At 73.8% G+C, this 55,917-nt stretch carries 52 protein-coding genes; 33 read left to right on the plus strand and 19 right to left on the minus strand.

The features are described from left to right. Positions 1 to 73: 73 nt before the first annotated feature. Together ACIBNE_RS20830 and ACIBNE_RS20835 are read left to right on the plus strand one after the other, a co-directional pair. Positions 74 to 364, plus strand: a complete 291-nt coding sequence (locus ACIBNE_RS20830; RefSeq protein ID WP_399273580.1) for a DUF1905 domain-containing protein — start codon at positions 74 to 76, stop codon at positions 362 to 364. Positions 365 to 485: 121 nt separating this feature from the next. After that, a complete protein-coding gene (locus tag ACIBNE_RS20835; protein ID WP_399273582.1) occupies positions 486 to 1,085 on the plus strand; it encodes a DUF6058 family natural product biosynthesis protein in 600 nt (199 codons plus the stop codon). 12 nt (positions 1,086 to 1,097) lie between these two features. Here the strand turns inward: ACIBNE_RS20835 and ACIBNE_RS20840 are convergent, their stop codons facing one another. Next, the gene (locus ACIBNE_RS20840; protein ID WP_399273583.1) at positions 1,098 to 1,961 is read right to left on the minus strand and encodes an NAD(P)-dependent oxidoreductase; all 864 of its coding nucleotides are present in this window, start codon (positions 1,959 to 1,961) and stop codon (positions 1,098 to 1,100) included. A gap of 205 nt (positions 1,962 to 2,166) precedes the next feature. Here ACIBNE_RS20840 and ACIBNE_RS20845 point away from each other — a divergent pair, with 205 nt between their 5' ends. Beyond that, positions 2,167 to 2,829 (plus strand): MSMEG_1061 family FMN-dependent PPOX-type flavoprotein, encoded by a 663-nt coding sequence (locus ACIBNE_RS20845; protein WP_399273585.1) that lies wholly within the window; start codon positions 2,167 to 2,169, stop codon positions 2,827 to 2,829. A 27-nt stretch (positions 2,830 to 2,856) separates the two neighbouring features. On the opposite strand, the gene ACIBNE_RS20850 is transcribed toward ACIBNE_RS20845, so the two are convergent. Next, positions 2,857 to 3,519, minus strand: coding sequence for a response regulator (locus ACIBNE_RS20850; protein WP_399273587.1), 663 nt, complete (start codon positions 3,517 to 3,519; stop codon positions 2,857 to 2,859). A 163-nt stretch (positions 3,520 to 3,682) separates the two neighbouring features. On the opposite strand from ACIBNE_RS20850, the gene ACIBNE_RS20855 reads away from it, so the two are divergent. Further along, positions 3,683 to 3,985: a hypothetical protein gene (locus tag ACIBNE_RS20855; protein ID WP_399273588.1), complete on the plus strand. Its 303-nt coding sequence runs from the start codon at positions 3,683 to 3,685 to the stop codon at positions 3,983 to 3,985. A 26-nt stretch (positions 3,986 to 4,011) separates the two neighbouring features. Here ACIBNE_RS20855 and ACIBNE_RS20860 read toward each other — a convergent pair whose 3' ends face one another. Continuing rightward, positions 4,012 to 5,334 (minus strand): sensor histidine kinase, encoded by a 1,323-nt coding sequence (locus ACIBNE_RS20860; RefSeq protein ID WP_399273590.1) that lies wholly within the window; start codon positions 5,332 to 5,334, stop codon positions 4,012 to 4,014. A 134-nt stretch (positions 5,335 to 5,468) separates the two neighbouring features. On the opposite strand from ACIBNE_RS20860, the gene ACIBNE_RS20865 reads away from it, so the two are divergent. Together ACIBNE_RS20865 and ACIBNE_RS20870 are read left to right on the plus strand one after the other, a co-directional pair. Then, positions 5,469 to 6,380 (plus strand): ABC transporter ATP-binding protein, encoded by a 912-nt coding sequence (locus ACIBNE_RS20865; protein ID WP_399273592.1) that lies wholly within the window; start codon positions 5,469 to 5,471, stop codon positions 6,378 to 6,380. Then, positions 6,377 to 7,231 (plus strand): ABC transporter permease, encoded by an 855-nt coding sequence (locus tag ACIBNE_RS20870; RefSeq protein ID WP_399273594.1) that lies wholly within the window; start codon positions 6,377 to 6,379, stop codon positions 7,229 to 7,231. Before ACIBNE_RS20865 ends, ACIBNE_RS20870 begins: the two co-directional genes overlap by 4 nt. Positions 7,232 to 7,310: 79 nt before the next feature. Here the strand turns inward: ACIBNE_RS20870 and ACIBNE_RS20875 are convergent, their stop codons facing one another. The 3 genes from ACIBNE_RS20875 to ACIBNE_RS20885 form a co-directional block, all read right to left on the minus strand. After that, positions 7,311 to 8,195, minus strand: coding sequence for a hypothetical protein (locus ACIBNE_RS20875; protein ID WP_399273596.1), 885 nt, complete (start codon positions 8,193 to 8,195; stop codon positions 7,311 to 7,313). A gap of 163 nt (positions 8,196 to 8,358) precedes the next feature. Continuing rightward, positions 8,359 to 9,222, minus strand: a complete 864-nt coding sequence (locus tag ACIBNE_RS20880; RefSeq protein ID WP_399273598.1) for a serine protease — start codon at positions 9,220 to 9,222, stop codon at positions 8,359 to 8,361. A 102-nt stretch (positions 9,223 to 9,324) separates the two neighbouring features. Beyond that, on the minus strand, positions 9,325 to 10,209 hold the full coding sequence (locus tag ACIBNE_RS20885; RefSeq protein WP_399273601.1) for a serine protease: 885 nt from the start codon (positions 10,207 to 10,209) through the stop codon (positions 9,325 to 9,327). A 162-nt stretch (positions 10,210 to 10,371) separates the two neighbouring features. On the opposite strand from ACIBNE_RS20885, the gene ACIBNE_RS20890 reads away from it, so the two are divergent. From ACIBNE_RS20890 to ACIBNE_RS20915, 6 genes are all read left to right on the plus strand, one after another. Continuing rightward, positions 10,372 to 11,187: an SAM-dependent methyltransferase gene (locus tag ACIBNE_RS20890; RefSeq protein WP_399273603.1), complete on the plus strand. Its 816-nt coding sequence runs from the start codon at positions 10,372 to 10,374 to the stop codon at positions 11,185 to 11,187. After that, positions 11,180 to 11,932 carry a class I SAM-dependent methyltransferase gene (locus ACIBNE_RS20895; protein ID WP_399273605.1) on the plus strand — a complete coding sequence of 251 codons (753 nt, stop codon included), beginning with the start codon at positions 11,180 to 11,182 and terminating at the stop codon, positions 11,930 to 11,932. The genes ACIBNE_RS20890 and ACIBNE_RS20895 overlap by 8 nt, the downstream gene beginning before the upstream one ends. Positions 11,933 to 12,028: 96 nt before the next feature. Next, positions 12,029 to 12,496: a hypothetical protein gene (locus ACIBNE_RS20900; RefSeq protein ID WP_399273607.1), complete on the plus strand. Its 468-nt coding sequence runs from the start codon at positions 12,029 to 12,031 to the stop codon at positions 12,494 to 12,496. 105 nt (positions 12,497 to 12,601) lie between these two features. Further along, positions 12,602 to 12,988, plus strand: a complete 387-nt coding sequence (locus tag ACIBNE_RS20905; protein ID WP_399273609.1) for a hypothetical protein — start codon at positions 12,602 to 12,604, stop codon at positions 12,986 to 12,988. Between the two features lie 62 nt (positions 12,989 to 13,050). Beyond that, positions 13,051 to 14,238: a PLP-dependent cysteine synthase family protein gene (locus ACIBNE_RS20910; RefSeq protein WP_399273611.1), complete on the plus strand. Its 1,188-nt coding sequence runs from the start codon at positions 13,051 to 13,053 to the stop codon at positions 14,236 to 14,238. Next, complete coding sequence (locus ACIBNE_RS20915) at positions 14,235 to 15,515, plus strand: MFS transporter (RefSeq protein ID WP_399273612.1); 1,281 nt, start codon at positions 14,235 to 14,237, stop codon at positions 15,513 to 15,515. Before ACIBNE_RS20910 ends, ACIBNE_RS20915 begins: the two co-directional genes overlap by 4 nt. Before the next feature lie 121 nt (positions 15,516 to 15,636). Here the strand turns inward: ACIBNE_RS20915 and ACIBNE_RS20920 are convergent, their stop codons facing one another. Continuing rightward, positions 15,637 to 15,837 (minus strand): twin-arginine translocation signal domain-containing protein, encoded by a 201-nt coding sequence (locus ACIBNE_RS20920; RefSeq protein ID WP_399273614.1) that lies wholly within the window; start codon positions 15,835 to 15,837, stop codon positions 15,637 to 15,639. A 247-nt stretch (positions 15,838 to 16,084) separates the two neighbouring features. Here ACIBNE_RS20920 and ACIBNE_RS20925 point away from each other — a divergent pair, with 247 nt between their 5' ends. The 6 genes from ACIBNE_RS20925 (at position 16,085) to ACIBNE_RS20950 (ending at position 22,544) form a co-directional block, all read left to right on the plus strand. Beyond that, positions 16,085 to 17,296: a pyridoxal phosphate-dependent aminotransferase gene (locus ACIBNE_RS20925; protein WP_399273616.1), complete on the plus strand. Its 1,212-nt coding sequence runs from the start codon at positions 16,085 to 16,087 to the stop codon at positions 17,294 to 17,296. 77 nt (positions 17,297 to 17,373) lie between these two features. Further along, positions 17,374 to 17,754 (plus strand): hypothetical protein, encoded by a 381-nt coding sequence (locus tag ACIBNE_RS20930; RefSeq protein WP_399273618.1) that lies wholly within the window; start codon positions 17,374 to 17,376, stop codon positions 17,752 to 17,754. Between the two features lie 200 nt (positions 17,755 to 17,954). Next, positions 17,955 to 19,085 (plus strand): hypothetical protein, encoded by a 1,131-nt coding sequence (locus ACIBNE_RS20935; RefSeq protein ID WP_399273620.1) that lies wholly within the window; start codon positions 17,955 to 17,957, stop codon positions 19,083 to 19,085. A gap of 9 nt (positions 19,086 to 19,094) precedes the next feature. After that, the gene (locus ACIBNE_RS20940) at positions 19,095 to 20,315 is read left to right on the plus strand and encodes a toxic anion resistance protein (protein WP_399273622.1); all 1,221 of its coding nucleotides are present in this window, start codon (positions 19,095 to 19,097) and stop codon (positions 20,313 to 20,315) included. Continuing rightward, positions 20,312 to 21,919 carry a substrate-binding domain-containing protein gene (locus ACIBNE_RS20945; RefSeq protein ID WP_399273623.1) on the plus strand — a complete coding sequence of 536 codons (1,608 nt, stop codon included), beginning with the start codon at positions 20,312 to 20,314 and terminating at the stop codon, positions 21,917 to 21,919. Before ACIBNE_RS20940 ends, ACIBNE_RS20945 begins: the two co-directional genes overlap by 4 nt. Continuing rightward, a complete protein-coding gene (locus tag ACIBNE_RS20950; protein WP_399273625.1) occupies positions 21,906 to 22,544 on the plus strand; it encodes a hypothetical protein in 639 nt (212 codons plus the stop codon). The genes ACIBNE_RS20945 and ACIBNE_RS20950 overlap by 14 nt, the downstream gene beginning before the upstream one ends. Before the next feature lie 133 nt (positions 22,545 to 22,677). Here the strand turns inward: ACIBNE_RS20950 and ACIBNE_RS20955 are convergent, their stop codons facing one another. Beyond that, positions 22,678 to 24,513, minus strand: a complete 1,836-nt coding sequence (locus tag ACIBNE_RS20955; RefSeq protein ID WP_399273627.1) for a phosphoenolpyruvate carboxykinase (GTP) — start codon at positions 24,511 to 24,513, stop codon at positions 22,678 to 22,680. Between the two features lie 237 nt (positions 24,514 to 24,750). Here ACIBNE_RS20955 and ACIBNE_RS20960 point away from each other — a divergent pair, with 237 nt between their 5' ends. Next, a complete protein-coding gene (locus ACIBNE_RS20960) occupies positions 24,751 to 25,485 on the plus strand; it encodes a hemolysin III family protein (protein WP_399273629.1) in 735 nt (244 codons plus the stop codon). A gap of 197 nt (positions 25,486 to 25,682) precedes the next feature. Here ACIBNE_RS20960 and ACIBNE_RS20965 read toward each other — a convergent pair whose 3' ends face one another. The 3 genes from ACIBNE_RS20965 to ACIBNE_RS20975 form a co-directional block, all read right to left on the minus strand. Beyond that, positions 25,683 to 27,707: a thioredoxin domain-containing protein gene (locus tag ACIBNE_RS20965; protein WP_399273631.1), complete on the minus strand. Its 2,025-nt coding sequence runs from the start codon at positions 27,705 to 27,707 to the stop codon at positions 25,683 to 25,685. 142 nt (positions 27,708 to 27,849) lie between these two features. Continuing rightward, entirely contained in the window at positions 27,850 to 29,127 is a 1,278-nt protein-coding gene (locus ACIBNE_RS20970) for an MFS transporter (protein ID WP_399273633.1), read from the minus strand. Positions 29,128 to 29,264: 137 nt separating this feature from the next. After that, the gene (locus ACIBNE_RS20975) at positions 29,265 to 30,161 is read right to left on the minus strand and encodes a hypothetical protein (RefSeq protein WP_399273635.1); all 897 of its coding nucleotides are present in this window, start codon (positions 30,159 to 30,161) and stop codon (positions 29,265 to 29,267) included. A 369-nt stretch (positions 30,162 to 30,530) separates the two neighbouring features. Between ACIBNE_RS20975 and ACIBNE_RS20980 the strand changes: the two genes are divergently transcribed. The 7 genes from ACIBNE_RS20980 to ACIBNE_RS21010 all read left to right on the plus strand — a co-directional run bounded on the left by ACIBNE_RS20980 (position 30,531) and on the right by ACIBNE_RS21010 (position 43,736). Further along, positions 30,531 to 33,794, plus strand: a complete 3,264-nt coding sequence (locus ACIBNE_RS20980) for a tetratricopeptide repeat protein (protein ID WP_399273637.1) — start codon at positions 30,531 to 30,533, stop codon at positions 33,792 to 33,794. Positions 33,795 to 33,919: 125 nt separating this feature from the next. Beyond that, complete coding sequence (locus tag ACIBNE_RS20985; RefSeq protein ID WP_399273639.1) at positions 33,920 to 34,231, plus strand: SCO0607 family lipoprotein; 312 nt, start codon at positions 33,920 to 33,922, stop codon at positions 34,229 to 34,231. A 111-nt stretch (positions 34,232 to 34,342) separates the two neighbouring features. Then, a complete protein-coding gene (locus tag ACIBNE_RS20990; RefSeq protein WP_399273641.1) occupies positions 34,343 to 37,117 on the plus strand; it encodes an AAA family ATPase in 2,775 nt (924 codons plus the stop codon). Then, positions 37,110 to 38,492 (plus strand): CHAT domain-containing protein, encoded by a 1,383-nt coding sequence (locus ACIBNE_RS20995; protein WP_399273643.1) that lies wholly within the window; start codon positions 37,110 to 37,112, stop codon positions 38,490 to 38,492. The genes ACIBNE_RS20990 and ACIBNE_RS20995 overlap by 8 nt, the downstream gene beginning before the upstream one ends. Further along, positions 38,489 to 39,454, plus strand: coding sequence for a hypothetical protein (locus ACIBNE_RS21000; RefSeq protein ID WP_399273644.1), 966 nt, complete (start codon positions 38,489 to 38,491; stop codon positions 39,452 to 39,454). The genes ACIBNE_RS20995 and ACIBNE_RS21000 overlap by 4 nt, the downstream gene beginning before the upstream one ends. 60 nt (positions 39,455 to 39,514) lie before the next feature. Beyond that, on the plus strand, positions 39,515 to 42,454 hold the full coding sequence (locus tag ACIBNE_RS21005) for a hypothetical protein (protein WP_399273646.1): 2,940 nt from the start codon (positions 39,515 to 39,517) through the stop codon (positions 42,452 to 42,454). Positions 42,455 to 42,458: 4 nt separating this feature from the next. Beyond that, entirely contained in the window at positions 42,459 to 43,736 is a 1,278-nt protein-coding gene (locus ACIBNE_RS21010) for a CHAT domain-containing protein (protein ID WP_399273648.1), read from the plus strand. Between the two features lie 34 nt (positions 43,737 to 43,770). Here ACIBNE_RS21010 and ACIBNE_RS21015 read toward each other — a convergent pair whose 3' ends face one another. Together ACIBNE_RS21015 and mca are read right to left on the minus strand one after the other, a co-directional pair. Further along, on the minus strand, positions 43,771 to 44,025 hold the full coding sequence (locus ACIBNE_RS21015) for a hypothetical protein (protein WP_399273650.1): 255 nt from the start codon (positions 44,023 to 44,025) through the stop codon (positions 43,771 to 43,773). Continuing rightward, on the minus strand, positions 44,018 to 44,899 hold the full coding sequence (gene mca, locus ACIBNE_RS21020) for a mycothiol conjugate amidase Mca (protein ID WP_399273652.1): 882 nt from the start codon (positions 44,897 to 44,899) through the stop codon (positions 44,018 to 44,020). Before mca ends, ACIBNE_RS21015 begins: the two co-directional genes overlap by 8 nt. A gap of 97 nt (positions 44,900 to 44,996) precedes the next feature. Between mca and ACIBNE_RS21025 the strand changes: the two genes are divergently transcribed. The 3 genes from ACIBNE_RS21025 (at position 44,997) to ACIBNE_RS21035 (ending at position 47,341) form a co-directional block, all read left to right on the plus strand. Beyond that, positions 44,997 to 45,407 (plus strand): DUF4307 domain-containing protein, encoded by a 411-nt coding sequence (locus ACIBNE_RS21025; protein ID WP_399273653.1) that lies wholly within the window; start codon positions 44,997 to 44,999, stop codon positions 45,405 to 45,407. Positions 45,408 to 45,606: 199 nt separating this feature from the next. Further along, a complete protein-coding gene (greA, locus tag ACIBNE_RS21030) occupies positions 45,607 to 46,104 on the plus strand; it encodes a transcription elongation factor GreA (protein ID WP_399273655.1) in 498 nt (165 codons plus the stop codon). 121 nt (positions 46,105 to 46,225) lie between these two features. Next, positions 46,226 to 47,341: an ABC transporter substrate-binding protein gene (locus tag ACIBNE_RS21035; protein ID WP_399273657.1), complete on the plus strand. Its 1,116-nt coding sequence runs from the start codon at positions 46,226 to 46,228 to the stop codon at positions 47,339 to 47,341. Positions 47,342 to 47,425: 84 nt separating this feature from the next. On the opposite strand, the gene ACIBNE_RS21040 is transcribed toward ACIBNE_RS21035, so the two are convergent. The 5 genes from ACIBNE_RS21040 to ilvA form a co-directional block, all read right to left on the minus strand. Then, the gene (locus ACIBNE_RS21040; protein ID WP_399273659.1) at positions 47,426 to 47,770 is read right to left on the minus strand and encodes a hypothetical protein; all 345 of its coding nucleotides are present in this window, start codon (positions 47,768 to 47,770) and stop codon (positions 47,426 to 47,428) included. Beyond that, positions 47,767 to 48,375, minus strand: coding sequence for an RNA polymerase sigma factor (locus ACIBNE_RS21045; RefSeq protein ID WP_399273661.1), 609 nt, complete (start codon positions 48,373 to 48,375; stop codon positions 47,767 to 47,769). Before ACIBNE_RS21045 ends, ACIBNE_RS21040 begins: the two co-directional genes overlap by 4 nt. A gap of 224 nt (positions 48,376 to 48,599) precedes the next feature. Next, on the minus strand, positions 48,600 to 49,448 hold the full coding sequence (locus ACIBNE_RS21050) for an ABC transporter permease (protein WP_399273663.1): 849 nt from the start codon (positions 49,446 to 49,448) through the stop codon (positions 48,600 to 48,602). After that, positions 49,445 to 50,437 (minus strand): ATP-binding cassette domain-containing protein, encoded by a 993-nt coding sequence (locus ACIBNE_RS21055; RefSeq protein WP_399273665.1) that lies wholly within the window; start codon positions 50,435 to 50,437, stop codon positions 49,445 to 49,447. The genes ACIBNE_RS21050 and ACIBNE_RS21055 overlap by 4 nt, the downstream gene beginning before the upstream one ends. A 146-nt stretch (positions 50,438 to 50,583) precedes the next feature. Beyond that, complete coding sequence (gene ilvA, locus ACIBNE_RS21060) at positions 50,584 to 51,843, minus strand: threonine ammonia-lyase (protein WP_399273668.1); 1,260 nt, start codon at positions 51,841 to 51,843, stop codon at positions 50,584 to 50,586. 157 nt (positions 51,844 to 52,000) lie between these two features. Here ilvA and ACIBNE_RS21065 point away from each other — a divergent pair, with 157 nt between their 5' ends. From ACIBNE_RS21065 to ACIBNE_RS21075, 3 genes are all read left to right on the plus strand, one after another. Beyond that, positions 52,001 to 52,519 (plus strand): MarR family winged helix-turn-helix transcriptional regulator, encoded by a 519-nt coding sequence (locus tag ACIBNE_RS21065; protein WP_399273670.1) that lies wholly within the window; start codon positions 52,001 to 52,003, stop codon positions 52,517 to 52,519. A 128-nt stretch (positions 52,520 to 52,647) separates the two neighbouring features. Further along, the gene (locus ACIBNE_RS21070; RefSeq protein WP_399273672.1) at positions 52,648 to 53,100 is read left to right on the plus strand and encodes a sigma factor-like helix-turn-helix DNA-binding protein; all 453 of its coding nucleotides are present in this window, start codon (positions 52,648 to 52,650) and stop codon (positions 53,098 to 53,100) included. 4 nt (positions 53,101 to 53,104) lie between these two features. Continuing rightward, positions 53,105 to 53,350 carry a hypothetical protein gene (locus tag ACIBNE_RS21075; RefSeq protein WP_399273673.1) on the plus strand — a complete coding sequence of 82 codons (246 nt, stop codon included), beginning with the start codon at positions 53,105 to 53,107 and terminating at the stop codon, positions 53,348 to 53,350. A 148-nt stretch (positions 53,351 to 53,498) separates the two neighbouring features. On the opposite strand, the gene ACIBNE_RS21080 is transcribed toward ACIBNE_RS21075, so the two are convergent. Next, on the minus strand, positions 53,499 to 54,656 hold the full coding sequence (locus ACIBNE_RS21080; protein WP_399273675.1) for a cystathionine gamma-synthase: 1,158 nt from the start codon (positions 54,654 to 54,656) through the stop codon (positions 53,499 to 53,501). Between the two features lie 51 nt (positions 54,657 to 54,707). Here ACIBNE_RS21080 and ACIBNE_RS21085 point away from each other — a divergent pair, with 51 nt between their 5' ends. Then, complete coding sequence (locus ACIBNE_RS21085; protein ID WP_399273677.1) at positions 54,708 to 55,814, plus strand: hypothetical protein; 1,107 nt, start codon at positions 54,708 to 54,710, stop codon at positions 55,812 to 55,814. Positions 55,815 to 55,917: the final 103 nt, after the last annotated feature.

Consider the following 55,917-nt stretch of genomic DNA (forward strand, 5'->3'; position numbering starts at 1 on the left):
TCCCGCGATGAGTTTCCGCGTCCGCGCCCGTCCTATCTCGTACGGACCGGGAAACGAACAGGTGGTGCATGTGATGAGCGACGCGACGAACGAGTTGGACGAGCAGTTCACCGCGACCCTGCGGAAGAGTCCGGACAAGGGCGGCTGGACCTATGTCGTATGGCCGGGTTCCGCCGAATTCTTCGGCACACGCGGCCTGGTGAAGGTTCGGGGCACGATCGACGGACATCCGTTCCGGAGTTCGTTCATGGCCCTGGGGGACGGCACGCACAAGCTGCCGGTGAAGGCGGAGGTGCGCAAAGCGATCGGCAAGGGGGAAGGGGACTCCGTGACCGTCCGGCTGGAGGAGCGGCTGCGCTCCTGACCTGGGTGCCAGGCGCCCCCACTACCGCCGGAACTCTTCGGCCGGTGCCGAAGAGTTCCGGCGGTAGCGTCCGGGTTCCGTGCGGGAGACGCCCGCGCCGACGGAACCGGAGGGCCGACCCGTGTCGGATACCGATCTGAAGCAGCGCATCGCCGAGCGGTACCGCGAGGTCAACGGCGACCATCCGATGACCGCAGCCGACGATACGTACGTCAGTGCGCAGTTCGTCGCCCTGGAGGAGCTGTGCGCGGCCCACGGGCGCGAGAGCGACGAGGTCCGCCGGCTGATGCTGGGGCGGCGGCTGCCGCTTCCCGGGTACCTGCGCTCCGACGGCGCCGAGATGGTGCCGGCCGATCTGTTCGCGCTCGCGGACGGGGCGGGCGGCACGGACCGGCTCGAAGCGTGGTTCGTCGCCCACTGGGACGATCCGGCCACCGGGAGGGCGGAGTGGGACGCGTACCTCAGCGGGCAGTACGTGTGCCTGCGCTCGGTGACGCCCGCCGCCATCCGGCGCAAGGAGCACCTGACGGCGGAGATCGGCGGCGCGGAGGCCGAGCCGGACGCCGGTTCGGCGCGGTGGGCGGCGCGGCTGCACGCGCGGATCGACGAACTCGACCTGCTGATGCCGGAGTTCACCGCGTACGACCGGCTGCGGTTCGGCGGGCCCACCTCGCGCGACACCTGTGTCACCGCGATGCGGGCCCGCTTCCCCCGCCCGTAGGCCGGGCCCGCCTCACTCCGCCAGGTACGACGCCGCCATGTCCTTGCCGCCGTGGCCCCGCTCCCCCGCCCGCTCGAAGCGGCGCAGGCCCGCCTCCGCGAGGTCCGCGTGCACGCCCGCAGCCCGCGCCGCCTCCACCACGAGCCGGGCGTCCTTCGCCGCGTTGTCCACCGTGAAGCTGGGCTCGTACTCCCCGGCGAGCACCGCCGCCGACTTGCCCTGGAAGTAGCCGCTGTCCAGCGGGCCGCCGGTGATCGCGTCCACCACCAGCGCGGGGTCCACGCCCAGCGCGCGGGCCAGGGAGAGGGCCTCGGCCGTGCCGTGCGTGAGCGCGAAGACGTAGCTGTTCAGGGCGAGTTTGAGGCGGCTCGCCGCGCCCGGGGTCTCGGCGACCCACACCGTACGGGCCCCGATCGCGTCGAACACCGCGTCCGCCGCGCCCCGGGCCCCGCCGTCGGGCCCCGCCGCCAGCACCGTCAACAGCCCCTTCTCTGCGGGCTGCTTCGTACCGAGCACCGGCGCGTCGTAGAAGACCAGGCCGTGCCGGTCGGCGAACTCGGCCAGGCCCTCGACCGCCTCCGCGCCCACGGTGCTGATCTGCACCCACACCGCGCCGTCGGCCAGGCCAGGCGCCGCCGCCTCCATCGCCTCGCGCACGGCCGCGCCGTCCTTGAGGACCGTGACGACCACGTCCGCGCCGCCGACCGCCGCGGCCGGGTCGTCGAACACCTCGACGCCGTCCGCCGCCAGGGCAAGGGCCCTCGAAGGCGTCCTGTTCCAGGCGTTCACCGCGAAGCGCCCCCGGAGGTTGCGGGCGACGGGCGCCCCGATGGTCCCGGTCCCCAGTACGGCCACCTTGCGCACCTGCTCCACCATGACTCTTCCCCGTCCCTTCCCTCAATGAATTCGACCGAGCGTTTCAGTATGTGGAAGGAAGAGTTGGAAAGCCTCAGCTCCTCCAGCCTGTTGATCACTTCAGACCGTAGCCACGATGAGAACGATCGGTCAAGAATTTGAGGTGCGGGACCGGGGGCCGAACGGCCCCGGGCATGTTCACGGGGCATGTTCTATGGTGCGGTCCATGACAGACACCGCCGTGACCACGTCCCTCTTCGACGAGCTGCGCACCGACGCGATACGCGACACCGGCCGCCTGCGCGCGCTCTACCCCGACCCCGGCGCCGCCGCCCGGCGCAAGGAGATGGACCGCCTCACCGAGCAGACCCGCAGCCTGGTCGGGCTCTCCTCGCTCGTCTTCGTCGCGTCGGCCGACACCGGGGGCAACTGCGACGCGACGCCGCGCGGCGGACCGGCGGGCTTCGTGGCCGTCCTCGACGACCGCACCCTCGCCATCCCGGACGCCACGGGCAACAAGCGCCTCGACACGCTCCAGAACGTCCTGGAGACCGGCCGCGTCGGGCTGCTCTTCGTCATACCCGGTCGCACCACCACCCTGCGGGTCAACGGCCGCGCCTGCGTCTCGGCCCGCCCCGAACTCCTCGACCGGCTCACGCCCGTGGGCAAGCGCCCGGTCAGCGCGCTCGTCGTGGAGATCGAGTCCGTGTACCCGCACTGCCCGAAGGCGCTGCTGCGCTCCTCGGCCTGGAAGCCCGAGGAGTGGCTCACCGCCGACGCCCAGCCCACCTCGGCCGAGGTCACCCTGGCCCAGCTGCGCGACCCGTCCCTGACGATCGCGGACATCGAGCAGCGCGAGGCGGACTCCATCAAGTACCGCTACGAGTAGCCGAGCACCGCCCCGGGCCCTACGGCCCTACGGCCCCACGGCCACCAGGCCCGCCTCGTACGCGATGATCACCAGCTGCACCCGGTCCCGCGCGCCCAGCTTCGCGAGCAGCCGCGTCACGTAGGTCTTGGCCGTGGCGACGCTGATGGTCAGCTCGACGGCGATCTCGGTGTTGGTGAGGCCCCGGCCCACCAGCGTCAGCACCTCGCGCTCGCGCCCGGTGATCCCGGTCGGCCCGTCCCGGTCCGCCCTGCCCGCACGGCCGTTGGCGAAGTCCTTGATCAGGCGGCCCGTGACGCTCGGCGCGAGCAGCCCGTCGCCCGCCGCGACCGTGCGGACCGCGTGCAGGATGTCGTCGAGCGCCATGTCCTTGACGAGGAAGCCGGAGGCGCCCGCGCGCAGCGCGCCGTACACGTGGTCGTCGTCGTCGAAGGTGGTGAGGACGACGACGCGGACCTCGGGGTGGGCCCCGGTGATCCGCCGGGTGGCCTCGATGCCGTCCGTGCCCGGCATGCGGATGTCCATCACGACCACGTCCGGCGCGAGTTCGGCGGCGAGCAGCACCGCCTCGTCCCCGCTGCCGGCCTCGCCGACCACCTCGACGTCGGCCGTGTCGGTGATGACCATCTGGAGGGCGGCTCGGACCAGGGGCTGGTCGTCGACCAGCAGGACGCGTGTCGGGGATGTCATGGCAGCACCCTAAGGACGAGGTCGGACAGCTTCGGACAGCGGCCTGACCCGCACGGACAGAGGACGGCTGTCCGGGACGCCGCGTCTTCGTTGTACCGGGCCCCGCGTCCTGCCGAGGATGGGCGCCGACCGCTCCGGCACCCCACGATTCCCGGGAGGATCCATGCGTACCCGAACGTCCCTCGTCGGCACCGCACTTGCCGCGGCCCTGCTCACGGGCGGCTTCGCCGCGACGGCACAGGCCGCGCCCGCCGCCCCGTCCGCGTCCGCCCCATCGGCCGCCTCCGCCTCGGCCGCCTCCGTCGGCAGCGGCGTCGACGCGACGGTCCAGAGCATGGTCAAGGTGGGCACCTACCGGAGCAGGGCCGCCTGTGAGAGCGACGCCGTGAACGGCGTCTACAGCTACTGGGAGTGCCGGAAGATCACCAGCACCAAGTGGGAGCTGTGGATCGACGACGAGTCGTGACCCGCTGAGGCACGGACCTCGACCTCTCACTCCTCGTTCGCGGCGCGCGCCACCACCTCTCCGGGGCGCGCGCCGTCCACACCTGCCGCCGACGGGGACGGCGGCAGCGGAAAGCTCGCCCGCACCGCGAAGCCCCCGTCCGGTTCCGGGCCCGCCGCGAACCGCCCGTGCAGCAGCGTGACGCGCTCCCGCATCCCGGCCAGGCCGTAGCCGTAGCCGCTCCCGGTCGCGGTCACACGGGCGCCGTCCCGGCCTCCGCTCCCCGTACCCCCGTTGACCACCGCCACCTCCAGTGACTCCGCCCCGTACCCGATCGTCACCCGGCACTCCCCCACCGCCGCGTGCCGCACCACGTTGGTGACCGACTCCTGGACCACGCGGAACACCGCCAGCTCCGTCTCCGGCGGCACCGGGCGGCGCGCGCCCGTCCACTCCACCGCCACCCGCACCCCCGCCGCCGTCGTCGCGGCGGCCAGCGGCTCGATGTCCGCGACGCCCTGCGCCGCCGCGTCGCCGTCCGCCTCGCGCAGCGCGCCCAGCATGCGGCGCAGGCCGGAGAGGGTCTCCCGGCCCGCGTTCTCGACCTCGGCGAGCGCCTCGCGGGCGCGCTCCGGCTGGGTGTCGATCACCCGCCGCGCGGCGCCGGCCTGGAGCGCGATGATGCCGATGCTGTGGGCGACCATGTCGTGCAACTCCCGCGCGATGCGCAGGCGTTCGGCGGTGACGGCCTGTTCCGCGTGGTGCGCGCGGGTCTGCTCGGCGGACACGCGCGACTGCTGGGCCGTACGGCCCAGCGCCCACGCCACGACCGCCGACAGCGCGAGCGGCAGGGCGAGCGTCGTGCCCGCCTCCCACCCCACGAGCACCCGTACCGCCAGGTGTCCGAAGAGCACGCCGAGCGCCAGGGCCAGCGCGGCGAGGCCGGTCCGGTAGGGGCCCGCCGCCGCGACGAAGTACACCGCGACGATCGCCGCGAGGAACTGCGCCATCGGGATGTGGGCCACCGCGAGGGGCAACGTGCCCAGGACCGCGGCCGCCAGCAGCAGGCCGAGGCCGTGCAGGGGCCGCGCGTCCATGCGGCGGGCGCCGCGCAGGGTCAGTGCCGTGGCGAGCGCCAGCGTGAGGAGGCCGTCCCAGCGGTAGAACTGGACCGGGGTGAACGTGGAGGGCTGGTTCTCGCCGGGCAGCCGCATCCGCAGCAGGAAGGTGAACAGCAGCCCGACGTACCAGGCGAGCACCACCCAGCCGTCCGGCCGCAGGCGCCCGAGCCGCGGCCCGCCGGACGGCTCCCGGCCCCCTCCCGGACGGGCCGCCCCGGCGGGCCGCGGCTCCTGGTCTGAGGTGGACATGGTCGCGATCGTATTCCGGCGGCCCCCGGCGGTCGTCGGACCGGGGGTGTACACCCCCGGTCGACACCGGGCGCCCCGCACTGTCGGCGCTGGTGCGATGACGCGGGGCGGGCGCGGGCGGCAGCGTGGGACGCGTGATCGAAGCCAATGAACTCACCAAGCGGTACGGCGCCACGACGGCCGTCAAGGACCTGAGCTTCACCGTGCGGCCTGGGCGCGTCACGGGGTTCCTGGGTCCCAACGGCGCGGGCAAGAGCACCACGCTGCGCATGGTCCTGGGGCTGCACGCGCCGAGCGGCGGCAGCGTGACCGTCGGCGGGCGCCCCTTCCGGGACCGGCCGCGCGGACTGCGGCACGTGGGCGCGCTGCTGGACGCGGGCGAGGTGCACGGCGGGCGCGGCGGGCGGGCCCACCTGGCGGCGCTGGCCCGCTCCAACCGCATCCCGCGCGCCCGGGTCGACGAGGTGCTGGAGGAGGTCGGCCTGGCCGGGGCCGCGCGGCGCAGGATCGGCGGCTACTCGCTGGGCATGCGGCAGCGGCTCGGCATCGCGGCCACGCTGCTGGGCGATCCGCCGGTGCTGCTCTACGACGAGCCGCTGAACGGCCTCGACCCGGAGGGCGTGCAGTGGGTGCGCGGGCTGTTCCGGCGGCTCGCGGCGGAGGGCCGCACGGTCTTCGTCTCCAGCCACCTGATGAGCGAGATGGAGCACACGGCCGACGACCTGGTCGTCATCGGGCGCGGCGAGCTGATCGCCGCCGAGCCGCTGGCCGACTTCGCGGCGCGCGGCACGGCGGTGACGGTCGCGGTGCGCACGCCGGGGGCCGACGCGCTGGCCGCGCTGCTGACGGCCGAGGGCGCGGCGGTGGAGCGGACCGGCGCCGAGCTGCTGTCGGTGACCGGGCTCGCCGCGCCGCGCATCGGCGAGATCGCGCACGGCGCTGCCGTCCCGGTGCACGAACTGACCACCCGTAACGCCTCGTTGGAGGACGCCTTCATGGAACTGACCGCCGCGCGCACGGAGTACCCGGCGGGCGGGGCCCGATGAGCGCCGCCGCCCCCACCGTCCCCGCCGCCCCCGCCGCCCTCACGGACGAGCCGCGCCCGCGCCCGGTCGACCTGGTCGCGTCCGAGTGGCTCAAGCTGTGGTCGCTGCGCTCCACGACCTGGGCGTACCTGCTCACCGGTCTCGCCGTGGTCGCCTTCAACGTGGGCACGGCCTGGGACGTGGTCCGCTACTGGCCGAAGGACGACCCGCACCACGCGGACCGGTTCATCGCGGACGGGCTGCCGCTGCACCTGTCGTTCACCGGCAACGGCACGTTCGTGATGCTGCTCTGCCTGGGTGCGATCGGCGCGCTGCCGATCGTCGGGGAGTACGGCTCCGGGCTGGTCCGCACCACGTTCGCGGCCGTCCCCGCGCGCGGCTCGGTCATGGCGGCGAAGGCCGTCGTGGTCGCGGCGGTCTCCACCGGGTTCGGCGCGGTCGTCGCCCTGGCCTCGTTCTCCGGCAGCCAGGCCGTGCTCGGCACGCGGGACGCGAACATCGCCTTCGGGGATCCCGGGACGCTGCGCGTGGTCGTGGCGTCGGCGCTGCTCGCGCCGCTGTGCGCGCTGACGGGCCTCGCGCTGGGGGCGCTGCTGCGGCACGCGGCGACCTCGATGGTGCTGGCGACGCTGGTGCTCCTGCTGCTGCCCGCGATGCTCGGCGAGCGGCGGTACTGGACGGCGGTGGCCGCGCACGCGATGCCGTACAACGCCTGGCTGCGCCTGACGGAGACCGGCGGCGCCCCGGTGCCGTACCCCTGGACGGAGGCCGGGGCGTGGACGGTGTACGGGGTGTGGGGCGCGCTCGCGGCGGCGGTCGCGGTGCTGGCGGTGCGGGGCAGGGACCAGTAGCAGGGACCGGTAGGGGCGCGGCCCGGGACCGGTAGGGGTGCGGCCCGTGGCAGCAGGGGTACGGCCCTGGGCCGGTCGGTCAGGGCTTGTTGCCGTTGCCCGCGAGCAGCTTCTCCGTCTCCTCGTGTGCGCGGGCGCTCTGGGTGTTGCTCTCGTCGTGGAACTTCCTGAGGTACTCGATGAGCACGGTCACGCACTTGTCCCGGCCGTCGTACTCGGCGTTGTCGGTGAGCGTGAAGTCGGGCGCGATCTCCCGCAGCTTCCCGTCGGGGTCGGTGTACACCGGGTGCCAGCGGAGCCGCACCTGGGGGTTCAGCTCCTTGACGACGTGCAGCTGCGGGACCTCCTGCGAGATGAGGACGCTCTCGGGGTTGAACGCCCGCATGAAGATGTGCACGGGGCCGTTCGCGCGGGACACGAACTCCTTGGACAGGATGTTCCACATCGGCGTCGTCAGGGCCCAGTTCCGGTTCAGCCTGATCACGTTGAGCACGCCGCCGATGCGGGTCCGCTCCAGCGGCATGTGGCCCTTGGCGTAGGCGTAGTCGCTGAGGTCGAGGCCGCCCGACCACAGGGCCATGGTGGGCCGGTCGATCTCCAGGTACTTGCCCATGAGCGCGGTGAAGGTCCGGTACCAGGTGTTCGTGGCGCGCAGTTCCCGCTGTTCCTGGCGCACGGACGTCTTCGCCATGGCCTCGGCGTTCAGCGGACCCTGCTCGGCGACCCCGCCGAGCAGCAGCTGCCAGGCGTCGTCGGCCTCCTGCTGCGGGATTCCGGCGGCCCGCACCAGCTCCTGGTACGGGCCCCACTCGGGGTGTTCGGTCGGCCGGTCCGCGTACTGCTCCTGCGGGGTGGCCGTCCGCTGCACCCACTGGGCCACGGCCGCGTTCCCCGCGGTGCGCTGGAGCGCGGGGATCCCGGCCGCCCGCCGCGGTGCCCGCGCGGTCGCCCGGGGCTGCGTCACGGGCCCCGGTGGGTTCGCCTTCTCGTACACGGTCCGCCCCGTCCTCCCGGTCGTCCCCGCCGACCCTAGGCGCGGCGGGGACGACCGTACGAGGTACGAAAGGGCAGGCCCGGGGGCACGCGGCAGGGCCAGGGCCCGCGCGCGCCCCCCCCTGCCGGGCGCCCTAGCCCTTCGCGGGCTTCGGCAGCCTGCAGTCCTTGCGCGACAGGTCGACCTTGCTGGCCAGGCCCACGCAGCGCGTGATCAGCGCGGTCTGCTGCGCGTAGTTGATGCCCTTGCGCACGGTCACCCGCCCCTTGCGGTCGACCTCGCAGGGGTTGTTGAGCGTGCACCGCTCGCCGTCCTCGTTGCCCGTGTTGTTCACGGCGACGACCTTGCCGGTCTTGACGTCGATGACGGGCGAGCCCGACGTGCCGCCGATGGTCTGGCAGTCGGGGGTGTAGCGGACGGAGTTCTTCCAGGTCCAGTCGTACTCCTTCAGGCGGTGGACGAAGCCGTCGACGTTGCAGTTGTAGGTCTTCTTCCAGTAGCCGGAGACGACCGCGATGGCCCGCCCCTTGACCGGCTGCCGCGTGTCGAGCTCCAGCGGCTCGATGCCGTACTGGGCGCTCAGCCGCGCGTAGGTGGCGTTGAGCTGGTACAGCGCGACGTCCGTGTCGGTCATCGTCGCGTACGCGACCTTGCTCGATATGAGCGACGCGACCCGCTGCCCGTCGGGGCCGAGCAGGCTGACGTCGCGGTACGACGGCCGGTCCACGACGACCTCGCCCGCCTTGAGCAGACCGGACTCCAGACAGTGCCCGTTCGTGAGCATGAGCACCGGGTCGAGGGGCTTGGTGTGCGGCAGTCGGACGATCGAGCCGGAACAGTTGCTGAGCGCGACCGTGCCGGCGAAGTCGACCTGGTGCGCCGCGCGTTCCGCAGACGGTTTCACCGGGGCGTCCTGCGGCACCGCGGCCACGACGGGCGCGGCGCCCGCCCCCACGAGCGTGAGCGCGAGCAGGGCACCGAATACGGGCTTCTTCATGCGTGCGTCCCCCTCCAATGAGCGTTCTGGCACGCGCATTCTTGGGGGACGCACCCGTCCCGGACAAGGGGTGTGGGCTCAACTGCCCCTGTCCACAAGTGATTACGGCTTCGGGAGCCCGCAGCCGGGACGGTTGAGGTCGAGCTGGCTGCCGGGGCCTATGCAGGGCACCATCTGGTACGTCTGCTGGCCGTAGTTGATGCCCTGGCGGACGGTGACGTTGCCGCTCTGGTCCACCTCGCAGGGGTTGTTGTCGGTGCAGCGCCCGCCGTCCTCGTTGCCGGTGTTGTTGACGGCGACGACCTTGCCGGTGTTCGCGTCGACGACCGGCGAGCCCGACGTGCCGCCGATGGTCTGGCAGGCGGAGGTGTAGCGGACCGAGTCCTTCCAGGTCCACTGGCCTTCCTTGAGGCGGTACGCGAAGCCGTCCACGTTGCAGCTGTAGATCCGCTTCCAGTAGCCGGAGACCACCTTGATGGCGGTGCCCTGCGCCGGGCGGGCCGACTGGAGTTCGAGTGCCTTGATGCCGTACTGGCTCTCGATCTGCGCGTACGACGTGGTGAGCTGGTACAGCGAGACGTCCGTGTCGGTCATCGTGCCGTACGCGATCTTGCTGGCGCGCAGCGTGGCGACCTTGCTGCCCGCGGAGTTGAGCAGGCTGAACGTGCGGGACGAGGCGCGGTTGACGACGACCGTGCCCATGGGCGGGAAGCCGGTCTCCAGGCAGTGCCCGTTGGACATCACCAGCGCGGGGTCGCCGGGCTGGGAGGAGGCGGTGCGGACGACGGAGCCCGAGCAGTTGCTGAGCGCGACCGTACCGGCGAAGTTGACGGCCTTGACCTGCGCCTTGGGCTGGACCTTGGCCGGGGCCTGGGCCGAGGCCCCGGCCCGTGCCGCCGCTCCCGCGTCCGACGCGGCGACGGCGGGCGCGACGCCCGATCCGACGAGCGCGAGCGTGAGCAGCGCGCCGGCGAGAGGCTTGTTCATGTGGGGGTCCCCTCCTGCTTGCTTGCCAATGCTGAAATTGTCATGAGCATTGTTGTTGCATGGGCCCCGGTGGGCAAGAGAGCGATCACGACTCGTCGCACCGAAATTCGGTGTCGCGGCACCGCGGTACGGGATTACCGTGCCGCCCCTATGACTTCTGCCATGACTTCTGCGAACGATCTGCCGCCGCGCCTCACCCGCCTCGCCTTCCACGGACCGCTCTCCGAGGCCCGCGCCGCGCGCCTCGTCGACCGGCTGACCTCGCCGCCCCCGGCCACGGTGCTCGACCTCGGCTGCGGCTGGGGCGAGTTGATGCTCCGCCTCCTCGCGGCGGCGCCCGGCGCCACGGGCACCGGCATCGACGTCAACGCCGCCGACCTGGCGCGCGGCCGCGCGAACGCCGACCGGCTCGGCCTCGCCGGACGCGTCGCCTTCGTCGAGTCCCCGGCCGCCGACGCGGCGCCCGCCCCGGCCGACCTGGTGCTCTCGCTCGGCGCGAGCCACGCGCTCAGCGACGCCGCGCCGCCGCACCACACCACCGAGGCGCTGGACGCGCTGCGCCGCCTGGTGAACCCGGGCGGGCGCGTGCTGTTCGGCGAGGCGTTCTGGCAGCGCACGCCGAGCGGGGGCGAGTTGGCCGCGATGTGGCCGGACGCGTCGGCCGCCGAGCACCACCACCTGGCCGACCTCGTCGACCTCGCGATCGCCGCCGGGTTCCGCCCCGAGCACATCGAGACCGCGACGGAGGCGGAGTGGGAGGACTTCGAGTCCGGCCACAAGTCCGACCTGGAGGCGTGGCTGGCCGCCCACCCCGGCCACCCGCTCGCCGCCGAGACCCGCGAGCGCGTGGACCGGATGCGCTCCTGGTGGCTGCGCGGCACGCGCGGGGTGCTCGGCATGGCGTACCTGACGCTGGTGCCCGTGGCGGACCCGGCACCGGCCCGGCCGGCCGCGGCCCCGGAGGGCGCCCGTGGCTGACAGCGCCTTCGCGGACGAGACGCTCGCCGCGCTCTACGACCCCGGGCACCCCTCGGAGCTGCGGGCCGACTTCGCCTTCTACCGCCCGCTGATCATGGCCGCGCCCGCCGTCCTCGACGTCGGCTGCGGCACGGGCTCGCTGCTGCACTCGGCGCGCGACGCGGGCCACACCGGACGGCTGTGCGGGCTCGACCCGGCGCCGGGGATGCTGAAGGTCGCGCGGGCCCGCGTGCCGCACGGGTCCGTCGAGTGGACGCTGGGCGACCTCTCCAGCGTCTCGTACGACCGGGAGTTCGACCTCGTCGTCATGGCGGGCCACGCCTTCCAGGTCTTCGTCACCGACACCGAACTGCGCACCGCGCTCGCGAAGATCGCCGCCGCGCTCGCCGACGGCGGCCGGTTCGCCTTCGAGACCCGCAACCCCTCGGCGCGCGCCTGGGAGGGGTGGACGGTACGGGATCCGGTCAAGGTGACGGGCCCCGACGGCGAGGAGGTCGCCGTGACCCGGGAGGTCGAGGAGCCCGCGCCTGGCGCGCGGACCGTCTCGTTCACCACCAGGTACGACGCGCCGTCCTGGCCGCGCCCCAGGAGCAGCCGCAGCACGTTGCGGTTCCTGGACTCCGAGGCCCTCGCGGGGTTCCTCGACGGGGCCGGGCTCAAGGTCGTCGAGCAGTACGGCGACTGGGACCGCTCGCCCCTGACTCCCGCCTCTCCGGAGATCGTCACGGTCGCGGGACGCGCCTGAACGGCAGGGTGGCGCGCCTGAACGGCAGGGTCCGGATCGCGCCACCCCGTGCGGCACGCGCCGGGCGGGGCGGCGCCCAGCGGCTACGATCACGGCATGGTCACGGCCCGGTCTCCGTTCGGCACCCCGGGCGCCCGCCGCCCTGCGGGCGCCGCTCGCGTGCTGTGGCTGGGCGCCCTGCTGCTGACGCTGCTCTTCGCCCACGGCATGGGCGTCGAGGGCCAGTCGGGCCACGTCTCCCCGGTCGCCGTCACCTCGTCGGTGCTCGCCGCCGACGCACACACCCACGCGGACCCCGGGGCCACGACCCCGGACCACGGCACGCACGACGCCCCGGGCGACGGCGACGACCACCCCGGCGGCGAATGCCTCTCCGCCCAGCCCCAGGACCCGACCCCGGTGGTCACCGCGCCGCCGTGCGCGGGCCCCGGCACGGGCTGGGACACCCTCGCCGCGTACGGCTCCGACGCACCGGGCCGGGCCGCGCCGCGCCCGGACGGCGGCACGGCGGACGCGGACGACTCCGCGGACGCGCAGGGACGCGCGGCGAACCTCCGCGTCTAGAGGCGGCCCGCCCCCGTCGGCCGTCGGCGCCCCTCCGCGTACCCCGTACGCCCTTCGACGGCCCCGCCCTCCGCCGCCCTCCGCGACAGAGTCCACGGAGTCGTCATGCCGTCCTCCCCCGCACCCCGCCGCCACCGCTGGTTCCCCTGGTGCGTCGCCCTCGTCCTGTCCGCGCTCGCGCTGCTGGCCGTCGGCTGCCCCGGGCACGTGCTGAACCCGGCCGCGTCCCACGCCACCCACGCCGCAGGACCCGCGGCCCACCCCGCGGGCACGTCGGTCGAGCAGCCCTGCGACGCCCGCGACGGCGGCACCGGCACCCTCGCCGAACGCCCCGCGCCCGCCCGCGCGCTGCCGCAGAGCGCCGCGCCCGAACCGTCCGGGCCCGCGCCCTCGCAACTCGCCCCCGGCCCCAAGCCGTACGCGTTCACGGCCACCGCCCGCGCACCCAGGCCGCCCTCACCGCTCCCGACCACCTGCCGGTGGCGCATATAGGGGCTCGCGCACTCCGCGAGCACCCCGTCCAGCGCTTCCCACCGAACAGGCAGGAACGAACGATGAACCTCCCCACGTCCACCCCCACTTCCACCCCCGCCTCCGCACCCGCCCCCACCTCCACCCCCGACTCCGCCTCCGCGCCCGCCTCCACCTCCACCTCCACCGAGTCCCACACCGCCGCCGCCCACACCCCGGCCCGTTCCGCGCTCTCCGGTCTGGTCGGCGACACCCCCGTCCTGCGGATCTCCCGGCCCCTCGCGCCCGAGGGACGCGGCTTCTGGGCCAAGCTGGAGGGCTTCAACCCCGGCGGCATCAAGGACCGTCCCGCGCTCCACATGGTCGAGCGGGCCCGCGCGCGCGGCGAACTGCTCCCCGGCGCCCGGATCATCGAGTCGACCAGCGGCACCCTGGGCCTGGGCCTGGCGCTCGCCGGAATGGTCCACGGCCACCCGGTCACGCTCGTCACCGACCCCGGCCTCGAACCGTCCATGACCCGGCTGCTCACCGCGCACGGCGCCCGCGTCGACACGACGGCCGAACCGCACCCCGAGGGCGGCTGGCAGCAGGCCCGCAGGGACCGCGTGGCCGAACTCCTCGCGCGGCACCCCGGTTCCTGGTGCCCCGACCAGTACAACAACCCGGACAACATCACCGCGTACACCCCGCTCGCCCTCGAACTCGCCGCGCAGCTGCACCACATCGACGTGCTGGTGTGCAGCGTGGGCACCGGCGGGCACTCCGCCGGGATCTCCCGCGTGCTGCGCCAGCTCTACCCGCAGCTGCGGGTCGTCGGCGTCGACACCATCGGCTCGACGATCTTCGGCCAGCCCGCGCGGCCCCGGCTGATGCGCGGCCTGGGCTCCAGCATCTATCCGCGCAACGTCGCCTACGGCACCTTCGACGAGGTCCACTGGGTGGCGCCCGCCGAGGCCGTCGCGACCTGCCGCCTGCTGGCCTCGTCGCACTACGCGACGGGCGGCTGGAGCGTCGGCGCGGTCGCGCTGGTCGCGGGCTGGCTGGCCCGCACCCTGCCCGCCGACACCCGCATCGCGGCGGTGTTCCCCGACGGACCGCAGCGCTACCTCGGGACGGTGTACGACGACGAGTACTGCGCGCGGCACGGCCTGCTGGCCGCGCCCGCGGCCGACGGACCCGACGTGCTCGCGCGCCCCGACGACAAGGAGGTCACGCGCTGGACGCGCTGCGCCGAGGTCGTCGACCCGATGGCCCGGGAGGTGCTCAAGTGAAGGAGACGGTCGCCCAGTTCCGTACGTACGGCTGGAGTTCGCGCCTGCTGATGGTGAACCAGTTCACCATCAACCTCGGCTTCTACATGCTGATGCCGTACCTCGCGGCGCACCTGTCGGGCTCGCTCGGGCTGTCCGCCGCCATGGTCGGACTCGTCCTGGGCGTACGGAACTTCACCCAGCAGGGCATGTTCCTGATCGGCGGCACCCTCGCCGACCGGATCGGCTACAAGCCCATGATCGTCGCGGGCTGTCTGCTGCGCACGGCCGCCTTCGCCGCGCTCGGCCTGGTCGACTCGCTGCCCGCGCTGCTCGCCGCGTCCGCCGCGACGGGCCTGGCGGGCGCGCTCTTCAACCCGGCCGTGCGGGCGTACCTCGCGAAGGACGCGGGCGAGCGCAGGGTGGAGGCGTTCGCGCTGTTCAACGTCTTCTACCAGGCGGGCATCCTGCTCGGCCCGCTGGCCGGGATGGCGCTGACCGCCGTGGACTTCAGGGCCACCTGTCTGACGGCCGCCGCGATCTTCGCGGTGCTGAGCGCCGTACAGATCAGGGCGCTGCCGAAGCGGGGCGCGGACGCGGGGACCGAGCGGGCCGACGGCGTACTGGCGCAGTGGCGCTCGGTGGCCGCCAACCGGCCGTTCCTGCTCTTCGCCGCCGCGATGACCGGCTCGTACGTGCTGTCGTTCCAGGTCTACCTCGCGCTGCCGCTCGAAGTGCGGCGGCTGGGCGGCGACGGGGTGGGCGCGACGGCGTCCACCGCGCTGCTCTTCGCGGTGTCGGGGCTCGGCACGCTGCTGTTCCAAACCCGGGTCACCGCGTGGTGCAAGGCGCACTTGGCACCGGGGCGGGCGCTGGTGTGGGGGCTCGTCGTGATGGGCGCGGCGTTCCTGCCCCTGCTGGCCGTCGTCCCGCTGGACGTGCCGGATCCGGGGGCGGGGCGCTGGCTGCTGGTGGCGGTGCCGCCCGCGCTGTGCGCGCTGCTGCTGGCGCTGGGGACGATGGTCGCGTACCCCTTCGAGATGGACACGGTGGTCCGCCTCTCGGGCGACCGGCTGGTCGCCACGCACTACGGGTTCTACAACACCGTGTGCGGGGTCGGCATCACGCTCGGGAACCTGCTGACGGGCGCGGCGCTGGACGCGGCGCGCTCGGCGGGGCTCTCCGCGCTGCCGTGGCTGGCGCTGTGCGCGCTGGGCCTGCTCTGCGCGGCGGCCCTGCACGGGCTGCACCGCGCGGGCCGCCTCGCGGAGCCGAGGCGGCAGCCGGTCACGGCCTAACGGCCCGGCGGCCGGGCGGCTCGACGGTCGGGCGGCCCGGCGGTCGGGGGTGGGAGGTGGGAGGTGCGGAGCGCTCGGGGGTGCGCCCCGCACCTGCCACGTGTGGGGGGGGACGGAAGGGTCAGCCGTCCGCGTGCGGGACCTCGGGCGCGGCGGGGAGCGAGCGGGGCCCGTCCTGCTCGACGCTCACCGTCTTCCCCGGCACCCCCGGCTTCTCCGGCTCGGCGGCGCCCGCCTGGTGCGCCAGCGGGATGCCGACCACGAGCGTGGTGGCAGCTGCGACGACTCCGCAGCCGACGGCCTTCAGCAGCTTCCTCCGCACGTCCGATCACCCGTCCCCGTCAGTCCGTCCAAGGCCGGCCCGCGCGGCGGTCCTCGGGGACCGCCGGTGGGGCACGGCACCCATCCTCGGGGAGCGGGCGGCGCGGGTACACGACGCTGACAGGTAGCTGTCAGCCCGGCCGCCCGCCCGGCCGCCCCCTCGCCTCCGCCCCCGCCGCCTCCGCCTCCGCCGCCACGTGTCGCAGAACACGGGGCGGGGCGGGTTACGCGCCCGTAAGCTCGCGTTCATGCAGGTGATCCAGTCGACCAAGCTCGCCAACGTCTGTTACGAGATCCGGGGCCCCGTCCTGGAGGAAGCGATGCGGCTAGAGGCGGCGGGCCACCGCATCCTCAAGCTCAACACGGGGAATCCCGCGGCGTTCGGCTTCGAGTGCCCGCCCGCGATCCTGGAGGACATCCTCCGCAACCTCGGCGGGTCGCACGGCTACGGCGACGCCAAGGGGCTGCTCTCGGCGCGCCGCGCGGTGATGAGCCACTACGAGACCAAGGGCATCCCGCTGTCGGTGGAGGACATCTACCTCGGCAACGGCGTGTCCGAGCTGATCCAGATGTCGATGCAGGCACTGCTCGACGACGGCGACGAGGTGCTGGTCCCCGCGCCCGACTACCCGCTGTGGACGGCGTCGGTCTCGCTGGCGGGCGGCACGGCCGTGCACTACCGCTGCGACGAGCAGGCCGACTGGATGCCCGACCTCGCGGACATCGAGCGGAAGATCACCGACCGCACCAAGGCGATCGTGATCATCAACCCGAACAACCCGACGGGCGCGGTCTACGACGACGGGATGCTGCGCGGACTGACCGAGATCGCCCGCCGCCACCGGCTGGTGGTCTGCTCGGACGAGATCTACGACAAGATCCTGTACGACGGGGCGACGCACACCCCGACGGCGGCGATCGCCCCCGACCTGATGGTGCTCACCTTCAACGGCATGTCGAAGAACTACCGGGTGGCCGGGTACCGCTCGGGGTGGCTCGCGGTGTGCGGCCCCAAGGCGCACGCCTCCTCGTACATCGAGGGCCTGACGATCCTCGCGAACATGCGCCTGTGCGCGAACATGCCGGCCCAGCACGCGGTGGCCGCCGCGCTCCAGGGGCGGCAGTCGATCGAGGACCTGGTGCTGCCGGGCGGGCGGCTGCTGGAGCAGCGGGACGTGGCGTACGACCTGCTGACCCGGATCCCGGGCGTGACGTGCGTCAAGCCGAAGGGCGCGCTGTACCTCTTCCCGCGGCTCGACCCCGACGTCTACAAGGTCAAGGACGACCGGCAGATGGTCCTGGACCTGCTGCGCGCGGAGAAGATCATGGTCGTGCACGGCACCGGCTTCAACTGGCCGGAGCCGGACCACTTCCGGATCGTGACGCTGCCCGCGGCGAAGGACCTGGCGGACGCGGTGACCCGGATCGGCAAGTTCCTGGAGGGCTACGGACAGCCCTAGAACTTCTCGGGACTCTGCTCAACTTTAGACACAATCTAAGCTAGGATGGCTTCCTGAGACTCCGAGGAGGCCAACCCATGTACGAACCGATCCGTACCAAGTCGGTCCACACGACGACCGAGGGCTCGTACGTGCCGCACCGGTCGCGCGAGGAGGAGCTGGACATCCAGCTCGCCGGGCACCTGTCCGCACTGCTCGCGGTCACCGACGAGCTGGGGCTCGACGCGGCGGCGGAGCGGATCGCGGAGCAGGTCGCACGGCTGCGGGGCGCGCCGCCCGCGCGGCACGCGGCCCGCACCGCGGCGGGCGCCTCCGCGCTCCACGACCGCGCGCACGCGCTGGCGGGGCGGGCGCTGGTCGTCGCGGCGTCGCGGGCGGACACGACGGTGGCGATCCTGGCGGCGGAGCGGATGGACGCGCACGCGGCGGGCGCGGCGGGGCTGGTCGGCGCCCCCTAGTACCGGCCCCGGTCCGCGGCTGCCCAAGCCCCGGGCCGGGTGCCACCTTCCGCGGGGCGGGGGCGGGTGTCCCGCACGGCGGGCCCGCGCGGGGTCCGTAGCCACATCGCGCGGGTGCCCCCTCCCCCCGGGACCGCCCGCCTCCGGTTGCGTACTGGGATCGTCGATTCACCCGCCGTACACCCAACTCCGCCCGGAACGTGGGTTTCCGCGAGCACCCTGCCCCCGTGAGACGAATCTCAGCGATCGCCCTCGCGGCCCTCCTCCTCGCCGGCGTCGTCGTCGCCGTCCTCGTGGGCCGCTCGAACGGGGGCACGGCGAACGACGGCGACGGCCGCCGCGCGGCAACGAAGACCGTGCGCGGCCTCATCGGCTCGGAGAAGTCCGAGTTCTTCGCGGACCCGGCCGTCGTCAAGGCCCTCGCGGCCAAGGGCTACACGGTCAGGACCGAACCATCGGGCTCCTGGGCCATGGAGCAGAACCCCGTCCGGGGCTACGACTTCGCGTTCCCCGGATCCAAGGCCCCGGCCGACGAGATCCAGCAGAAGGCGAAGGCCAACAAGGGCGCGCCCACCCGCCCCTTCTACTCGCCCCTCGTCGTGGTCGCCCACTCCTCCGCCGCCCGCGTCCTCGCCGACAACGGCCTGGCCACGCTCCCGCCGGGCAGCCGCACCGGCACGCTCCGCATGGGCGCGTACCTCGCGGCGGCCCGCGCCGACCGCACCTGGCAGCAGCTCAAGGGCACGGCGGCGCACGCGGAGTTGACGGGCACGCTCTTCATCACCACCACCGACCCGGCCACCTCCAACTCCGGCGCCCTCTACCTCGCCGCGGCCTCCTACGTCGCCGACGGCGGCAAGGTCGCCGCGAACGACGCGGCGGTGGCCCGCACCAAGCCGCTCCTGCGCAAGCTCATCCAGGTCCAGGGCGCCCAACAGACCAGCAGCGACGCGCCGTTCAGGGACTTCATCAGCGGCGTCGGCAACCCGCTCGTGCTCGTGTACGAGTCCCAGGTCGCCTCGCTCCTGCTCCAGAAGCAGCAGGTCGGCGACCTCGTCGTGCTCTACCCGGACACGACGGTCTCCAGCGACCACACCCTCGTGCCCCTCACCGAGGCGGGCCGCGAGATCGGCGCGCTGCTCGCGGGCGACCCGAAGCTGCGCGCGCTCGCCGTACGGCACGGCTTCCGCCCGCAGGGCGCGGCCGCCGAGTTCACCGTGGCGACCGCGCCGCACACCGGCTACCTCAACCAGCGGCTCACCGGCATCCGCCAGGCCCCCGTGCCCACCGCACAGGTGCTGCGCGCGATGGCCGGCGCGGCCCGGAGCTAGGAGATCCCCGTGACAGACGCACCCCTGACGGGCGCGCCCGGGGCGGCGGCCCCGTCCCTCGCCCCGCCCGAGCCCCTCACGCTCACCCCGCCCGAGCCCGTCGCCCCCGTCCGCGCCGATCAGGCCGCGGGCCTGGTGCCCGTCGAGGACTCCGTGCGCGAGGAGATGGCGCGGCGGGCGGCGGAGTACGTGGCCGGGCTCGCCGGACTCGACGCGCGCTCCCCGGAGTTCGCGACCCGCATCGGCGAGATCAACAACCTCGGCCAGGGCGACATCCGCAGCGCCGCCCAGCAGTCGAACCGCATGCTGGACCGCACCGTGCGCTCCCTGTCGAACTCGTCGGGAGAGGGCGACGCGACGGCCCGCGTCGGCTCCTCGCTCGTCGAACTGCGGCGCACGGTCGAGGACCTCGACCCGCGCGACACCCCGGGGCGCGGCGCCCGCCGGCTGCTCGCCAAGCTGCCGGGCGGCAACAGGCTGCGCGACCACGTCGCCAAGTACGCCTCCGCACAGTCCACCCTGACCCGCATCGTGGGCTCGCTCCGCAGCGGACAGGACGAACTGCGCCGCGACAACGCCGCGTTGCACACCGAGCGCACCCGCCTGTGGTCGACCATGGGCAAGCTCCAGGAGTACGCGGTGCTCACCGAGGCCCTGGACGCGGCCATCCAGGAGCGCATCGCCACCACCGCCGACCCGGTCCAGGCGGACGCGCTCCGCGCCGACGTGCTCTTCCCGGTCCGCCAGAAGCACCAGGACCTGCTGACCCAACTGGCCGTCTGCGCCCAGGGCTACCTGGCGATGGACGTCGTGCGCCGCAACAACGACGAGCTGGTCAAGGGCGTCGACCGGGCCGCGACGACCACGCTCTCGGCGCTGCGCATCGCGGTGATGCTGAGCGTGGCGCTGGAGAACCAGCGGAAGGTCACCGAGCAGGTGCAGGTGCTGCGCTCCACGACCGAGGAGCTGATCCGCGGCAACGCGGAGATGCTGGCGACGCAGAGCGGCGAGATCCAGCGCATCGCGGCGGATCCGGCGGTGGGCGCGGAGACGCTGCGCGCCGCGTTCCAGTCGATCTACCACACGCTGGAGGCGATCGACACGTACAAGGTCCAGGCGACGGAGGCGATGGCCGCGACGGTCGAGACCCTGACGACGGAACTCCACCAGGCGAACGCGTACCTGGAACGCTCCCGCACGACGAGCGCGCTCGAAGGGGGACAGCCGTGAGAGACCGTGCGCCCCGCCGGGGGCGCGGGGCACTGCTCGCCGCGGGCGCCCTCGCCCTCGCAGCCGCCCTCCTCACCGGCTGCACCGACGACCCCGCGGGGAAGGGCTCCCCCGACCCCACCCACGACCCCACGCGCTCCACCGGAGCGCCCCGCACCCTCCGCGTCCTCGCCTCCTCCGAACTCTCCGACATGGCCCCGATCCTGGACGCGGCCGCCAAGGCGACCGGCATCACCGTGAAGCCCACCTGGACGGGCACGGTCGAGGCCGTCGACCGGTTGGCCTCGGGCGCCGCCGACAAGGCGTACGACGCCGTGTGGCTCTCCTCCAGCGACCACCTCCGCCTGCGCCCCGAAGCCGCCCGCAAGGTCGCGTCCGAGACCCCGGTCATGACCTCGCCCGTGGCGATCGGCGTGAAGCCCGCAGTCGTCGCCCGCCTCGGCTGGCAGCCGGAGAAGGTCACCTGGGCCGACGTCCACCGGGCCGTCGCCGCCGACCGCCTCACGTACGGCATGACCGACCCCGAGCGCTCCAACTCCGGCTTCGCCGCGCTCGTCTCCGTCGCCTCGGCGCTCTCCGGCGCGCAGTCCGCCCTCAGCGACGCGGACGTGCGCACCGCGTCGCCCCGGCTCAAGGAGTTCTTCGCGGGCCAGCGCCTCACCTCGGGCTCCTCGGGCTGGCTGGCGACGGCGTACGCCCGCAGGGGCGACGTGGACGCGCTGATCAACTACGAGTCCGTGCTCCACTCCATGAACCGCGACGCGGCGGCGAAGGGCGGGAGCACCCCGCCCCTCACCGTCGTCCGCCCCCGCGACGGCGTCATCACCGCCGACTACCCGCTCGCCCCGCTCACCGCGGCCGCACCCGCCGCCCGCGACGCGCTGCGCGACCTCACCGGGTACCTGCGCACCCCCGCCGCCCAGCGGCAGATCACCGAGCGCACGCTGCGCCGCCCGGTCGTCACCTCCGTACCGCCCGCCCCGGCGCTCGCCGCGGGGCAGCGGCGCGAACTGCCGTTCCCCGGCAGCAGGGCCGTGGCGGACGGCCTGCTCGACGCGTACCAGAACAAGCTGCGCCGCCCCTCGCGCACCGTCTACGTCCTGGACACCTCGGGCTCCATGGCGGGCGAGCGGCTGACCCGCCTGAAGGCCGCGCTCACCCAGCTGACCGGCGACTTCCGCGAACGCGAGCAGGTGACGCTGCTGCCGTTCGGCTCGAAGGTCAAGCGGGCCGTCACGCACACCGCGGCCCCGGCGTCCCTGCGCTCGGCCGCCGCCGCGCTCAGCGCCTCCGGCGAGACGGCGATCTACTCCAGCCTGGAGGCGGCCTACGGCCACATCGGCGACGCCGGCACCGGGGCGTTCACCTCGATCGTCCTGATGACGGACGGCGAGAACACCACGGGCGCATCGGCCGCCGACTTCGACGCGTTCTACGCCGGGCTCCCGGCCGACCGCCGTACGACCCCGGTGTTCCCCGTGGTCTTCGGCGACTCGGACCGCGCGGAGCTCACCCACATCGCCCAACTCACCGGCGGACGGCTCTTCGACGCGACGAAGGGTTCGCTGGACGGCGCCTTCGAGGAGATCCGTGGCTACCAGTAGAACCCGCACCCGCCCCCCGCTCGCCGGGGCCCTGGTCTACCTGGAGTCCCGCAAGAACCTCGCGGGCTCCGCCTGCGGCCTGCTCGGCCTCGCCCTCACCTTCACCGGACTCGCGGGCCCCTACTGGCCGTTCGTCGTCGCGGGCCTGTACGGCGCGGGCGCGCTGATCGCCCCGCCCGAGCGGAGCGAGGCCCCCTGCTTCCCCGACCCGGCCGAGCAACTGGACGCGCTGCGGGCCGACTTCGCGACGCTCCGCGCGTACCTGGAGACGGTGGAGCTGCCCCCGGCGGCCGCGGGCCGCACCACGGAACTGACGAACGTGCTGGAGGCGCTGCTCGACCCCGGCTGGGCGGGCGGCGGGCTGGCGGACGACCCGGAGGGCATGCACACCCTGGCCAGGGCGATCCGCCAGGACATCCCGGAGTCCGTCGACACCTACGTGCGCACCCGCTGGTGGACCCGCATCACCCCGGGCACCGAACCCCCCGAGCGGCACCTGGAGCGCCAGCTCGACCTGCTCCACCGGGAGGCGGAGAAGCTGGCGGCGGCCCTGCACGAGACGGAGGTGCGCCGCCAGCACACGCACACCAACTACCTCCAGGGCCGCGTCTCCGACGGGCCCTAGGCGCCCCTGGGCACGTGTTCGGCCCCCGGAGCCGTGAGGGGGCTCCGGGGGCCGGTGAACCGTGGCGGACCGTCGTGACCCCACTGGTCAGGGCGGTGTTTCGGGGCAGCCCGCCACGGGCTTGGGGAGGGCGTCAGCCCAGGCGCGCCACCAGGGAGTGGTACTCGTCCCACAGCTCCTTGGGCGTGTGGTCGCCGAAGGTGTTGAGGTGCTCGGGGACCAGGGCGGCCTCCTCGCGCCACACCTCCTTGTCGACGTTCAGGAGGAAGTCGAGGTCGGCGTCGGCCAGGTCGAGGCCCTTGGTGTCCAGGGACTCCTTGGTCGGCAGGACGCCGATCGGGGTCTCGACGCCCTCGGCGCGGCCGTCGAGGCGGCCGACGATCCACTTCAGGACGCGGCTGTTCTCGCCGAAGCCGGGCCACACGAACTTGCCCGCGTCGTTCTTGCGGAACCAGTTCACGTAGTAGATCTTCGGCAGCTTCGACTGATCCTTGTCGGCGCCGACCTTGACCCAGTGAGCCATGTAGTCGCCCATGTTGTAGCCGCAGAACGGCAGCATGGCGAAGGGGTCGCGGCGCAGCTCGCCGACCTTGCCCTCGGCGGCGGCGGTCTTCTCGGACGCGACGTTCGCGCCGAGGAAGACGCCGTGGTTCCAGTCGAAGGACTCGGTGACCAGCGGCACGGCGGAGGCGCGGCGGCCGCCGAAGAGGATCGCCGAGATCGGCACGCCCTTCGGGTCCTCCCACTCCGGCGCGATGGTCGGGCACTGCCCGGCCGGGACGGTGAAGCGGGCGTTGGGGTGGGCCGCCGGGGTCTCGGACGCCGGGGTCCAGTCGTTGCCCTTCCAGTCCGTGAGGTGCGCGGGCGCCGTCTCGGTCATGCCCTCCCACCACACGTCGCCGTCGTCGGTGAGCGCGACGTTGGTGAAGACGGAGTTGCCCCACATCGTCTTCATGGCGTTGGCGTTGGTGTGCTCGCCGGTGCCGGGCGCGACGCCGAAGAAGCCCGCCTCCGGGTTGATCGCGTACAGCTGGCCGTCCTCGCCGAAGCGCATCCAGGCGATGTCGTCGCCGATGGTCTCCACGGTCCAGCCGGGGATCGTCGGCTCCAGCATGGCGAGGTTGGTCTTGCCGCACGCGGACGGGAAGGCCGCGGCGACGTACTTCGTCGCGCCCTCGCCCGCCGGCGGGGTGAGCTTCAGGATGAGCATGTGCTCGGCGAGCCAGCCCTCGTCGCGCGCCATGACCGACGCGATGCGCAGCGCGTAGCACTTCTTGCCGAGCAGGGCGTTGCCGCCGTAGCCGGAGCCGTACGACCAGATCTCGCGGTCCTCGGGGAAGTGCGAGATGTACTTGGTGGAGTTGCAGGGCCACGGGACGTCCTGCTGCCCCTCCTCCAGCGGCGCGCCCAGCGTGTGGACGGCCTTCACGAAGAAGCCGTCGGTGCCCAGCTCGTCCAGGACCTTCCGGCCCATGCGGGTCATGGTGCGCATGGCGACGGCGACGTACGCCGAGTCGGTGATCTCGACGCCGATCGCGGAGAGCGGCGAGCCGACGGGGCCCATGCAGAACGGGACGACGTACATGGTGCGGCCGCGCATGGAGCCGCGGAAGACGCCGTTCTCACCGGTGAAGACCTCCCGCATCTCGGCGGGGGCCTTCCAGTGGTTCGTGGGGCCTGCGTCCTTCTCGTCCTTCGAGCAGATGAAGGTGCGGTCCTCGACGCGTGCGACGTCGGAGGGGTCGGAGGCGGCGTAGTACGAGTTGGGCCGCTTGCTCTCGTCCAGCTTCTTGAAGGTGCCCTTGGCGACGAGCTCGGCGCACAGGCGCTCGTACTCGGCCTCCGAGCCGTCGCACCAGACCACGCGGTCCGGCTGCGTGATCGCTGCGATCTCGTCGACCCAGGAGACGAGCTCCTGGTGGTCGGTGGGGACGGAAGAAGTGGTGGGAGCCGCGTTTTCGCGCGCCACGATCGCTCCTAAGAGAGGGTTTTCGGCTGTTCTGCCCTTGTCTGCCCCGTGGGGGCTGCGACCCGGATGCTTCGTAGCTGCTCATCCGGTGCCGACCGCACTCATCTGATCATCCGTGGCTCGCGCCCATATGTCCAGGGGGCCTCTCACGTGAGCATCGCCACTCGTTCACCCGCCGTTCGCCGGTCGTCGCCGGTCATATCCGTTACCTACGGTTGCGTAGGTACGATGCGGTGCATGACTGCCGCCGCGCCCGAGAACGTTCCCGACACGCCCGAAGTCACCTTGGCCGACGGGGCCGTTCCGGCCCCGGGCCCGACCGTCGAGCCGGACCTGCCCGTCAAGCCCCGGATGCGCGGCTGGCTGCACGCCGGGATGTTCCCGGCCGTCCTGGTCTCGGGCCTCGCGCTCATCGCCCTCACCGAGTCGACGCGTGCGCGCGTCGCGTGCGCGATCTACGTCTTCACGGCGTGCCTGCTCTTCGGGGTCAGCGCGATCTACCACCGCGGCACCTGGGGGCCGCGCGGCGAGGCGGTGCTGCGGCGCCTGGACCACGCCAACATCTTCCTGATCATCGCGGGCACCTATACCCCGCTCACGCTGCTCCTCCTCCCCGACTCCACCGGGCGGGTGCTGCTGTGGGCCGTCTGGGCGGCAGCGGCTGCGGGAATCGCGTTCCGGGTGTTCTGGGTCGGCGCGCCGCGCTGGCTGTACACCCCGTGCTACATCGCGATGGGCTGGGCCGCGGTCTTCTTCCTGCCGGACTTCATGCGGGCGGGCGGGATCGCGGTGCTCGTGCTGATCGTGGTGGGCGGGCTGCTGTACAGCGCGGGGGGCGTGGTCTACGGGTTCAAGCGGCCGAATCCGTCGCCGCGGTGGTTCGGGTTCCACGAGGTGTTCCACTCGTTCACGCTGGCCGCGTTCGCGGCGCACTACGTGGGAATCTCCCTGGTGGCGTACCAGCACGCGTAGCCCTGCGGGGGGGGAGGGGGGCGGCGCCCCGTAGGGGCGCGGGGAACTGCGCGAGGGTGGGGCACACGCCGCGCGCACCCACCCGGCGCGAGCGGGCCGGCCCGCCGCAGGCGAATCGGCGCCCCCGGGCAACGGGCGCCCCCGGGCAACGGGCGCCCCCGGCAACAAGCGCCCCCGAGAAGCGCGCGACCCCGCCCCTACGACAAGTGCCGCGCCAGTTCCTCCGCGCACGTCACGGGCGCATCGCACACGAAGTGCCGGCACACGTACGCCGTCGGCACGCCCCCCACCAGCACCCGGTCGACCAGCAACGGAAACTCCTCGCCGCCCGGCGCGCCCGCCGCGACCACCGCTCCCGGCGCGCTCCCCCGCAGCGCGACCCGGTGCAGCTCGCCGCCCACGGGCCCGGCCACCGCCACCTCGCGCGGCCCGTCCAGCAGCGCCTCGGCCACCGCGAGGCCCCAGCCGATGAAGCGCGGCGCCCTCGGCCCCAGCGCCTTCACCACGCCGAGCGCCCGCTCCGCCGCCTCGCGGTGCGCGGCGGACCCGGTGTGCGCGGCGTACGACAGCAGCGCGCCCGCCGCGGCGGTCCACCCGGAGGGCGACGCGTTGTCCGTCGGGTCCTGGGGCCGCCGGATGAGCTTCTCCGCGTCGTGCGCCGTGTCGTACAGCACGCCGCCCTCCCCCACGAACTGGTCGAGGACCACGTCCATCAGGAACCCGGCGAACTCCAGCCAGACGCCCTCCCCCGTCACGGAGGCCAGCGCCATGAACCCCTCGGCGACGTTCCCGTAGTCCTCAAGAACGCCCGCGTGGGCGCCCGCGCGCCCGTCCATCGAGGTGCGCGCGAGCCGTGCCGCGTCGCCCATGTGGAGCCGTACCAGCAGATCGGCGGCCTCCGTGGCGCGCTCGACCAGGTCGGGCCTGTCGAAGAAGGCCCCGGTCTCGGCGAGCGCGGCGATCGCGAGCCCGTTCCAGGACGCGACCACCTTGTCGTCGCGCTCGGGCCGCGTCCGCAGCTCCCGGGCGGCCAGCAGCCGCTCCCGCACGGAAGCGACCCGCTCGCAGTCGACGCCGCCTTCGGCGCCCCCGCCCTCCCCCTCGGGCAGCCGCAGCACGGACGAGCCCTCCTCGAAGGTCCCCTCCCCGGTCACCCCGAAGTACTCGGCCGCGAACTCCGCGTCGTCCTCCCCCAGCACCTCCCGCAGCTGCGCGGGCGTCCACACGTAGAACGCGCCCTCGACGTGCCGCCCGCTCCCGTCGTCGCTGTCCGCGTCCAGCGCGGAGGCGAACCCGCCCTCGGCGGTGCGCAGTTCGCGCACCATGAAGTCGGCGGTCTCCAGCGCGACCCGGCGCGCGAGCGACGACCCGGTGGCCCGCCACAGGTGGGCGTAGACCCGGCAGAGCAGGGCGTTGTCGTACAACATCTTCTCGAAGTGCGGAACGATCCACTCCCGGTCGACCGCGTACCGCGCGAACCCCCCGCCCAGCTGGTCGTAGATCCCGCCGTGCGCCATCGCCGCGCAGCTGTCGGCCGCCATCTGGAGCGCGCCTTCCGATCCCGTACGGGCGTAGTGCCGCAGCAGGAACTCCACGACCATCGACGGCGGGAACTTGGGCGCCCCGCCGAACCCGCCGTGCACCGCGTCGTACTCCCGGGTCAGCCCGAGCAGCGCCTGCGAGAGCTCCGCGTCCCCCGGCGGCCCGTCGCCCCCGCGCGCGAGCGAGCGCCCGGCGAGGTCGCCGACGATCCGCGCGGCGACCTCCCCGACCTCCTCGCGCCGGTCGGTCCAGGCCGCCGACACGCCTTCGAGCACCTGCCGGAACGACGGCGAGCCGTGCCGGGGCTCGGGCGGGAAGTACGTGCCGAAGTAGAAGGGCTCGGCATCCGGGGTGAGGAACACCGTCATGGGCCACCCGCCGTGCCCGGTGGCCGCCTGCACGGCCTCCATGTACACCGCGTCGACGTCGGGCCGCTCCTCGCGGTCCACCTTCACGGACACGAAGTGCGCGTTGAGGTACGCGGCGGTGCCCTCGTCCTCGAACGACTCGTGCGCCATGACGTGGCACCAGTGGCAGCTGGAGTACCCGACGCTGAGCAGCACGGGGACGTTCTTCTTGCGCGCCTCCTCGAACGCCTCGGCCGACCAGGGCCACCAGTCGACCGGGTTGTCGGCGTGCTGGCGGAGATAGGGCGACTGTTCGTCAGCCAGGCGATTCATAGCGGCATCGTTGCATGATCCGGCCCGCCGGGCCCAGTACATACGCCCGCCGCCCCACGGAGAGCGGGGCGGCGGGTGAGGAGCGGGCGGAGGGGCGGGCGGGGAAGCGGCCGGGGCTCTCGCGGGAGGCGGGTGCGGTGGGTCACGCGGCCTTCGACAGGGTCGACCTGTCCGTGGTCCGCGCGGCGGTCACCAGGGTGGGCGCCGTGCCCTCGTGGCGCGGCCACAGCAGGAGCGCGGCCGCCGCGCCCGCCGCGGCGAGCACCGCGAGGACCGACCAGGCGAGTACGGGGCCCGCGCCCGTGCCGAGCCAGCCCGCGACGGGGTAGGTGATCAGCCAGGCCAGGTGGGAGAGCGAGAACTGGGCCGCGAACACCTCGGGGATCGCGTGCCGTCCCGCCGAGGCCCGCAGGACCTTGCCGGTCGGGGTGATGACCAGGGCCGTGCCGATGCCGATCGCGGTCCACACGACCGCCGTGGCCGTCCAGGTGGCCAGGCCCGTCGCGAGGAGGGCGACCGCCGCCGTCGCGGCGGCGACGAGGACTCCCGCGCCGGTCGTCATGACGGTGCGGGCGGCGATCCGGTCGAGCACGCGGGGCAGTGCGAGGGCGGTGACGAGCGTTCCCGTGCCGGACGCGGCGAGCATCCAGGCGACGTCCGACTGCGAGCCGCCGAGTCCGTCGCGGACGTGGTTGACGGTGCCGACGACGACGATCGCACCCGCCGAAGCGACCACGAGGTTGAGCGCCATGACGCCGCGCAGGCGGGGCGTCCGGAAGAAGGTCCTGATCCCGGCCGCCGCCTTGTCCCACGCCCTGGTGTGGGCGCTGGGGCGGGCGTCGGGGACCCGGGTCGCCAGGATGAGCAGGGCGGACACCAGGAATCCGGCGGAGGTGCCGAGGAACAGCAGGTCGAAGCTGATGAACGTCAGGGCGACGGCCGCCAGCACGGGGCTGAGCAGGCTCTCCATGGTGGAGGCGACCTGGGAGGCGGACAGGGCCCGCGTGTAGGCGGACTCGTCGGTGACGACGTCGGGGATGACGGCCTGGAACGTCGGGGTGAAGGCGGCGGAGCCCGCCTGGAGCAGGCCGATCAGCACGTAGACGTGCCAGACCTCGGAGACCAGCGGCAGCGCGAGGACGACCGAGCCGCGGACCGCGTCGAGGAGGACCAGCAGGGTCCTCCTGGGAAGCCGGTCGACGTACGCGGCGGCCAGCGGGGCGATGATCACGTACATGACCATCTTGACGGTCAGGGCGGTGCCGAGGACCAGGCCGGCGTCCGGGCCCGCGAGGTCGTAGGCGAGGAGTCCGAGGGCGACGGTGGTCAGTCCGGTGCCGAACAGGGCGATGGCCTGGGCGCCGAAGAGGCGGCGGTAGTCGCGGATGGCGAACAGTCGTGTGGGGCTTTGGGGTCGCATGGCGGGGGTCCTTCCGGTGCCGGGCGGCGGGTCACGCCCCGCAGGTGGCGGGGGCGTACGGGCGGGACGGGCGGGACGGGCGGGATAGGCGGGACGGGGCATCGCGCTCCTTCCGGTGCGGCGTGCGTTCGTACGGGTCAGTGGTGTGCGTGGTGTGCGTGGTGCTCGCCATGGAGCTCGGGCGCGGCCTCGGGGGCCTTCTCCGTCGTCCGTACCGTGAACTCCGCCGTCCGTACGACTCCCTCGTGCTGGAAGTCCAGGAACAGGCGGTAGGTCCCGGCCGAGGGCGCGACCGCCATGAAGGCGATCTCGGGCCCCGGCGCGGTGACGCCGTCGCCGGGCTCGCCCTCCGGGTGGACGTGCAGGTAGCCGAGGTCGCCGACGCGCAGCGCGACCAGGTGTCCGTACGCGGCCAGGTAGGGCTCCAGGTCGGTGACGGGCCGACCGTCCCTGCTGACGGTGAGGGTCAGCGCGCTCGCCTCGCCGGGCAGGAGCGCGCCGTCGAGCGCGACCTCGTACCCGCCGGTCCGCGCGGCACCGGTGGCCTCGGGGAGCGGCCGGGGGTCGTACGCCCCGGCGACCGCCGCGTCGGCGCCCAGCGTCATGGTCCCGCCGTGTCCTGCGGGGTGGAAGTCGGCGAAGAACCGCCAGTCGCCCGGCTCCAGGGTCAGCCCGACGCTCCAGTGGCCCCGGTCGTCCCGTACGGGGTGCACGTGCTGGAACCCGGCCGTGTCGCGCCGGACGGCGATGAAGTGCAGCTCCTTCTCGTGCTCGGGGGTGAACGCGGTCACCGTCCGCCCGTCGGGGCCGGTGATCCGGAAGCCGATCGGCTGCGGGCCCGCGGCGAGGACCGTCGAGTCGAGCTCAAGGGTGTATCCGTGCTCGGAAACCGCCAGCCCCCCGGCCTGAGCGGCACCGTGCCCGGCGTGGGCGCCGTGGCCGCCGTGCCCGCCATGGGCGCCGTGGCCGCCATGGGCTCCGTGCCCGGCGTGGGCGCTGTGGTCGGCGTGGCCGTGAGCGGTGTGGTCGTTCATGACGTCTCCCTGGGTGCGCTGTGTCTTCCTGCCGTCGCCCGTTCGGTGCGACGATCAGAAACATATACCCCCCGGGGGTATCTAGGGAAGCCCTGGCGGCCCGGGACGGTGATCGAGTACGACATCGCCGAAGCCGCCGGGCCCCACCGGGACGCCCATACGTCCACCGGCACGATCGGCGCCACCGCCCCCTCCCCGCCGCCGTCCCCGCCACCGCTGACCTGGGAACCCTCCGATCGGCACCGGCGTTCCGCCCGGCCCGTGCGGCCCACCCGCCCCGCCCTTCCCCGTGGAGATCGGGCCGCTCCCTCGCGCTGGCGCGCCCCGAGCAGGACACTTGGGCCATACGCCAGTGGAGGGGGACGCACTATGCGGGACGGCCATCGGGCGGAAGCCGAGCGGCTGTTGGGGCGCGCGGTCGAGGAAGAGGTGCGCAGGACGGGCGGCCGCTCGGACCCCTCGGTGCTGCTCACCCGGGGGCGGGCCGCGCTGGAGACCATGGCCGCCGCGGCCGCCGACGAGTACCTCGCGTACACCCGGGCGCTGGACGCGGCGGAAGCCGAGGCCCGGCCGCTGTCCGAGCGGTTCAGCAGGCGGACCATGGCGACGCCCGCGCTGGTGACGGTCGTCGCCGCGCTCGCCGCGACCGGCGCCGACCTGGCGTTCGGGATGGCCGCGGGCAGCGCGCTGGGTGCGGGCGCCGTGGTGGCCGTGGCGGGCGCCGCCACCACCGTCGCCAAGGCGACCGCTTCGCACTGGCCCGCCGCGCACCGCAGGGCGGGCGCGCTGGGTCAGCCCGGCGGGCCCGAGCAGCTGCGGTTGCAGTGGCTGACGGCCCTGGAGGTGCGGGGCATCAGGCCGTTCCTGGACCAGCAGCGGATGCTCGCAACCAGCCGTACGCCCAAGAAGGACGCGACCGCGGGGCCGCGGCTGCGCGGCGCCGACCGCAGCCAGGCCGCGCGCCGACGGGCCGTCCTGGAGCAGTCGTTCTCCCACCTCCCGCAGTCCGAGGGGCCGTTCGCGGGCCGCAGGGCCGAGCTGGGGCAGATCGCGCAGTGGGTGCACGCGGCCCGCGCGTCGACCGAGACCAGGCCGGTGGTCGTGGTGCTGCACGGCCCGCACGGCTCGGGCCGCACCAACCTCGCGGTGCGGGCCGCGCACGAACTGCGCGACCAGTTCAAGGGCGCCTGCCTGGTGGACCTGCGCGGGGACGCGGCGGGCGCGCCGCTGTCCACCCGCGACGCGCTGCTGCACCTGCTGAACCGGCTCGGCGCGCCGCGCGAGCAGCTGCTGTTCCGCGAGCGCACGTCCGCCGAGCAACAGGTGCGGCGCCTGGGCGAGTTGTACCACCAGTACCTGACGGGCCTCGCGGTGACGATCGTCCTGGACGACGCGACGGACGCGGAGCAGGTCCGCACGCTGGTGCCGGAGCGCTCCGAGAGCCTGGTCCTCGTCACCTCGCGGGAGCCCCTGGAACTGCCCGCCGACTTCCCCGCGTGGGTGCACGGCGTCCCGCTGGGCGCGCTGGACGAGGCGGGCGCCGAGGAGCTGATGCGGGCGGTCGCGCAGGAGGAGCCCGAGCCGTACGACTACCAGGCGATGGATTCCGTACGGGAGTTGTGCGGCGGCCTGCCGCTGGCGCTGCGCGTCGCCGCCTCCTCGCTCGGCCCGCGCTCGGAGCGGGCGCTCGCCGAGGACCTGGCGGCGTACGGACCCGTGGACCCGGTGGAGCGCGCGCTGTGGCTGCGCTACACCGACCAGCCCGAGCAGGCCCGCCGCCTGCTGCGCCGCCTCGCCCTCGCGGGCCGCGCCTCGCTGGGCACGGCGGCCGCGGCCGCGCTGCTGGCGACGGACGAGCAGGAGGCGCAGCGGCTCCTGGACACGCTGTCGACCGCGGGCCTCGTGGACCGGCTCCAGGGCAGGCGGCACCGGCTGCACGACACGGTGCGCGCCTTCGCCCAGGGGCGGCTCGCCGACGAGGAGGAGCCCGCCGGGCGCACGGCGGCGCAGGAGCGGCTGATCCAGAACTACGCGGAGCTCGCGGACGCGGTGATCCGCATGGTCGACGGCAAACTCTCCACGCGCGCTGGCCAGTTCGGGGCGCACGGCTTCGCCTCGCTGGACGCGGCGCTGCGCTGGCTGGACGACGAGTCGACGTTCATCGTCTCGATGCTGCGGCACACCGAGGGCGTGGACCAGCGGGCCGTGCTGAACCTGCTGGGCGCGCTCTGCGACTACTGCCTGCTGCGCGGCGACCTCTACCGGCTCGGCGAGATCAGCGAGTTGACGCAGAGCTGGGGCCTGCCGAGGTCGAGCGCGGCCGAGAGCCTGGGCGGCGCGAAGGGCGCCGGGGGCGACGCGGGCGTGCTGGAACGTTCGGTCAAGTGGCGCACCGGCATCGCGGCCCGTCAGCTCGGCGAGCTGGACCAGGCCCGCACCACGCTGACCTCGGTCGTCGGCCTGTACCGCGAGGCGCAGAACGACCCGGGCGCGGCCCTCGCGCTCTGCTCGCTCGGCATCACGCTGCACCACCAGGGCAACCTCAACGAGGCGTCGGCGAAGCTGCGCGAGGCGATCGCGCTCCAGGCGTCCGACGAGCAGGCGGAGGACCGCGCCTGGTCGATGCACGCGCTGGCGGCGGTCGAACGGGACCGGGCCAACCTGGTGGAGGCGCTGGCCCTGCTCGGGGACGCGCTGATCCTGCACCGGGCGGGCGAGTCGCTGCACGGCGAGGCGTGGACGCACTTCCAGCTCGGCCAGGTGTGCCTGCGGATGGGGGACGTGCCGCGCGCCGAGAAGGAGCTGCGGGAGGCCCTGGAGCAGTACGGCCGCACGCGCGACGGGCGCGGCGAGGCGTGGGCGATGACGCAGCTGGCGCGGGCCAGGCTGGTGGACGGCGACCCGGCGCCCGCCGTGGACCGGCTGCGCCAGGCGCTGTCGCGGCACCGCGACAACGAGGACGCGCGCGGCGAGGCGTGGACGCTGTACTACCTGGGGCAGGCGCTGGAGGAGCGCGGCGACCGGGACCAGGCGGTGCGGGAGCTGGAGCGGGCGCGCACCATGTTCTCGCGGATGCGGGACGTGTACGGGCTGGCCTGCGCGCGGCACCACTCGGGCCGCGTCACCCGCGACCAGCGCGCGGCGCAGACCGGGAACCTGCGCAACTCCGGTTTCGCCCGGCAGCTGTTGGTGGACGCGCGGGCGGACTTCCGGCGGGTCGGGGTGGCGCACGGCGAGGCGTGGACCTGTCTGGAGCTGGCGCTGGTCGACGCGGGCAACAACCGCGCCCCGCAGGCGCTGGCGCTCTGCGACGACGCCATCGAGCTGTTCGACTCCTACGGCGACCGCAGGGGCGGCGACTGGGCGCACTTCCTGCGCTGCACCCTGCTGCCGTACGCGTCGCCGGGCGGCGTCGAGGTGGGCACGGTGGTGGCCCAGACGGAGCTGGCGGAACTCCGCGGACACCCGCACCCGTCGCGCGACGGCAAGCTGGAGGACTGCGCTGAGGCGTACGCGGTGGTGCTGGAGCGGGGGGTGGCGCTGGAGTCGGGGTGGCAGGCGTGGCGCCTCGGCATGGTGCCGAACCGGCACGCGCGGGAGGTCATGGGAGTGGCGGTGGGGCCCGGCGCGTAGCGGCCCGCGGGGCCCGTGTCCCGGCCGCCACAAGAACGGCGCGCCCTGAGTACGCGTACTCAGGGCGCGAAGGCCCTCGGCGGGGAAACTGGGCTGGCCCACCGAACAAACGGGAGACGCCCCTCATGCCCACGCCGCTCAGGACCGCACGGCCCGCCGCACTCCTGGCCATCGCCCTCTTCGGCGCCGCCGCGCTCACCGGCTGCTCCGGACTGGAGTTCAAGGACGCCGTCTGCGGCAACGACGCGTATCCGGTCCTGGCGGTGAACAGCACCGGCTCGGACTGCACCCCCAAGGGCGAGGAGCCCGCGCCGGGATACGCGCGCTACCCCGAGGGCAAGGTGCCCAAGGAGGTCGACGACGAGTGGGACGTGTACTGGCGCTCGCACACGCTCGACGAGAAGGGCAACATCATCGACGCCCCGGACGAGGGCTGACCGTGCCGGGGACAGGCCGAAGGGACCGTACACGTACCTCCGTTCTCGTTGTCGACGGCTCGATCCCGCTGGGATAGTGGGGCGTCGAGGGTACGAGGGGGGAGGTGCGCGATGCCCGGACCACGGCCCGACCCGCTGCCCCCGCCCGTGCCGCCAGAGCCGCTGATCGGACGCGACCGGGAGTACGCCCACCTGCGCCGGCTCCTCGGCCGGGGCAAGGACCCTTCGCTCCGGATCCTCGCGCTCCACGGCGAGCACGGCATCGGCAAGACGTCCCTCGCGGCGCGGCTCGCGCTGGACGTGGGCGGCAGCGAAGGGTTACCGGTCTGCTGGCTGCCGCTGGACCAGGAGGCGGGCGGCCCGGAGGCGATCCTGCTGCGGATGCTCGCGCAGTTGGGGCTGGAGGGGTGGCACTGGGACGACGCGCCGCACCCGCCGGACGCCCTCGGCTTCGAGCTGCTGCACCGGCACGCCCGCGGCCACCTGTCCGCGTCGCCCGCCGTGGTCGTCCTGGACGAGGTCGCCTGGCGCTTCGCGTCACGGCGCCTGCTGCCCGCGTTCATCGGCACCGCCTGCACGGTCATCGTGACCACCAGCGTCCCCGTTCCCAAGCACCTGCCCCCGCCCGCCTGGATCACCCACCACCTCGTGCGGCCGCTCGACGCCTCTGCGGCCCGGCGGCTGGTGCGGCAGGACGCCTCGGGCCTCCCCGACGACGTGCTGCGCGGCACGGTCGCACGGGGCAATCCGGCACAGCTCACGCACCTGGACGCCCTGCTGCGGCAGGGCCCCTTCCCGGAGAACGGCCATCCGCACCGACTCCTCGACGCGCTGTTGCACAAACGCCTCACGCAGGAGATCAAGCTCCTGAACGACCTCGTGGCGCTCAGGGTGCCGTACTTCTCCACGCGCGCCGCGCTCGCGCTCGGCCCCCAGGCCCTGGCGGGCCGGTCGACGAGCGTCCCGCTGACCAAACTCGTCCAGTGGGGCCTGGTCCAGCGCGAGGGCGAGGACCGCTACAGCATCCACCCCGTGATCCGCACCCAGGTCATCCAACGGGACGTCGCCCGCCGGATGGACCCGGACGTCCGCCTGCCCGCGGACAAGGTGGCGGAGGCCGCGCTGGGGGACCTGGACGCCCGGCTCGCGATCCGGCGCGACAGCCCGCTCTCCGCCCCCGACGCACCGCAGGCCTTCCCCCTGCCCGTGGAGCGGATCGAGGAGTACCTCAGCCTCTGCCTGCGCCGCCCGCTCTCCGGGCCCCTGGCCAGCATGCTGGCCGACTGGCTGGCGGAGCGCGGCGACGTCGTCCGGCTGCTCGCGCTGCGCGGCGGCGGCAGCACGTGGGAGGCGCCGGGGGTCGACGTCGCCCTCGGTCGCGCGGCCCGCGCGAGCGGCGCGCTGCACCTGGCGGCCCGGCAGTTCACCGATGCGCGAGAGCTCCGCGAACTCGCGGTCACACAACACCACTTGGGCGACCTCAAGGCTGCCGAAGACCAGCTGTCCGCCCTCACGCCCCGCACCCCTCGCCGGCAGCTGGACCTCGGAGCCGTCCTCACCGACCAGGGGCGCTACGGGGTCGCGGCGCAGGCGCTCGCCGAAGCGGAGCGGGAGTTCAGCACCCAACGCGACGAGCGCGGCCGGGCACTGACGCTGCTGGCCCGCATCCCGCTGGCCCTGCTCGTCGGCGCGGCGGAGAGCGCCGACGCCCTCACCGAATCGGTCTATCCCCTCCTGCGTCGGCAGGGGGACGGGGCGGGCCTCGCCTGGCTCACCACGTACGCGGGGTGGCGCCAGCGCCTGGGCGGGACTCCCGCCCAGGCGGCGGACACCCTGGGGCGGGCCGTCACCGAGCACCGCGACGCCGACAACCCGCGCGGCGAGGCGTGGAGCGGATACCACCGCGCGCTGGCGCTGGCCGACACCGGCTCAGCCATGGACGCCGGGCGCCAACTGAACCAGGCGAGGAAGCTGTTCGCGCATCTGCCCGACGAACTCGGCACGGCATGGACCGAGCACAAGTACAGCCTGGTGGTGCCGCAACAGGGCGGCCCGCACCACCCGGCACCCGCCCTGCGCCGGGCGGCGAACAAGTTCGCCACGATCGGGTGTCCGCGCGGCGAGGCCTGGTCCCGGCTGGACCTGGCCCTGCTGGCGCTCAACAATCCGCACCACGACGCCACCGCGGACACGGACGTCACGGACGAACTCGTCGCGGCCAATTCCCTCTTCACCCTCATCGGCGACCTCAACGGGCTGGCCTGGGTGGCATACGCCCATGCCGCCAAAGAGCCTGGCGTCACCCCCTGGGAAGCCGCCTCCGCCGTCAACCGCCTCGCGCCCCAGATGCCGCCGGTGCTGGGCGACCGCATCCGCAGGTGGGCCGACGACCAGAGCGCCAGGAGCTGGTTCGCCGTCCCCCTATGGGCCAGGGACGTCATCGCCCCCCTGTCCGGCACCGCCACCGCCGCCCCGCCCCTCACCGCCACCACCCAGGTCCGCCTCACCCTCCTCGACGGCTCCCCCATCCGCGTGCGCCTGCGCGTCGTCCCCGCCCCCGACCACCCGTGGGCCACCGCCCCCGCCGCCGAGCTGCCCTGGCTCACCGCACTCGCCACCCCGCTGAGCGCCGCCGAAATCCACCCCGCGCTCTCGCTGTTCAAGCCGTCGAACAGGGCGGAAACAGACGCGTCGGGCGTCCCGGAGAGCGGCACCGACTTCGAGATCACCCCGCGCCTCGACGGTCTGCACCGCTTCCGGTTCACCATCTCGGACGAGCGCACCGGAGCCGTACTCCAGCAGGTGGAGACCGAGTTGGACATCCCCGGCACCGACACGAGCGACCCGCTGGCCGGTCTCACCCCGGCCCGCAGGGGAGGTGACTGAGCCCGTGCCGCGCGAACTCCCCGTCCGCGTCGTCCAGGACCCGAGCCGGGGCTTCACCCTGCTCGGCCACCGCACCGCGCGGGCGCCCGACCTGACCGTGACGCTGATGGTCGACTCGTCCGAGAAGAGCCTCCAGGCCGTGATGACGGGGGCCGCGCTGCCGCCGCTCGCCGGGGGCAGCCACATGACGGTCCTGCCCGTCTCCGCCGACACGGTCCGCGCCAAGTCGGCGCGGCTGTGCGACCTCTGGCGCGGCGTGCTGGTCTCGTACGAGCCGAAGGACGACACGGGCCGCCCCGCGCCCGGCCGCCCCTCCCACCCGTACGCGCAGCTCATCGACTTCACCGAGGAGCCGCCCGAAGAACTGCACCAGGCGCTGACGAGCCTGACGCTCGCCGCCGACGACCTGCTGTGGCACGTCCTGCTGGGCGCTCCCGACCCGTCCGTCGTGTACTTCCGTACGTATCTGCTGAGCGTGCTCCGCCGCCGTGACCTGCGCATACGCTTCGACTCCACGCTGCCGGTGCCCTGGCCGCTGCTGTGCCTGCCGGTGGACGACGACGGCGACGACCACGCGGACGACCGTGCCGACGACCACGCCGGGCACGACCCGGCCGACTCCCCCGAGGCGCACTTCGAGCGCTTCCTCGCCCACCGCCACCAGATCGAGCACACCGGCGGCACCTACCCCTGCCCCGGCCTGGAGACCGAGCCGCCCCGGCAGCCCGTCGTCAGCCTCAACCACGACAGGCTCCTCGACCGGGCCGCCGCGACCCGGGCCGCGGAGGTCGCCGCGCTGCTCGCCACCGGCACGGCGTTCACCGAACGGACCGACAGCGCGGCCCTGTTGCGCGCGCTCGCCTCGCCCGAGCTGAACGAGCAGGTCATGTACTTCTGGTGCCACGGCTCCTTCGCCGACCGGCACCCGGGCCCCGCACAGCTGGTCATCAGGCTCTCCGACGCCCGGCCGATCGACGCGGACGCCATCGAGGAGCGCCGCAGGAGGCTGCGCGGCACCACCCCCTTCCAGCCGTTCGTGCTGCTGAACGCCTGCAACGCCGGGCGCCCCGCGGACTCCGCCGACCGCTCCTGCCTGGGCCGCGCGCTCATCCAGCACGGCGCGCGCGGGGTGCTCGGCCCGCTCGTGGAGATGCCGCAGCGCTTCGCCGCCGAGTACGCCCTCGCCTTCCTCACCCGCTACCTCGGCGGCACGGAGACCGCGGGCCGCATCGCCCACGACCTGGCCCGGCACTTCGCCACCACGTACCGCAACCCGCTCGCCTTCGCCTACGCCCTGCACTGCGGCATGGACAGCAGGCTGGAGCTGGCCCCCGAACTGCCCCCGGCCCCGCACTCCCAGGAGCTGACCGTATGACCCTGCCGCTGTTCACCGTCGACCTCGACGAGTCGGGGTGGCTCCTGGACGGGGACCACCCCGTGCCCGCCGACCGCGTCGACGAGCACTTCGACCGGTACCTCACCCCGCCCGACTGGGCGAGCGACATCGTCGTGTACGCGCACGGCTGGAAGACCACGCCCGACTCCGCGCTCGCGGCGGCCCGCAGGCTGCACGCGCTGCTCGTGGCGCAGCAGCACGCGCACGCCGAGCTGTACGGGAAGGTGAAGGACGGCTTCGCGCCGTGGACGGTCGTCGTGCGCTGGCCGTCCCGCGGCCGCTACCGCGAGGTCCGCGACCGGGCCCACGCCCTGTCGACCGCCCCGGGCGCGCACGCCCCGCGCGTCATCGCCCATCTGCTGGGCTATCTGGACGCCCGGCGCGGCGACCCGGCCGCCGCGCCCGTGCTGGCGGGCCGGGAGGGCCAGTACCTCCACCTCGTCGGCCACTCCTTCGGCTGCCGCGTGCTGTGCGAGGCCGTGCAGTGGGCCGTCGCGCACGAGCCCCCCACGCTCTCCTGGTCGCGCCCCGCTCCCGCGGACCGGCCGTTCACCGTCGACTCGATGCTGCTGCTCCAGATGGCCGCCGTGCGCGGCGCCTTCGCGACGACGTTCACCGCGCTGGCCGAGGCCCCGCTGCGGGGGCCCGTCGTCGCGACGTACGCCCGCCGCGACTGGGCGACCGGGCTGTGGCACCGCCTCGCGGAGGGCTCGCACGGCATCGGCGCGCAGGGCATCGGCACCGCGCCCGAGCCGGTCTCGCAGATCGCGCTGCGCCGCCCGGACGACCCTTACCAGCTGCGGGAGTTGGACCACTGGTTCGTGAGCGTCGACGCCGGGGAGGTCTTCACCGAGGGACGCGGCCCGGCGGGCGCGCACTCGGACCACCTCCACCCGGAGACGGCCCACTTGCTGCTGTCGCTCGCGGAGCACGCGCGGTAGCGCGGTGGCGGGAAGGGGAACGGGAACGGGAACGGGAAGCGTGCGGGAGAGGGGGCGGACATGACGGAGCACGAGGGGCTGCGCGCGTACGGGATCCTCGTGGACGCGTCGCTGGTGCCGGACGAGGAGCCGGCCAGGTGGGGTCCGGTCCGGACCCTGCCGAGGTACGAGCCCACGTTGTTCGGCCGCGAGGAGGAGCAGCGGCGGCTGAGCGACTGGCAGCACCCGACCGTCGTGCTGTACGGGGAGTCGGGGTCCGGCCGCTCGGCGCTCGCCGCGTGGGTGGCCCGGCAGGCCGCTCGCGAGACCTGGCACGACGCGCCCGAGCGCGATCAGACCTTCCTGACGCCCTGGCGGGCGGAGTCGGCGGTCGTACGGATCGACGCCTCGTCCGGGGCCCTCGACCTGATCCTCATGGACTTCCTGGCCGCTCTCGGACACCCCAGTCGCGATCTGCTGCGCCTCGCCCGCTCCGACGACCCCGGCGCCCTGGTCGACCTGCTCCACGCCGACTGGCCGGCGCGCGCTTACGCGGTGGTCCTGGAAGACGTGCCCGACTTCGCCGCACTGTCCCGACTGACCGGGGCGTTCGGGCCCAGCCGCACTTCCCTGGTCGCGACCTGCCTCCCCATGCCGGGTCTCGAAGAGCCCCGCACCACGTGGCACGCGCAGGCCGTGGGACCGCTCTCCCGCTCCGGCCTGTCCCGCGCGCTCCGCGGCGGCGACCCCGCGACCTCCGCGTACCGCCGCCTCCAGCGGCCCGGCTCCCTCCCGCCCGAACTGCGGCTTCCCGCCCTGCTGCCGCTGCTGCGCGCCGGAGAACCGCGCCGCACGGGCCGTCGCACGAGCCGCAACCGGAGCGTGACCGTCGCCGAACTGGCCGAGACGGTACTCGGCCGGCTGAGCCCAGGGGCTCTGCGCGCGCTGAACGAGCTGGCCCCGTGGGCGGGCATCGGACTGACCAAGGAAACCGCCGAGGCGCTGGGCGTGCCCTCGAACGCCTGGTCCGAGCTCTGCTCGCGCGGGCTGTTCCAGTCCGACGGAAGCCTGTTCCACACCCTGCACCCGGCGCTGTGCGCGGCGCTCGGGCTGACCGCGTCGCCCGCCGAGCGCGCCGCCCTGGACCGGCGCGCCGCCGAAGCCGTCCGCGCCCGCCTGTCACCTTCCCACTCCGTGAAATGGCCCGCCCCCGTCCCGCTGGTCGACGACGCCCTCCTGGACCTGGCGAGGCGGCTCGCGCCGAACTCGCCCGACGCGGCGGGCGAGCTCTTCCCGCTGCTCGCCAGGCACTGGTGGCAGCAGGGCGACTTCCACAGGCTGGTCGTGCTCGCCCGGCTCGACCACCACCACCGCGTCCACGCCTGCGGCCGCGAACTCGCCCTCGCCCAGCGGGACGTGGGCCTGCTGCGCCCAGCGATGTACACCCTGAGCGCCCCGCGCTCCGCACCGGGGGACGCCGCCCGCCCGAATACCGAGCTGGCCTCCGTACTGCACCACCAGGGCCACATGGGGAAGGCCCGCGCGGCCCTGGGCGACGACGCTTCGGGGCCGCCGGGCGACCCCGAGGCCCTGCTGGCGCTGGCCGCGATCGAATCCGACCAGGGGCGACTGAGCGGGGTGGACGCCCTGCTGCAATACGCCGATTCGGCCACCCCCCACGGCGAGCGGCAGACGCAGATGCGGATCCTCCTGGAACGCGCCCGCGTCCTGCTGCGCCGGGGAAGGCCAATAGAGGCGCAGCAGCTGCTCGACCAGAACACCACCGAGCTGCAGGGCCACGTCATGACCGAGCTGGGCCGGGCGCTGGTGCTGCAGGGCCACGCGTCGGGCGCCGTCCCGACCTTGACCGCCGCGCTCGACAAGCACCGCGCGAACGAGGACCTGCGGGGCGTCGCCTGGACGCACTACTACCTCGGGCTCGCCCACGCCCGTACCGCCAACGACCGCGAGCAGCACGCGGCCCGCTCCTTCCTCACCGCGCTCGCCCGCTTCGTCGAGCTGCCGGACCAACAGGGCGTCGGCTGGTCGCTGTACCGGCTGTACGGGCTCTCCCACGCGGAGGGCAAGCCCTTCTACCGGGTGGACGACGCCGTCCTCCTGGGGCGCATGACCGAAGCGCTGAACTCGGACGACTCCCCGCGCGGTGCCGCCTGGGCGCAGCTCCTCCGGGCGCCGTACTCCACCTCGGGCCCCAGGGGCCGCCGGGTGGACCGCGTCGCGCTGAACCGGGCCGCCCTCGCCTTCGAGGCGCTGGACGACGGCCACGGCCACGACTGGGCCCGCCTGCTCCTGCACGTCGAGGACGGCGATCTGACCGCCGCCGAGCAGGTCGTACGGCGCCTCGGCAGGGCGTCCGGCGGGCTGTCCGGCCTCGCCCCGGGGAGCCGCTGGCACGCCTTCCTCGCCCAGGCCCGCACCGACCCCCTGTCGCACCGCGCCCTCGTCCCCGACGTCCCCTTCCTCGCCATGGAGCTGTCCTCCCTCCGCCCCCCGGCGCGGGACGCGGACCAGCCCCCCACCCCCCGCTGCCACATCCGCGTCACCCTCCAGGACGACTCCCCCGCCCCCGGCGCCGCGTCCCAGCTCCTCGTGCGGGTGCAGCCCGACCCCGCGCACCCCTGGCACGACCGGGCCGCCGCGCCCTGGCTGACCGTCGTCGCCACCCCGCTCACCCGCGCCAGGACCGAGCCGCCCTCGGCGACCCTGCGGCCCTCGGGGCGCGTCATGGACGGGGCCAGGTTCGACTTCACGCCGCACACCGCGGGGGTGCACCTCATCCGGTTCACGGTGCTCGACCCGGTGACGGACACCGTCCTCCAGCGGGTGCGCGTGGAGCTGGACGTGCCGCCGCAGAACGGCCCGCGCCCGCTGTCCGCGCCGCCGCGCGTCGCGCTGCCCGTGCGGTACGGCGGCCGGGCGCGGACCCCGCTCGCCCGCCCCACGACGCACCGCCCCGCCGTACAGAACCCGCTGACTCCCCGCCCGTCGGAAAAGGCCTGACCGAGTGCCCCGCGACCTCATTCCGTACGTCGAGGACGACCCGAGCGACGGCTTCCACCACTGGCCCGTGCCGGCGGCGGACCCGCTTGACCTGGTCGTCAGCTTCGACGTGCACGCGCACGACCGCATCAGGGCGCGGATGCACGGCTCCGCCCTGCCCACCCTGCCCTACGAGCACGCGGCGCTCCTGTCCGTGGGCACCGCCGACGTGCGCGCCGCAGCGGCCAGGCTGCGCGCCAAGTGGAACGCGTTCGTCAGGCACCAGCCGGTGGACGGGCGGCGCATACCCGTCGGGCCCGTGCTGCCGTTCGCGTCCGGCGTCGACCTGCGCGGCCACCCGGCGCTCCCCGCGCAGCTCGACGCGCTCGTGCGCGCCGGGACGCACCTGCTCTTCGGGGTGCTGCTGAGCGGCGAGGACGCGGCGGTCCGGCAGTTCCGCGAGCATCTGGTACGGGCCCTGGAGGGGCGCGGCAGGGACGGGGACGGCCTGCGGATCCGCTTCGACTCGGAGCTCGGGCTGCCGTGGCCGCTGCTGGGCCTGCCGGGGCCGGGGCGGGGCGCCGACGGGCCCGAGGCGCTGCTGGACCGCCTGCTGGGGCTGCGCCACCAGATCGAGCACAGCAGCCCCGAGTACCGCTTCGAGGCCCCGGCCCCGCCGCAGCCGCTGCCGCGCGTCAGCCTCAACCACGACAAGCGGGTCGACCGGCGCAGCGAGACCTGCGCCGCCAAGGTCGCCGACGCCCTCGCGCACACCACGGACCCGGTCGTCAGGGAGGACGGGCAGCAGCTGGTGGAGGACCTGCGCGAGGCGGTCTTCGAGGACCGGTTCATGTACTTCTGGTGCCACGGCGTCTACGTGGCGAGCGGCCCGGACACGCCGTACCTCACGATCCGGCTCAGCGACGGCGTCGACATCGACGGGCTGACGGTCGACGAGTGCCGGGAGGAGCACCGGGGCAGCCCGGACGCGCGCTTCCAGCCGTTCGTGCTGCTGAACGCCTGCCACGCCGGGGTGTGGGCGCCCGACCACGCCGACACCGGCGCCCTGGCGCGGGCGCTGGTGCGGGCGGGGGCCCGCGGGGTGCTGGCACCGCTGATCGAGATGCCGCAGGTCTTCGCCGCCGAGTACGCGCACGGCTTCGTCACCGCGTTCCTGACCGGCGCGCAGAGCGCGGGCACGGTCGCCCGCGCCCTGGCGCGACGGTACGCGACGGAGTTCCACAACCCGCTCGGCGCGGCCTACGGGCTGCTGTGCGGGATGGACCACCGGCTGGCGCGCTGAGGTACGGGGGCGCGCCCCCGTACCCCGGTCGCCGCTACTTCTGTGCGGTGCCGCTCTTGGCCGTGCCCCCGGACGCCGCGCCCTCGGCCGCGGTCTCCGGCTCCTCCTCGAAGTCGACCCGGCCCATGTGCCGGTTCATCGACTTCATCAGGAACCAGACGCCCAGGGCCAGCGCCGCGAAGACGATGAAGCCGAGGACGCCGGGGGTCACCTTGTCGTCGTCGATCTCTTTGGCGAGAGGGACGAGGTGCGTCATTGCCAGATCCACACGAACGCTCATATCAGGCATTCTCGCGCACGCCCGCGAAGAGGTCGTCCTCGGGGAGGGAGGTGTCGACGAGCGACTTCGCCAGCTCGTACTCCTCGGTGGGCCAGACCTCCTTCTGGACGTCCATCGGCACGCGGAACCAGCCGCCGTCCGGGTCGATCTGCGTGGCGTGCGCGATCAGCGCCTTGTCGCGGATCTCGAAGAAGTCGGCGCAGGGAACGTACGTGGTCAGGGTGCGCTCGACCCGCTCGAACTCCTTCCAGCGCTCCAGCCACTCGCCGTACGGGGACTCCATGCCGCGCGCGAGCAGCGCCTCGTGCAGCGCGACCGTGCGCGGCCGGTTGAAGCCCTGGTTGTAGTAGAGCTTCCGCGGCTGGAAGACCGGGCCGAACTCCGCCTCGGGGAACTTCTCCGCGTCGGCCGCGCCGTCGAAGGCCACCATCGTGATCTTGTGGGTCATGATGTGGTCGGGGTGCGGGTAGCCGCCGTTCTCGTCGTAGGTCGTGATGACCTGCGGGCGGAAGGCGCGGATCTTGCGGACCAGCTCGCCCGCCGCCACGTCGACGTCCTCCAGCGCGAAGCAGCCGTCGGGCAGCGGCGGCAGCGGGTCGCCCTCGGGCAGCCCGGAGTCGACGAAGCCCAGCCACTCCTGCTCGATCCCGAGGATCTCGCGGGCCTCGTCCATCTCCTTCTTGCGCACCTCGTGGATGTGCTCCTCGATGTACTTGTCGCCCTGGAGCTTGGGGTTCAGGACGGAGCCGCGCTCGCCACCTGTGCACGTCACTACCAGCACGTCCACCCCCTCGGACACGTACTTGGCCATGGTCGCCGCGCCCTTGCTCGACTCGTCGTCGGGGTGGGCGTGAACGGCCATCAGTCGCAGCTGCTCAGTCAAGACTCGATCCTCAGTGAATGGGTCGCATCGGTGGCTTCTATAGTGACGGAACCGGCGGTCGGAAAATTCCGCCGTCCGCGGTACGAGAGGAACGATCATGAGCGCGGTGCGCCAGGAGCTTCCCGAGGGCCGTTACAGCAGTCGCTCCTCGGACGAGCGCGCGGACCGGAAGCTGAAGGTCATCGGCGCGGTGCTCGGTGCCGTCGGCCTCGGGGTCGTCGGCTGGCTCGGCTACAGCTACGTCTCGGGCACGGAGATCAGCGCCGAGCCGATCAAGTCCAGCGTCGTCTCGGACCGCGAGGTCCAGGTGCACCTGGAGATCCGCAAGGACGAGGACGCCTCGGGCACCTGCACGCTGCGGGCACTGGCGGTGGACGGCGCCGAGGTGGGCCGCCGCGACATCGCGGTCCCCGCGGGCGAGAAGCGCATCGACCGGGTGTACTCCGTGCGCACGACGTCCCGGGCGACCGCGAGCGAGCTGGTCTCCTGCACCAGCGAGTCGCACTGACGGACCCGGGCCCCTTCTCCGCCCCCCTTTCCCGGCTCATTCCCGGTTTCCCGGGCTCCCGCGCGAACGGTTTCCTGACACGGAACCTCCTCCCCCTTTTGCGTCGCAATTGTTAGGCTCGTGGTTTCGCCCACCCGTGGAGGCACATGCTTCTGGGTAGGGCGATGCTTTGTATTCCCAGTACCTACGAGGAGCACCTGTGACCCAGACCAGCGACAACGTCACCTGGCTGACCCAGGAGGCGTACAACAAGCTCAAGGAAGAGCTTGAGTACCTGTCTGGTCCCGCGCGCACCGAGATCGCGGCCAAGATCGCCGCGGCGCGCGAGGAGGGCGACCTGCGCGAGAACGGCGGGTACCACGCGGCGAAGGAGGAGCAGGGCAAGCAGGAGCTCCGTGTGCGCCAGCTCACCCAGCTCCTGGAGAAGGCCAAGGTCGGCGAGGCCCCGGCGGCCGACGGCGTCGTCGCGCCCGGCATGGTCGTGACGATCGCCTTCGACGGCGACCCGGACGACACGGAGACCTTCCTGCTGGCCTCCCGCGAGTACGCGTCCGACGACATCTCGACGTACTCCCCGCAGTCCCCGCTCGGCTCCGGGGTGAACGGCAAGAGGGTCGGCGAGGACGCCGAGTACGAACTGCCGAACGGCAAGAAGGCCTCGGTGAAGATCCTGGACGCGAAGCCGTACCAGGCCTGAGGCACAGCTCCGCCCGCACCGCGAGGGGCCGGGACGCACGATGCGTCCCGGCCCCTCGCGCGCGTGGCGGCGCGTGCGGAGGGGTTGCCGTCCGGCGACGGCGGCGGTTCCAATGACCGACGTGAACACGCCATCATCAACACCGTTGCCCGATCCGGCCGGAGCTCCCGTCCTGCTGGGCGCGCTCGCCCCGCTGTCCAGGCCCGGCTGGGCCGAGGCGGGCCGACACCTGGTCGCCGGGTTCGAGCTGGCCGTGCGCGAGGCCAACGCCGCGGGCGGGATCGGCGGCAGGCCGCTGGAGCTGGTCGTACGGGACACCGCGGCCGACCCGGAGCGGGCCGCGGCCGCCGTGAAGGAGCTGGCCGGGCTCGGCGTCGCGGCCGTGCTGGGCGAGTACCACAGCGTCGTGGCGCGCGCCGTCGCCGCCTCGGCGGACGCGCTCGGGGTGCCGTACCTCTGCTCGTCGGCGGTGCTCGACGCGCTGGTCGACGAGGGGGCGCCGACGGAGCGGGTCGCGCGCGTGGCCCCCGTGCAGTCCCGGGGCTGGCGGCTCTACGCGGACTTCCTCCTCGCGTCGGGCCGGGGCCGGGTGGCCGTGGCGGCGCAGCCGAGCGTCTACTGGGCGGCCGGGACGCGCCTCCTGCGGGAGCGCCTCGCGGCCGGGGGCGGCACGCTGGTGGAGCTGGACGCGAACGCGCTGACGCCGGGCGCGCTGTGCGACGCGCTCGCGGAGTCCGGCGCGGGCGCGCTCCTGCTGCTGACCGGCCACCCGGAGCCCGCCGCGCCGATCGTCAGGGCGGTGCGGGCGGACCCGCGGCTCGCCGACGTCCTGATCGGCGCCCCCGCGGGGCAGCCGGAGTTCCACGAGTGGATCGCGGAGCTGGGCGCGGCGGGCGCCGGGATCCCGTTCCTGCGCTACCTGCCCGAGCGGCTCGGCCCGCTCGGCGAGCGCGTGGGCGACGAGCTCCGCGCGCACCTGGGCGAGGCGCCGTCCTTCGTCGCGTACGAGGGCTGGGACACCGTCGCGGTCCTGGCGGAGGCCCTGCGCACCCGCGGCACGGACCGGGCGTCGCTCGCCGGGGCGTGGCAGCACGTGCGGGTGGCGGGCACCAGGGGGCCGATCGCCTTCTCCCGCGTACCGGAGGCGGGCGTGTGGCAGTGGGCCTGGTCCCCGATCCAGGTGGCGGACCGGGACCCGTCGGACCCCGAGGCGTTCCGGGTGCTGCGCACGGGGTGAGCCGACGGACCTGACGCCACGTCAACCGGCCTGCCCGGCAAGGGCGTCGGGCAGGCCGGTCGGGGGTCCGGCGCTTGAGAGCGGTCAAGCGCCCGCCCTGCGCAGCGTGCAGACCCCGTCCGCGCAGGCGCGCTCCAGGCGGCCCCTGGAGACCGTCTGCGCCAGGCCGATCGCCCAGCAGGTCGGGCAGCCCTTGAGCGCCAGCAGACCCAGGGGCGCGGCCAGCAGCGTGGCGGGGCCCAGGAACGGCACCAGGGCCACCGAGCCGGCGATCGTGCCGAAGCCGAGCGCGCCGCGCAGGAGGTGGCGGGGCAGGGACGCGCTGGAGAAGTCCCCCTCCCCACGGCCCCCGGCCTCCCCGCGAACCCCTGCCTCCCCGTGGCCCCCGGTCTCCCCGCGGACCAGTGCGGTCACCGTCTTCGTCTTCATCGCCGTCCCCCCGCCGCCCGCTCGCCGTCCCCTTCGACCTCCGCCGCCAGCGCCCGCCGCAGGGTCGCCCGCGCCCGGTGGAGGCGCGACTTCATCGCCGCGTCGCTCAGGCCGAGCGCCCTGGCGACGTAGCGGCCCGGATACCCCTGTACGTCCCGCATGACGAGCACCTGCCGCTGCTCGCGCGGCAGCGCGGCGATCGCCGTCGCGACCCGCTCGGCCTCCAGCCGCCGCAGGACCGCGTTCTCCGCGCTCTCCGCCGCGCGCACCGGATCGTCATCGGCCGTCCCGTCCGCCGCCCCGCCCGCCGCCCCGGCGGCCACCGGCCGCGAGGCGAGCAGCCGCAGGTGCCGCAGGCACTCGTTGCGCACGACGCGGAACATCCAGGAGGCCAGCGCCCCGGTCGCCCGGAGCGTGCCGATCTTCCGGTAGAGGATGATCAGCGCCTCCTGCGCCGCGTCCTCCGCGTCCTGCGGCGTGGCGCACAGCGACAGCGCGAACCTGCGCACGTGCGGCTGCGACTCCATGACCACGGCGGTCAGCGAGCCGACGTCACCGTCGCGCGCGGCCTCGATCAGCCCCGCGTCCGGCCAGGGTTCACCCACGGTTCCCGCTCCTCCTCCTGAGCAGCGCCACGCTGCACGCGCAGACGAGCACTGCCCCGGCCACGACGCCGACCGCGATCATCATGTTCCGTTCCTCCCGCTGTCCACCGGCCCGTGCGGCCGGTACGCACATGAGAGGCGGCCGCGGCCCGAAAGGGTTCGGGCACGGCAGCACGAAGCCCCGGGGGCGGACCCCCGGGGCTCGTCGGACGAAGGCGAAGGCGTCAGGCCGTCGCCGAGCGGTACTTGCGGACCGCCAGCGTGCGGAACACCAGGATGATGACCACGGACCAGATCAGCGAGGCCAGCGCCGGGTGCTGCATGGGCCAGGCGTCCGGCACCGGATAGTTCGGCGGCAGGTTGCCGAACAGCTCGCGGCACGCCTGCACGGTCGCGCTGAACGGGTTCCAGTGGGCGATGGCCCGCAGGAACGACGGCATGTTCTCGGCCGGTACGAAGGCGTTGGAGATGAACGTCAGCGGGAACAGCCAGATCAGGCCGCCGGACGTGGCGGCCTCCGGGGTCCGTACGGACAGGCCGATCAGCGCGCCGATCCAGGAGAACGCGTAGCCGAGCAGGAGCAGCAGCCCGAAGCCCGCGAGGACCTTGAAGAAGTTCTCGTGGGTGCGCCAGCCGACGAGGACGGCGACGACCGCGAGGACGACCAGCGTCAGCGCGGTCTGTACGAGGTCGGCCAGCGTGCGCCCGGTGAGCACCGCGCCCCGCGCCATCGGCAGCGAGCGGAACCGGTCGATGAGGCCCTTGTGCATGTCGTCGGCGATGCCCGCGCCCGCGCCCGCCGTGGCGAAGGTGACGGTCTGCGCGAAGATGCCCGCCATGAGGAACTCGCGGTAGCCGTCCGCGCTGAGCCCGGAGCCGGGGACGCTGATCGAGCCGCCGAAGACGTAGCTGAACAGCACCACGAACATGATCGGCTGGATGAGGCCGAAAATGATCATCTCGGGGATCCGCATCATGCGGATCAGGTTGCGCTTGGCGACGACGAGGGAGTCGCGGACGGACTGTCCGATGCCGCCGCGCGCGGCCGGAGCCGTATGGGTCACGACACTCACTTGGCGGCCTCCTTCTTCTGCCCGGTGCCGTTCGCTTCCTCGTCGTCCTCGACCGTGGCGTGGCCGGTGAGCGAGATGAAGACGTCGTCGAGGGTGGGGCGGCGCAGGCCGATGTCGTCGATCTCCACGCCGCGCGCGTCGAGTTCGCGGATGACCTCGGCGAGCAGCTTCGCGCCGCCGGTGACCGGGACGGTGATCTTGCGGGTGTGGTTCTCGGTCTTGCACTCGCCCTTGCCGAAGCCGCGCAGCACCTCGTCGGCGATCGGCAGGTGGTCGCGCTCGTGGACGACGACCTCGACGCGCTCGCCGCCGGTCTGCGCCTTCAACTGGTCAGACGTGCCACGGGCGATGACCTTTCCGTGGTCGACGACGCAGATGTCGTGCGCGAGGTGGTCGGCCTCCTCCAGGTACTGCGTGGTGAGCAGCAGCGTCGTACCGCCGGAGACCAACTCCTGGATGACCTCCCACAGTTGCTGCCGGTTGCGCGGGTCGAGTCCGGTGGTGGGCTCGTCCATGAACATCACGGGCGGCGACACGACGAGGGCGGCGGCGAGGTCGAGGCGGCGGCGCATGCCGCCCGAGTAGGTCTTGGCGGGGCGGTCGGCGGCCTCGGCGAGGTTGAACCGTTCCAGCAGTTCGCCCGCCCGGTCCTTGGCCGCCTTGGCCTTCATCTGGTAGAGCTGGCCCACCATTTGGAGGTTCTCGCGGCCCGTAAGATACTCGTCGACGGCGGCGAACTGGCCGGAGAGCCCGATCGACCGGCGCACTTCGTTGGGCTTCTTCAGTACGTCGATGCCGGCGACGACGGCCCTGCCGCTGTCGGGCTGGAGCAGCGTGGTGAGGACCCGGACGGTGGTCGTCTTGCCGGCGCCGTTGGGGCCGAGCAGCCCCAGGACCGTGCCCTCGGGGACGTCGAGGTCCACGCCGTCCAGTGCTCGTACGTCGCCGAAGGTCTTCACCAGACCTTCGGCGTAGATAGCGCCTGGCATATGGGATTCCCCCAGTGCGTGTGCGTTTTGGGTGACTTCCTACGAAGATCGTAGGCTCGCCGGACGTGCGGCGCCCGACGGGCGAACGATATTCGGCACCCTAGACGCGACACATCGCGATATACAAGTGGATTTGCGACCGGACATCAGTCCAGGACCGTGTATCCCGCGTGCCGCAGCGCCCGCGCGACCTCCGCGCAGTGCTCGGGCCCCTTCGTCTCCAACTGCAACTCGACCTCCACCTCGGCGAGTCCGAGGTGCGGGTCGATGCGCACGTGGCTCACGTCCAGCACGTTGGCGTCGGCCACCGACAGCGTCGTCAGCAGCGAGGCCAGCACACCGGGCCGGTCCGGCAGCCGCAACCGCAGCGAGAGGTAGCGGCCCGCCGCCGCCATGCCGTGCCGCAGCACGCGCTGCATCAGCAGCGGGTCGACGTTGCCCCCGGAGAGCACCGCCACCACGGGGCCGTGCGCGGCGAACGCGCCCGGGTCGCTCAGCAGCGCCGCCACCGGGCTCGCCCCGGCGGGCTCCACCACCAGCTTCGCCCGCTCCAGGCAGAGCAGCAGCGCACTGGACAGCTCGGCCTCGGTGACCGTGCGGACCTCGTCCACCCACTCGGCGACGATCCGGAACGGCACGTCGCCGGGCCGCCCCACCTTGATGCCGTCCGCCATCGTGACCGGCGACTCCAGCGCCACCGGCCGGCCCGCCGCGAGCGAACGCGGATACGCGGCGGCGCCCGCCGCCTGCACCCCCACGACCCGCACGTCGGGCCTGACCGCCTTCACCGCGAGCGCGATCCCCGCCGCGAGGCCGCCGCCGCCCACCCCCACCAGGATCGTGCCGACCTCCGGGCACTGCTCCAGGATCTCCAGGCCGACCGTGCCCTGCCCGGCCACGATGTCCGGGTGGTCGAAGGGGTGGATGAAGACCGCGCCCGTCCGCTCCGCGTACTCCTGCGCCGCGGCCAGCGTCTCGTCCACCACCTGCCCCTGGAGCCGCACCTCGGCGCCGTACTCCCGCGTCGCCGCGACCTTCGGCAGCGGGGCGCCCGCCGGCATGAACACCGTCGAGCGCACCCCGAGCAGCGCGGAGGCCAGCGCCACGCCCTGCGCGTGGTTGCCCGCGCTCGCCGCGACGACCCCGGCCGCGCGCTCCTCGGGGCGCAGGCCCGCGATCCGCACGTACGCGCCGCGCAGCTTGAAGGAGCCGGTCCGCTGGAGGTTCTCGCACTTGAAGTGGACCGGCGCTCCCACCAACTGCGTGAGGAACCGCGAGCCCTCCATGGCGGTGACCCTGGACACCCCGGACAGCATCTTCTGCGCGCCCATGACGTCGTCGAGGATCACGCGCGGCGGTTCGCTGTGGAAGCCGCCGTGAAAGGGGTGAGACACACCGAAGCTCATGACCGCAAGTCTCGCAGCTCACGGGGCGAACGGCCGCCCGTGTTCGCTCCTTGTCCCCCGTTGTTCACAGGATTGTGCAGCGCCGGTACACACAGCTAGTAGTCCGCGTACTCTGTCCCCCACTATCCGACCCTCCGCACGAAGAGAGCCCCCAGCCATGCCCATCAATCAGGACATGACTCCCGATGTTGAACCAGGCCTCCTCGATGCCCTCCAGCACCAGGTGGCCGTCTTCGCCCGCCGGGCCGAACAGACCAGGCTCGGCGGCACAGGCCAGCTCCGCAACTCGATGGACCGGGCCGCCTATCTGCTCCTCAACCGGCTTGACCTGGAAGGCCCGATGGGCGTCAAGGCCCTGGCCGCCGGGATGGGCATCGACTCGTCCACGGTCACCCGCCAGGTCGCCCCGCTCGTCGACACGGGCCTGGTGAAGAGGACTTCGCACCCCGAGGACGGCCGCGCGGTCGTGCTCCAACTGTCACCGCGCGGCCAGATCCGACTTGAGGAGGTGCGCTCGTCACGGCGCGAACTGATGGCACGGGTGACGGACGGGTGGACCAAGGAGGAGCGCGAGTCGTTCTGTTCCCTGCTCACCCGCTTCAACTCCTCGCTCTCCGCCCGCCAGACGGGCCTTCCCCCGGCCGACTCCCCGACACCCGCACCTAGTTCGGGCTGACCTCCACCGGGCCATCTGGACACGTCCCGACGCCGACCCTGGACGTCCCGGCCGCCCGGCCCCCCTCGCTCGAACCCCTTGTTGTTCCACCTCTTGACCTGACGCCCGCACTGCGCCTCATATGGGGCATGCGAGAGCGGCAGGTGGCCCGAATCCGCCGCCGCGCCCGGGAGTTCGACGCATTCGTCGCGGGCGCGGCAGGCAGGTTGCTGCACGCGGCGACGCTCCTCACCGCGGAGCCCATCGACGCGAACCCGCGCGCCCAGCGGTTGCTGGTCGCCGCGCTCGCCCGGACGTACGCCCACTGGGACCGGCTGCGCGGCGAGGACCCGTACGACCGCACCCGCCAGGAGATCGCCGCGCGGTTCGCCCACGACTCCTGGCGCTACCACCGCGTGCGCGGCGGCCTCCTGGACCGGCTCACCCCCCAGGAACGGCTGATCCTCGTCCTGCGCCTGTACGAGGGCGTCGCCGAGGAGCAGACCGCGGCGCTGATCGGCCTTCCCGTGGACCGGGTACGGGCGATCTGCGCACGGTCGACGGCGGCGATGCGGTCCGCTCCGGCTCCGGCGGGGCGGTGAGGCCGTGCCCGACCGCAAGGAGGCGGAGGTCCGGCGCCTGTTGGAGGGGCGGCGCCCCGCCGTCCCCGCCGACCTGACGTCGCGCGCGACGGAGTTGGGGACGCGGCTGCTGCGGCGGCGCAGGGCGGTGCGGGTGGTGTTCCTGTTCCTGCTGGCGGCGGCGGTGATCGCGTTCGCGGTCTGGGCGGCACAGGTGGAGCCCTGGGTACGCCCCCCGATGAACACGACGCCCCCGCTGGAGGAGTGGTGAGGGCCCCTGCCGGGGGTGGGCGGGTACGCGCGGCGTGTGCCCCGCCCTCGCGCGGTTCCCCGCACCCCTGAAGGGGCGCGGGGCGGGGTGGGGTGCCGCCCGCCGCAGGCGAAAACGGCGCCCCCCGAGGGCAACGCCCCCAACAGGGTTACCCCAGCGCCCTCTTCAGGTCCGCCAGGAGGTCGTCGCCCGACTCGATGCCCACCGAAAGCCGCACCAGGTCCCCGGGAACCTCGAGCAGCGACCCCGCGACGGACGCGTGCGTCATCCGCCCCGGGTGCTCGATCAGCGACTCCACGCCGCCCAGCGACTCGCCGAGGGTGAACAGCTCCGCCCGGTTGCACACCTCGACCGCCGCCTCCTCGCCCCCGGCGACCCGGAAGGACACCATCCCGCCGAACCCCCGCATCTGCTTCGCGGCGATCTCGTGCCCCGGGTGCTCCGCGAGGCCCGGGTACAGCACGGACGTCACCTTGGGGTGCGCCACCAGCATCTCCGCGATCCGCGCCGCGTTCTCGCCGTGCCGGTCCATCCGCACCGCGAGCGTCTTGATGCCCCGCAGCACGATCCACGAGTCGAAGGGCCCGGCGACCGCGCCCATCGCGTTCTGGTGGTACGCCAGCTCCTCCCCCAGCTCCGCGTCCGCCGTCACCAGCGCACCGCCGACCACGTCGGAGTGGCCGCCCATGTACTTGGTCAGCGAGTGCACGACGACGTCGGCGCCGAGCGCGAGGGGCTGCTGGAGGTAGGGGCTGGCGAACGTGTTGTCCACGACCAGCTTCGCGCCCGCGCCGTGCGCGACCTCGGCGACGGCCGCGATGTCGGTGATCCCGAGCAGCGGGTTGGACGGGGTCTCCACCCACACCGCCTTGGTGCGCGGCCGCAGCGCCGCCCGCACCGACTCGACGTCCGAGGTGTCGGCGACCGAGAACTCCACGCCCCAGCGCGCGGCGACCTTCGCGAAGAGCCGGAAGGTGCCGCCGTACGCGTCGTTGGGGATGACGACGTGGTCGCCGGGCACGAGCAGCGCGCGCAGCAGGCAGTCCTCCGCCGCGAGCCCGGACGCGAAGGCGAGCCCGCGCCGGCCGCCCTCCAGCGCCGCGAGGTTCTCTTCGAGGGCGGTGCGCGTCGGGTTGGCGCTGCGGCTGTACTCGTAGCCGCCGCGCAGCCCGCCCACCCCGTCCTGCTTGTAGGTGGACACCTGGTAGATCGGCGGGACGACGGCGCCCGTCAACGGATCGGCGGTGTTGCCCGCGTGGATGGCAAGGGTTTCGAAGCTGAGATCGCTGTTCTGGTCCTGGTTCATGAGGTCCGAGCGTAGTGCTCGCTTCCCCGCGAACCAGGGACAATGGGCCACATGGAGATTCTCTGGTTCCTGATCGGGATGTGCATGCTCGTCGCCGTCGCCGCCCCCTTCGTGCGGCGGCGCCGCTCGGGCGGCATCCGGCTCGTCGCACCCGGTTCACCGGACGCGGCCGACCCGGACACCTACGGCTTCGTGCGGCAGGAACAGCTGGACGTCCGGCTGCCGGGCCCTGACCAGGACCTCCTCGACGTGCTCGACGTGGTGCAGCGCAGCCAGGACTGGCGGGCCGCGTCGCAGCTGCTGGCCGGAACGCCCAAGGAGGGCGAGGTGCGCTGGCAGCGCGTCCAGGCGTTCGCGGGCGCCGCCTCGCTGGAGCTCCGGCAGGCGCCGGGCGTCGGCGGCGCGTGGCTGCGCAAGTGGCGCTCGGAGGCGCCGAAGGACGCGGGCGCGGCGCAGGTGCACGCGGAGTTCCTGGTGCAGCAGGCGTGGCGGACGTCGGCGGCGGGCGCCGACGACTTCCGGATCATCCTGGAGGAGGCCCGCGCGGCCTGCGGCGAGGCCGCGCTGCTGGCGCCCGGCGACCCCGTCCCGTACATCGTGGAACTGGCCGTCGCCCGGGGCCTGGGCTATCCGCACGAGGAGTTCGACCAGCTGTGGGCGAAGGTCATCGACCGCGCCCCGCAGCACATGGGCGCGCACCTGGCGGCGCTCCAGTACTGGTGCGAGAAGTGGCACGGCTCCCGGCAGGAGGCCGACCACTTCGCGACGACCGCCGCCGCCCGCGCCCCGCAGGGCTCGCTGCTCGCCGCGCTGCCGCTGTTCGCGGTCGACGAGCACGTGCCGGACGTGGTGCTGTCGCCGAGCTTCTTCAGCGGCGAGGTGGTGTCCAGGGCCGTGGAGGGCGCGCTGTTCGCGGTGCACTCCGCGCGCGCGGACGACCCGGTCCTGGCCCACGCGCGGCACCTGCTGGTCTCGTACCTGGTGCAGAGCGAGCGCTGGGGCGAGGCGATGCAGCAGTTCGTGCACGTCGACGGGTACGTGGGCGCGCTGCCGTGGACGCGCGCCGAGGACCCGGCGGCGGCGTACGCGGTGGCGCGGGCGCTGGCGGTCGCCGGCTACGAGGCGAACGGCGGCAGCCCCGCGACGCTGTCGCACTGACCGCTGCCGCACTGACCGCGGTCGCACCGGCCGCTGCCGCACTGACGGCAGTCGCACCCCGATCGCCGCCGCACCGACCGCTGCCGCACCGGCCGCGCCCGCG

Source organism: Streptomyces sp. NPDC050504, assembly GCF_044458065.1.
Lineage (GTDB): Bacteria > Actinomycetota > Actinomycetes > Streptomycetales > Streptomycetaceae > Streptomyces.

Excerpts from the sequence above, each read along its gene's own strand:
- ACIBNE_RS21065 (WP_399273670.1), top strand. The coding sequence starts at position 52,001 with ATGCCCATCAATCAGGACATGACTCCCGATGTTGAACCAGGCCTCCTC.
- ACIBNE_RS20855 (WP_399273588.1), top strand. The coding sequence starts at position 3,683 with ATGCGTACCCGAACGTCCCTCGTCGGCACCGCACTTGCCGCGGCCCTG.
- ACIBNE_RS20900 (WP_399273607.1), top strand. The coding sequence starts at position 12,029 with ATGGTCACGGCCCGGTCTCCGTTCGGCACCCCGGGCGCCCGCCGCCCT.
- ACIBNE_RS20890 (WP_399273603.1), top strand. The coding sequence starts at position 10,372 with ATGACTTCTGCGAACGATCTGCCGCCGCGCCTCACCCGCCTCGCCTTC.
- ACIBNE_RS21025 (WP_399273653.1), top strand. The coding sequence starts at position 44,997 with ATGAGCGCGGTGCGCCAGGAGCTTCCCGAGGGCCGTTACAGCAGTCGC.
- ACIBNE_RS20880 (WP_399273598.1), bottom strand. The coding sequence starts at position 9,222 with ATGAAGAAGCCCGTATTCGGTGCCCTGCTCGCGCTCACGCTCGTGGGG.
- ACIBNE_RS20990 (WP_399273641.1), top strand. The coding sequence starts at position 34,343 with ATGCCCGGACCACGGCCCGACCCGCTGCCCCCGCCCGTGCCGCCAGAG.
- ACIBNE_RS21015 (WP_399273650.1), bottom strand. The coding sequence starts at position 44,025 with ATGCCTGATATGAGCGTTCGTGTGGATCTGGCAATGACGCACCTCGTC.
- ilvA (WP_399273668.1), bottom strand. The coding sequence starts at position 51,843 with ATGAGCTTCGGTGTGTCTCACCCCTTTCACGGCGGCTTCCACAGCGAA.
- ACIBNE_RS20965 (WP_399273631.1), bottom strand. The coding sequence starts at position 27,707 with ATGAATCGCCTGGCTGACGAACAGTCGCCCTATCTCCGCCAGCACGCC.
- ACIBNE_RS20905 (WP_399273609.1), top strand. The coding sequence starts at position 12,602 with ATGCCGTCCTCCCCCGCACCCCGCCGCCACCGCTGGTTCCCCTGGTGC.
- ACIBNE_RS20885 (WP_399273601.1), bottom strand. The coding sequence starts at position 10,209 with ATGAACAAGCCTCTCGCCGGCGCGCTGCTCACGCTCGCGCTCGTCGGA.
- ACIBNE_RS21005 (WP_399273646.1), top strand. The coding sequence starts at position 39,515 with ATGACGGAGCACGAGGGGCTGCGCGCGTACGGGATCCTCGTGGACGCG.
- ACIBNE_RS21080 (WP_399273675.1), bottom strand. The coding sequence starts at position 54,656 with ATGAACCAGGACCAGAACAGCGATCTCAGCTTCGAAACCCTTGCCATC.
- ACIBNE_RS20975 (WP_399273635.1), bottom strand. The coding sequence starts at position 30,161 with ATGAACGACCACACCGCTCACGGCCACGCCGACCACAGCGCCCACGCC.
- ACIBNE_RS20830 (WP_399273580.1), top strand. The coding sequence starts at position 74 with ATGAGCGACGCGACGAACGAGTTGGACGAGCAGTTCACCGCGACCCTG.
- ACIBNE_RS20930 (WP_399273618.1), top strand. The coding sequence starts at position 17,374 with ATGTACGAACCGATCCGTACCAAGTCGGTCCACACGACGACCGAGGGC.
- ACIBNE_RS20850 (WP_399273587.1), bottom strand. The coding sequence starts at position 3,519 with ATGACATCCCCGACACGCGTCCTGCTGGTCGACGACCAGCCCCTGGTC.
- ACIBNE_RS20960 (WP_399273629.1), top strand. The coding sequence starts at position 24,751 with ATGACTGCCGCCGCGCCCGAGAACGTTCCCGACACGCCCGAAGTCACC.
- ACIBNE_RS20980 (WP_399273637.1), top strand. The coding sequence starts at position 30,531 with ATGCGGGACGGCCATCGGGCGGAAGCCGAGCGGCTGTTGGGGCGCGCG.
- ACIBNE_RS20925 (WP_399273616.1), top strand. The coding sequence starts at position 16,085 with ATGCAGGTGATCCAGTCGACCAAGCTCGCCAACGTCTGTTACGAGATC.
- ACIBNE_RS20970 (WP_399273633.1), bottom strand. The coding sequence starts at position 29,127 with ATGCGACCCCAAAGCCCCACACGACTGTTCGCCATCCGCGACTACCGC.
- ACIBNE_RS21040 (WP_399273659.1), bottom strand. The coding sequence starts at position 47,770 with ATGAAGACGAAGACGGTGACCGCACTGGTCCGCGGGGAGACCGGGGGC.
- ACIBNE_RS20860 (WP_399273590.1), bottom strand. The coding sequence starts at position 5,334 with ATGTCCACCTCAGACCAGGAGCCGCGGCCCGCCGGGGCGGCCCGTCCG.
- ACIBNE_RS21000 (WP_399273644.1), top strand. The coding sequence starts at position 38,489 with ATGACCCTGCCGCTGTTCACCGTCGACCTCGACGAGTCGGGGTGGCTC.
- ACIBNE_RS20840 (WP_399273583.1), bottom strand. The coding sequence starts at position 1,961 with ATGGTGGAGCAGGTGCGCAAGGTGGCCGTACTGGGGACCGGGACCATC.
- ACIBNE_RS20870 (WP_399273594.1), top strand. The coding sequence starts at position 6,377 with ATGAGCGCCGCCGCCCCCACCGTCCCCGCCGCCCCCGCCGCCCTCACG.
- ACIBNE_RS20910 (WP_399273611.1), top strand. The coding sequence starts at position 13,051 with ATGAACCTCCCCACGTCCACCCCCACTTCCACCCCCGCCTCCGCACCC.
- ACIBNE_RS20845 (WP_399273585.1), top strand. The coding sequence starts at position 2,167 with ATGACAGACACCGCCGTGACCACGTCCCTCTTCGACGAGCTGCGCACC.
- ACIBNE_RS20985 (WP_399273639.1), top strand. The coding sequence starts at position 33,920 with ATGCCCACGCCGCTCAGGACCGCACGGCCCGCCGCACTCCTGGCCATC.
- ACIBNE_RS21055 (WP_399273665.1), bottom strand. The coding sequence starts at position 50,437 with ATGCCAGGCGCTATCTACGCCGAAGGTCTGGTGAAGACCTTCGGCGAC.
- ACIBNE_RS21085 (WP_399273677.1), top strand. The coding sequence starts at position 54,708 with ATGGAGATTCTCTGGTTCCTGATCGGGATGTGCATGCTCGTCGCCGTC.
- ACIBNE_RS21070 (WP_399273672.1), top strand. The coding sequence starts at position 52,648 with ATGCGAGAGCGGCAGGTGGCCCGAATCCGCCGCCGCGCCCGGGAGTTC.